This window comes from Massilia luteola (assembly GCF_034420155.1).
Lineage (GTDB): Bacteria > Pseudomonadota > Gammaproteobacteria > Burkholderiales > Burkholderiaceae_D > Telluria > Telluria luteola.
This window is the reverse complement of record NZ_JAXOFN010000030.1, coordinates 1-57,671: the sequence shown is the minus strand read 5'-3', so window position 1 is coordinate 57,671 and position 57,671 is coordinate 1. Positions and strand designations below refer to the sequence as shown.

Here is a 57,671-nt window from a genome sequence, read left to right as displayed (position 1 = left end):
ATCGGCACCGGCGCGATCCGCACCGAGGAATCCATCGAGTACGCCAAGTTGGCCAAGGCGATCAAGGCCGACGCGATCCTCGTCGGCACGCCGCCGTACGCGCTGCCGACCGAGAAGGAAAATGCCGCGCACGCACTGGCCATCGACGCGGTCGCGGGGCTGCCGATCATGTTGTACAACTATCCGGGCCGGATGGGCATGTCGATGGGCCGCGACTTCTTCCGCATCGTCACGCAGGCGTCGAAGAATGTCGTCGCGATCAAGGAAAGCTCGGGCCAGATGGGACAGCTGCACATGCTGGCGCGCGAGTTCCCGCAGATTTCCCTGTCGTGCGGCTGGGACGACCAGGCACTGGAATTCTTTGCCTGGGGCGCGCGCAGTTGGGTGTGCGCCGGGTCGAACTTCCTGCCGGGCGAGCACATCGCGCTGTACCAGGCGTGCGCCGTCGAGAAGGACTTCGACAAGGGCCGCCGCATCATGTCGGCCATGCTGCCGTTGATGGATTATCTGGAAGGCGGCAAGTTCGTCCAGTCGATCAAGCATGGCTGCGCATTGGCCGGCCTGCGTCCGGGCGGCGTGCGGGCGCCGCTGCAGGGTCTCGACGAGAGCGAACAGCAAGCCCTGCAAGTCGTGGTTTCCCAACTCAAGCGCGACGTTGCCGCCATCGTCGGAGGACAAGCCTGATGGCCGCGCTGCTCTCCGCCCTCGACTACGCGGCGCTGGCCGAAACCATCGTCCTGCCGACGCAGGCATTCGTCGACGGCGCCTTCCGCCCCGCGCTGTCGGGCAAGACGTTCGAGACGACGAACCCGGCCACGGGCAAGGTGCTCGCGCACATCGCCGCTTGCGGCCCCGAGGATGTGGACGCGGCCGTCGCGTGCGCCAAGGCCGCGTTCGACGATGGCCGCTGGAGCGGCCAGTCGCCCGCCGCGCGCAAGCACACGCTGCTGCGGTTCGCCGACCTGCTGGAAGCGCATGCGCACGAACTGGCCGTGATGGAAAGCCTGGACAGCGGCAAGCCGGTCCGCGAATGCCAGAACACCGATGTACCGGAAGCGATCCACACGATCCGCTGGCACGCCGAGCTGATCGACAAGATCTACGACCACACGGCCCCGGTGGGCGAGGGCGCGCTGGCGCTGGTCGTGCGCGAGCCCATCGGCGTCGTCGGCCTCGTGCTGCCGTGGAACTTCCCGCTGCTGATGCTGGCCTGGAAGATCGGCCCGTCGCTGGCGGCCGGTTGCCCGATCGTCGTCAAGCCCGCGAAGGAAACAACGTTGACGGCGCTGCGCGTGGCCGAGCTGGCGCACCAGGCGGGCGTGCCGGCGGGTGTCTTCAATGTGCTGCCCGGCGGCGGCCGCGACGTCGGGGAGCCGCTGGGCCGCCACCGCGACGTGACGATGGTCAGCTTCACGGGCTCGACCGACACGGGCCGCCTGTTCCTGCAATACGCGGCCGAATCGAACCTCAAGCGCGTCGTGCTGGAATGCGGCGGCAAGAACCCGGCCGTCGTGCTGGACGACGTCAAGGATCTCGATGCGGTCGCCCGCCACCTGGTCAACGGCGCGTTCTGGAACATGGGCGAGAACTGCTCGGCATCGTCGCGCCTGATCGTCCATGCCGACATCAAGTGCGCGCTGCTGGAGCGCATCGGTGAACATATCCAGGAATGGAAGATGGGGAATCCGCTTGACCCCGAAAACCGCCTCGGCGCCATGGTCAGCAAGGCGCACTTCGAGAAGGTTCGCTCGTACATCGAGCAGGCGGCAACCGAGAAGCTTACCGTGGTCGTGGGCGGAGAAACCGAGCGCGGCATCTACGTGCAGCCGACCGTCGTCGACGGCGTGGGCCCGGACAGCCGCCTGTTCCAGGAAGAGATCTTCGGTCCGGTGCTGTCGGTCACGACGTTCACGACGGTCGACGAGGCCATTGCCCTCGCCAATGACTCCGTGTATGGGCTGGCGGCTTCGGTGTACACGGACGACCTGCGCCATGCGATCAAGGTGGCGCGCGCGATCCGCGCCGGCGTGGTGACGGTGAACTGCTTCGGCGAAGGCGACGTCACGACGCCGTTTGGCGGCTACAAGGAGTCCGGCTTCGGCGGTCGCGACAAATCCCAGTGGGCGCACGACCAGTACACCGAGATCAAGACCATCTGGGTCGACGCGCAATGAACAACACGAACAAGGCCACCCTGATCGGACTGACGGCCGTCCTGCTGTGGAGCTCCATCGTGGGCCTGATCCGCAGCGTCAGCGACCACCTTGGCCCGACGGGCGGCGCCGCGATGATGTACAGCGTGGCGTCGGTGTTCCTGCTGTTGTCCGCAGGACCCGTGAAGCTGCGCGACTTCCCGCGCCGCTACCTGGTCTGGGGCAGCCTGTTGTTCGTGACCTACGAGCTGTGCCTGTCGCTGTCCATCGGCTATGCGAATACGGCGCAGCAGGCCATCGAGGTCGGCATGGTCAACTACCTGTGGCCGACGTTTACCATCGTCGCCGCCATCCTGTTCAACCGGCAGAAAGCCAACTTCCTGATCGTGCCGGGGTTCGTGCTGTCGATCATCGGCATCTGCTGGGTGCTCGGTGGGGCGCAGGGCTTCGATCCGGCGGGCATGCTGCACAACGTGCGCGACAACCCGCTCAGTTATGGCCTGGCGTTCGCCGGCGCCCTGATCTGGGCGGGGTATTGCACGGTGACGGCGCGGATCGCGGATGGCAAGAACGGCGTGACCCTGTTCTTCATCCTCGTCGCGGCGACGTTGTGGATCAAGTATCTGCTGCAGGGCGGCGGCCACATGGTGTTCAGCGTTGAAGCCATCGTCTACCTGCTGCTGGCCGCTGCGGCGATGGGCTTTGGTTACGGTGCGTGGAATATCGGCATCCTGCACGGCAACGTGACGATCCTGGCGGGTGCCTCGTACTTCATCCCGGTGCTGTCGGCGGCACTGTCGACACTGCTGCTGCGCGCACCGCTGTCGCTGGCCTTCTGGCAGGGCGCGGCGATGGTGTGCGGCGGCGCGATCCTTTGCTGGCTGGCGACGCGCGCCAAACGTACCAAGCAACTCGCCGCCTGAGGCGGACCCTCAACAATCATCCCGTTCAGAACCCCGGCCAAGACCGGGGCAGGGAGTGCTTTTGCCTCGTCGACGAGGCTGGAGGAGACATCATCATGCGTAGCATTCAACCTCTGTTGCTGGCCTGCGCCGCCGCGGCGCCGCTGTCAGCGTGGGCGCAATCGGCGGTGTCCGTGAACGGCCGGCTCGACCTCGGGGTGTTCCGCGGCTTCGACGGCGTCGCCCAGGTGGGCACCGTCCAGCGCAGCAATATCGCCATCTCGGGATTCGAGGACCTGGGCGGCGGCGTGAAAGCCGTCTTTCGGCTGAGTACCCGCTTCGAAATGGACACCGGCCAAAGCGAAGGCGCTGGCCGCAAACCGTTCTGGCACGACGAATCCACCGTGGGGCTGCAAGGCAGCTGGGGAACGGTACGCGTCGGACGGGCGATGACGGCGATGTGGGCGCAGGACTGGAAGTTCGATCCGTGGTGTAACTTCAACCGGATTGCGTCGCCAGCCTGGTATCTGTGGCATCCATTGACGCCCAGCGACCCGTATGGAAACAATGGCACCGCGGAATATGGCCGCGTGAACAACGGCGTTTTCTACGATTCGCCGACAGTGAAAGGGTTTACGCTGCGCCTGAGCGGGTCGTTCGAGCGCGAGCACGAACCGGGCGCGTCGGGTCTGCCGTATTCGACCGTACTGGAATATGCGCACGGTCCGGTGGCGACGATGGCCGCGTTCGAGCGTAACAGCGTTGGCGACAAGGACACGTTCGTGGCGGGCAAATACACGATCGGCGCCGTCGCGGTGATGGCAGCCTACGACTATAGCCGCCAATTCGATGCAGTGAGCCAGTCGCGGGCCACCACGCTCGACGCAACGTACGAGGTGGGGCGCATGACGCTGAAGGTCGGCTACGGCCGCCAGCGCCTGAATGCGGACGTCAACCATTTCGCCTCGATCGGCGCGGACTATGCCTTGTCCCGGCGCACCACCTTGTATGCGAGCCTCGGCAACAAGCGTGATGCGACGACGGACGCACGTACCTCATTCGGCGTGGGGCTGGCGTATGCGTTCTAGTGCTTAAGTCACATGTGGACACCGATTGCCCGTATGACGCATGGCGATCAGCGACCGGCGCTTTGGAAGCATGGTATTGCTCAGGGTGTTGCTGATCAGGCATGGAAAAGATTTACGGCTATTCAGGGACTTAGGAAAGCGCTGAACAATTCATTTTCGCGCGCGAAAGTGAGCCCGATCGTCGCGTGAGTATGGCGCTCCGATGTTATGACAAGGCCTTTGCTCGCCAGGTGCACGTTGATTTCATCGAAGATTCGACGCGTCGGATTGTGCTTCTCCAGCCGGCGACGGAACTTCAGCGGCGTCGTCGCGTCAGGTGCCGATTCGTGCGTCAGGTCGATGCCGACGAAACCCCGAATCGACTGGTTGTCGTAGATCGCATCTTCGATTCCCTCGTCCGACAGACCGAAGCACTGCTGGGCGATGCTCGCCGCCGCGACCGGATCGCCCAATATGTGGCACTTCGGCGCAGCGGCGAAGCCGCCACGTTCACGGTCCCTCTCGCGTGCGCGTGCGTCCAACGGCGGCGCGCCGGCACGTGCGTGCGCGCTGCCGGCTTACATGGCCGAGCCCTGCGGCCAGGCTTGCGCCGAACTGGAAACCTACTTCGACGCGCCGGCCTGACGCGTCGGGTCGTCCGCCGCGTTCTCGTACACGGTGTCGGTAGGCCCGGTGCCGGTAATCAGTACGACCACCGGTTCGTCGCCGGTCATCGCAAAATGTCCGGCGCCCGACGGTTCCGTATAGACCGAACCGACGGGAAGCGTTTTCAAAGCCGCCTTCGAAAACGCGAGGCCGTAGCCGAAGTGCCAGGTGCCTTTGAGGACAGTGCCGATGCGGTCGCCGGCATGGTGGTGGGCCGCGATCTGCGCGTGGGCACCGACTTCGAGCAACTGCGCGTATGTGCCGGGCCGGGCGGGGTCCCCGAGAATCGTGACGACCTTCACCTTGGCGTTGCCCGAGCCGCCGACGCCGCCAGTCGGCGCGGCCGCCGCGAGTTCGGCCAGTGTCTTCGAATAAGTCGGCAGGCCCGCAGCGCCGGTCTGCGCCCCTGCCGCCGCGGCCATGCCGAGGGCGAGGCATAGTGTCGTGAATCGTTTCATCGTGTTCGTCTCCATGGGACAGCCGTCGAACTTGAGCCAGTACAGGAACATCGAATTTTTCTCGTCGACGCCCGCGGCCGGCCGCGGGCGAGAACGCAACACGACCTGGTTCAGGCCGCGAAGCCGCCGTCGATCAACAGATCCGCGCCGGTGACGAAGGCAGCTTCCGCACCGGCGAGGTAGGCGACCATACCGGCCACTTCATCGGCGCGACCGTGACGCGGCAGCGCCATCAAACTGTGCAGCGCGTCGGCGAAATCGGTGTTTGCCGGGTTCATGTCGGTGTCGATCGGACCGGGGTTGACGTTGTTGACGGTGATGCCGCGGCTGCCGAGATCGCGTGCCATGCCCTTCACCAGGCCGGTCAGGGCCGACTTGCTCATCGCGTACACGGCGCCGCCGGCGAACGGCATGCGATCGGCGTTGGTGCTGCTGATGTTGATGATCCGTCCGCCCTCGGTCATGTGCGCTGCCGCTGCCTGCGAGGCGACGAACACGCCGCGCACGTTGACGGCGATGGTCTTGTCGAAGTGGTCGAGCGCGAACTGGTCGACGGGACCCAGCAACAGCACGCCGGCGCTGTTGACGAGGATGTCCAGGCGGCCGAAACGTTCTGCGGCGCCGTCGATCGCGCGGGTCAGTGCCGCCGCGTCCGACGCGTCGGCCTTGACGGCGATGGCCTTGCCGCCGCGCGCTTCGATCTCGCCGACGAGCGCTTCGGCGGCGATCGCCGATGCCTGGTAGCCGATGACGACGGTGGCGCCTTCGCTCGCCAGGCGACGCGCCGTCGCGGCGCCGATGCCGCGCGAACCGCCATTGATGAAAGCGACTTTGCCGTTGAGTTTGGTATTCGTGGACATGATGTGTTTCCTTTCGTGGTTAAGAGTCGGTAAGGGAAGTATCTGCCTCGTTAGAGTGTCGTGGTAGTCATGAATTGGCTACTAGAGTTATAACTCGTGGTATAAGATGGGCGTCATGCAAAGTGAACTCATCATCTATCTCGACGCGTTTGTCGCTTCGGCCGACGAAGGCAGCTTTTCGGCGGCTGCGCGCCGCCTCGGGGTGACGCCGCCTGCAATCAGTAAGAATGTGGCCCGTCTGGAAGCGGGCCTCGGCGTGCGCCTGTTCCAGCGCAGCACCCGCAGCCTGAGCCTCACGGAGGAGGGGGAGCGCCTGTACCGCGACATCCGCATGCCGTGGATCGGCATCGGCGCCACGCTGGCGGAATTGCGCCAGGGCGCGGGCAGGCCGGCGGGCACGCTGAAGGTGTCGATGGCCCCGACCGTGGGCCGGACCTATTTCGTCCCCTTGCTCGAATCGTTCATGGCGCGTTATCCGGACATCGTGCCGGACCTGCATTTCGATAATCGCCAGGTCGACCTGATCGCCGAGGGGTTCGACGTCGCGATCGGCGGCGGCATCGAACTGACGGAAGGATTGGTGGCGCGCGAACTGGCGCCGGTGCGGATCGTGCTGGTCGCCGCGCCGGCTTACCTGACGAAGCACGGCGTACCGGACGACCCGGCGGCACTGCCGCGGCATCGCGGGCTGCTGCGGCGCTCGCTTGCCAGCGGACGGCTGGTCCCCTGGATCATGAAGAACGAAGCCGGTGGCGAGGTGGTTGCCAACGTGCGGCCAGTGGCCGTGCTGGACGATCCCGAAGCACTCGCGCGCGCGGCGGCGTGCGGGCTCGGCATCGCCATGCTCCCCGTGCCGCATGCGCTGCCGCTGCTCCAGAGCGGGGAACTCGTCAGGATACTGCCCGCCTGGCATGCCGACTCGCGTCCCCTGGCGATTTATTATTCGAGCCGCCGGCTCCTGCCTGCCAAGGTACGCGTCTTCGTCGATCATGTCGTCGCCGAATCCCGCGAGCGGGGCGATGCGGTCATCTTTGGCGCGAAAGAGCTTGACCATGTAAATATCATGAATTAGCTTAAGAAAATGTCATGATGAAGTCCCCATGCAATATGTCCACGTGAATATCCGTGAATGCCGCTTTAACAAGTCTTCACTGGCGGCGACATGCCCTTGACGCCACAATCACCACATTCCATCAATGAAAGCGAAGGACCGCCCCGAGGCAGCACGACCATGACCGGCGACGACTCCACCACAGGCGACCTCGCTGTCGTAGCGGCATGTCCGCATGGCCCGGCCGCGGCGCGTCCGGCGGCGACGCTGGCGTTTGGTCCATTTCGCTTGCACATGGACCCGTTGCGCCTGTGCCGCAGCGACGATGAGGTTCGGCTCGGGGGGCGCGCCTTCGACCTGCTGCTGGCCCTGGTCTCGCGGCCGGGCGAAGTGCTCAGCCGTAGCGAGCTGGAGGCGCACGTGTGGCCGCACTCGGTCGTCGAAGACAGCAGCCTGCGGGTTCACGTGGCGGCATTGCGGCGGGCCCTCGGCGACGGCGTCGACGGTGCCCGCTATATTGCCAACGTGCCCGGGCGAGGGTACAGCTTTGTCGCTTCCGTATCCGCGCTTGGGATCGCGTTGGCCGAGCCTGTTCCGCTTTTGGATGATAGCGTTAACAACCTGCCCACGAGCCTGACGCGGCTGATCGGCAGGGACGACATCGTCGAGACGTTGTCCGCCGAACTTGCGCGGCGACGGCTCGTCAGTATCGTCGGCCATGGCGGTATCGGCAAGACGTCGCTGGCGCTCGCGGTGGCGGCGCAAGTTCAACCGCAATATCCCGCCGGTGTGTGTTTCGTCGACCTGGCCCCGTTGACCGTTCCCGGCCACGTCATCGAGACCGTGGCGTCCGCGCTCGGACTACGGCTGCCGTCCGAATCGAACATGAGCGAGCTGGAAAGCTGGCTGCGCCCGCGCCGTCTGCTGCTGGTGCTGGATAACTGCGAGCATCTTCTGGATGCCGTGGCGGAACTGGTCGAACGTGTGCTCAGGCGGGCGCCGGGCCTCGTCGTCCTGACGACGTCGCGGGAGCCGCTCGATGCGGAAGGGGAATGGGTGCATCGTCTCCTGCCGCTCGAGACGCCGCCGGACGGCCCGCCGATCGACAGCGCGGGCGCGCTCTGCTTCTCGGCCGTGGAACTGCTTGCCGAACGCGCCGCGGCCAGCCTGGACACCTTCGTCATCGATGCCGGCAACGTCCACCTGGCCGCCGCGTTGTGCCGGCGCTTGGACGGGGTGCCGCTGGCCATCGAGTTCGCGGCATCGCGCATTGGCCTGCTGGGCCTGCAGGGTGTCTGTGTCCAGCTCGACGACCGCCTGCGGCTGCTGGGCAGCGGCAGGCGGACGGCCCTGCCGCGCCACCGTACCCTGCGTGCGCTGCTGGACTGGAGCTACCACCTGCTGTCGCCGCAGCAGCAAGAGGTGTTGCGCAGGTGCGGTGTGTTCAAGGCCGGGTTTTCGCTGGAGGCGGCGAATGCGGTGATCGCCGACGCGACGTTGCCTGCCACCGTCGTCCGCGATTGCCTGCTCGACCTGGTCGCGAAATCGCTCGTGCGCGTCGAACTGGCGCATTCCCCGCCGAGCTATGCGCTGCTCGAGATCACCCGCGCCTACGCGCTCGAGCAGCTTGCCGGCGATCCGCACCGGCACGCCGTGTATCGCCGCCACGCGGAATTCATGACGCTGCTGGTCAGGCGCGGCGCGGCCGAGTGGGAGGATGCCTTGCCTCAGCATTGGTTCCGTGCGTATGCGTCGCATGTCGGCAACTTCCGTGCGGCCCTCGACTGGTGTTTCGGCCCGGAGGGCGACCCGGCAATCGGTATCGAACTGTTGGCGACCGTGTTCGTGCCGATGGTGCTCTTCCTTGGCGAAAGCGAGTTCCGCATGCGCGCCAAGCAGGCGCTCGATGCCATCGAAGCGGGTGTACGCGCGGAACCCATCCACCGGGTGCGGATCATCAGCCTGGTCCGGTATGTCACGCCCGGTACGCTCGCGAACACGCCGCCGCCATGCATGGTGGCCCAGTCCGAACAGGAGGAGGACGGCGCCGCGCAACTGGAAGCGTTGTATCTTCTCCATGTTTACAGTTTCAGCGGAGGCGAGTATCACCGCTCCGATTTCTACGCGCGACGCAGCGAGGAGGTCGCCGACCGCTTCGGCACGCCCGAAAAGCTGCACGCGCGGCGGTTGCGCGCGATATCCCTGCATTACAGTGGACGGCAGGACCAAGCGGCGGAACGGGCGTCGATCCTGCTGTACAACGACCACCAGCAGGAGCCGTTGCGGCTCTCGGGCTGGTTGTCGCGGCGGCTCTCCATGCAGATCGTCATGGCCCGCGTGTTCTGGCTGCAGGGCCAGGGGGAGCAGGCGGTCGAACTCGCCGCCGACTGCGTGCACTACGCGAAGGAAGCACGCTTTCCCGCGCCGCTGTCGCAGGCGATCTGCCTGGCGGCGCTGCCGATCGCGCTCTGGCAAGGCGACGATGCGCGCGCCCGCGAGCTCCTGCAACAGCTCGACGTCCACCTCGCGCGGCATCCTCAACAGTATTGGTCGTCGTGGGCGGACCAGATCCGGCAACTGATGCTGCTGCGCGCGGCGCCGGGCGGCGTCGAAGCGGGCATGGTCGGCACGTCGGACGCGAAGCTGCTGGATCATCTGGTGACCTTCGGCGCGTGGACCCATCACGAGAGGGCCATGGACCGGTGGCGCCAGGGATTCGTCGGGTGGAACGGTCCCGAGCTGCTGCGCATCGAAGGCGAACTGCGTCTTCGCACGGGCGGTCCCGACGCGCAGCGCGCCGCGGAAACCGCGTTCGGCGACGCGCTCGCGCTCGCAGCCGGCCAGCACGCGCACGCGTGGGCGCTACGGACGACGAACAGTCTCGCCCAGTTGCGCCTGACCCAAAAGCGCGGTGCCGACGCGAATGCCTTGCTCGCGCCCTGGGTGGAACGTCTGGACGCGATGGGCAACAGCAAGGACGCCGCCGTCACGCGGCGGCTGCTGGCGCAACTTTGATTCACACCTTTTCACACCAGGGAACGCGGGCAGTCCTCTACCATCGGCTTTGTCTCCTCGATTTCCAGCGCGTTGTACCACGACCATGGATCCCACACAAAGCCCGAACGTCCCCGCACTGGCCGATCCCGCCATCCTCGCGTTCGGCCCCTTCGTCCTGCTGCGCGCGCGCCAGCAACTGATGAAGGGCGACCAGGAAGTGCGCCTCGGAAGCCGCGCCTTCACATTGCTGGTCGACCTGGTCGAAAGCGCGGGCCAGCTGCGCACCCGCAAGCAACTCGAAGCGAAGGTGTGGCCACGCTCGATCGTGGAGGAAACGAGCCTGCGGGTCCACATGTCGGCGTTGCGGCGGGCGTTGGGCGACGGGCGCGACGGCGCGCGCTATATCCAGAACGTGCCGGGCTGCGGCTACAGTTTCGTGTGCGCCGTGACACGGTTCGGCGGCATGCCGGAGGCGCCGGTGCCGGTGTTCGCCGCGTCCGAGTCGCGCCTGATCGGCCGCGCCGCCGAACTCCAGTCGCTGCCGGGCGAATGCGTGCGCACGCGCCTGCTGTCGCTCGTCGGTCCCGGCGGGATCGGGAAGACCTCGCTCGCGGCTGCCGTCGCGGAGCGGGCCGGCGGGCAGTTCGCGGACGGCGTGCTGGCGGTCGACCTGGCTTCCGCGGCCGCCGCCGGCTGCGTCGTCGACGCCGTGGCCGAGGCGGCCGGCGTGAGATTGCCGTCCACCGGGCGCCAGGCGGCCCTGTGCAAGGGGTTCGCACGGCACCGGCTGCTGCTGGTCCTCGACAATTGCGACCGCGTGGTCGAGGGCGCCGCCGGGCTGGCTATCGCGCTCCTCCGGGACACGTCCGGTGTCCACGTGCTGGCGACCACGCGCGAACCGCTCGACGTGCAGGGCGAGCGGATCCATTGGCTGGACGTCCTGCGCATGCCCCTCGACGCGCCGGACGATCCGCGCGAGGCCATGGCGTATGCGGCCGTCGCGCTGTTCGTGGCGCGGGCCAGGGCCAACGACGACCGCTTCGTCCTCGACGCGGCCAACGTCGGCGCCGTCTGCCGGCTGTGCCGCCACCTCGACGGCATTCCGCTCGCCATCGAACTGGCCGCCGCCCGCGTCGAGGCGCTTGGTGTGGCGGGGCTGGCCGAAAGCCTGGGCGACCTGCTGGGTCTGCTCACCCGCTCGCGCCGCACCGCGCTGCCGCGGCAGCGGACGATGGAGGCGACGCTGGCGTGGAGTTACGACCAGCTCGACGAGCAGGAGCGCGCCGTGCTGTGCCGCAGCGGCATCTTCCAGGCCGAGTTCAGCATCGCGGCCGCGCGCGACGTGTGCGCGTGCGCGGACATCGGTCGGGACGCCGTCGCCCGCTGCATCGAAAGCCTGGCCACGAAATCCCTGCTGGTGCGCAAGATGGAAGGCAGTACCGCGTTGTACCGGCAGTTGCTGCTGACGCGGACCTATGCGTTCGGCAAGCTGGACGATGATCAGAAAGCGGGGCTGGCACGGCGGCACGCCGGGCACGTGGCCGCGCTGCTCGCGCTCAGTCCCGCCGCCGTGGCCGCGCGGTCGGCGCTGCCTTGGGTGGCGGCGCACGGGCGCGCGTTCGACGACGTGCGCGCGGCGCTCGATTGGGCGTACGGCGAGCGCGGCGATCATGCGCTCGGCATCGCGCTGGTGCCGAACCTGATTTATACGCTGCGGTTCCTGGGCCTGCCCGACGATTTCCGGCGCCGCCTGATGCAGGCGCTGGACGACCGCGGCGCGCCGCGGCTCGCACCCGAGACGGCGCTGTCGGTGTACGCGGCGCTTGCCGTCCTCGGCGCCTACAGCCACACCGAATTCGACCTGCTCCGCGCGATCCTGGCCCGGCTCCAGGCCTTGCTCGGCCGCGTCGAGTCGCCGGCCTTGCGCATCGAGGCGCTTCTGGCCATGGGCGCCGCCACCTACGGCATGGGCGAGCCGGCGCTGATGCTCGACGTCGTGCGCGCGGTACGTGCGCTCGCCGCGCGCGAAGGCAATGCCGCCTATGCGCTGATGGCCGACCGCCTGGAGGCGAACGCACGCCATTTTCTCGGCGAGCACGACGCGGCGCAGGCCTTGTGCCACCATGTACTGCAGACTTCGGTCCCGGCCTCGGCATTCAGCGTGTCGAGTCCGACGCCGAATCCCGTCGGCGCGCGCTGGAATCTTGCAAGGATCGCCTGGATCCGCGGCAAGGCCGACCTGGCGGCGCAGCTTGCCCAGGAGGCGCTCGCGTTTGCGGAACAACGCCATGGACTTTCACTCTGCCAGACGCTCGTCGTCGTGGCGTTGCCGGTGGCGCTCTGGCGCGGCGACCACGCCCTGGCGGCACGGTTGGCCGCGCGGCTTGCGGGGCTGGGGGAGGCCAGCCGCAGCCCGTATTGGCAGGAATGGGCGCGCGCCTATGCCGCGGCGGCCGCGCTGCGCCGCGCGGGCAGGGCGGATGATGCCGCGGCCTGGCCGGAAGCCCTCGCCCCGTTCGCGCACGACACCCTGGCGACGCTCGGCGTCGGTATGCTGTCCGACGCCACGTCGGCGCGGGCGGACGCGGGCGTGATCGGCTGGTGCGCGGCGGAGGTCTGGCGGGTGCAGGGCGAACGGATGCTGCGCGAGGGCACCGCGTCGCGCGAGGCGGCCGGTGCGCTGTTCCTGCGCGCGCACGCGCTGGCGCGCAGCCAGCAGGCGTTGGCCTGGGAACTGCGGATCGCCTGCAGCATGGCGCGCTGCTGGCGTGGCACGCCGCGCGCGCCGGAGGGGCAATGCCTGCTCGCGGAGGCCGTGGGCCGATTAGACGAAGGACTCGACACCGCCGATTGCCGGGCTGCGCTCGCGCTGCTGGCATGAACGGGAGACACCGATGCCCACTTCCGCTTCCGACCCCGGCTTCACCCTCGACCGCGTGCGCAACGAGGCGCATTTCGGTGGCATGCGGCTCGACCTCGACGCGGCCGCCTACGCGCTGCTGCGAGCGCTGCTCGACGCCGATGGCGCCACGCTCGACCCGGCGCGCCTGGCCCAGCGCGACGGCGCGTCGACGCTGTGGGCCAGCGTCGCCCGGTTGAACGATACCCTGGCGCGCTGTTCGCCGCTGGCCGGCTACATCGCCAACTTTCCCGGACAAGGCTACCAGCTGGTGCGGACACGGGCGCCCACCAACCAGATGCTGGGCCGGTCCGCCGAACTGGCGCGTGTGACGGAGTTGCTGCAGACCCACCGTTTCGTGACGATCGTCGGACCCGGCGGCATGGGCAAGACCACGCTGGCGCGCGCGCTGGCGGCGCGCTGTGCCGGGATGTATCCGGACGGCGTGCGTTTCATCGACCTGGCCCCACTGGCCGAGGGCCGCGAGCTGGTCGGGGCGCTCGGCGCCGCGCTCGGCATTGCGCGCCTGACGCGCGAGACCCTGTCCCAGCTCGCCGCGTGCCTGCGCGGGCAGCGCTTGCTGATCATCTTCGACTGCTGCGAACATCACACCGAAGTGGCCGCCCTGGCGTGCGAAGCGCTGTTGCGCGCCGCGCCCGGCGTCGACCTGCTGTGCACCAGCCGCGAACCGCTGCTCGCGCACAGCGAGCGAATCGTGCGCCTCGGGCCGGTCGGCTTGCCGGAGGCGGATACGGTGCCCGATGCGGCGAGCGCCGCGCAGTACCCCGGCGTCCAGGTGTTCGTCGCGCGCGCGCACTTCGACAACCCGGCCGGGTTCGTCCTCGACGACCGCAACGCGGCCCTGGTGTGCGAAGTGTGCCGCGCCGTCGAAGGCATGCCGCTGGCGCTCGAGCTCGCCGCGTCGCTGGTCCGGCCGCTGGGCTTGCCGGCGCTTGCGCAGCAGACGTCGAGATGGCTGCTCGGCCCGTCGGCCGGTCCGGCGCACCTGAGCGGCCGGCACCGGACGCTGTCGAGCATGCTCGACTGGAGCTACGACGCGCTGGCGCCGCGTGAACAGGAGGTGCTGCGCCGCCTGGCGATATTCCGCGGCGGGTTCACGCTCGAAGCCGCCGGTGCCGTGGCGGCCGGCACGGCGCTCGATCCCGACTGCGTGCTGGACACCGTGATCGAGCTGGCCAGCAAATCCCTCGTGAGCATGGGCGGAGAGGGCGGCGCCCACCGCCCCCGCCTGCTCGACATGACGCGCGACTACGCCTACGACAAGCTGGCGGCGAGCGGCGAATTGCAGGCCGTCCAGGCGCGCCACGCACGGTGGCTGTGCACGCTGATGGACAGGCTCGAGAACGACTGGATGGTGCTCGGCTGGCGCGCGTGGGTCGCCCTATACGGCACGTGGGTCGACGACATTCTGGCCGCGATCGACTGGGCACTGGGGCCGGGCCAGGAGGCCGTCCTCGGCGCACGACTGGCCGGCATCGGCTTTTCGCTGGGCGACCAGATCGGTCTTGCGCGCGAGTTCCACGAGCGTGTCCGGCGTGCGCTCAAGACGATCGCGCCCTTGACGGACATCCCCGCGGACGTCCGGCTGCGCCTGAATTTCGTGAATGCCGACGGTCCCGGGCTCTCCGCCACGGGCATGTTCAAGCTCATGGGCACCGCCGACTCGGTCTTCCAACTCGCGCGCGATTCGGGCTCGCCGATGTTGCAGGGCGCGGCGCTGATCGCCATCTGGGGCGCTCCGTACATCCGGGCCGATTATCCGGCCGCGCTGGCCGGTGCCGAGCGCATCGCGCACGCGGCCCGGGCCGGTGCCGACCCGTATCTCGAACTCATCGGACAGCGCACGCTGGCGCAGTCCCTGCACTTCATGGGACGGCACGCCGAGGCGCACCGCTGCGCCGTCCTGGCGCTGTCGAATTGCGACCTGCGGATTCCGCTGGCCTACCAGCCCTCGCCGGTGCAGGTCGGCACGTCGGTCCGCATCATCCTCGCGCGCCACCTGTGGATGCAGGGCGCCGCCGACCAGGCGCTCGCGGTGAGCGAGGAGGCGCTCGTCCTGGCGGAGAGCGAGCGGCCGTCGGCGATGTGCCAGGTATTGTCCATGGCCGCGGTGCCCGTCGCGCTGTGGCGCGGCGACACGGCGCGCGCGTCCGTCCTGATGCGCCGGCTGCGCGATTGGGCCGAGCGTCACGGCATGGGATTCTGGATCGATTGGACGCAGCGCTTCGAGGACGCCCTGGCCGTGATCGAGGGCACGGCGGAGCCCCACAGTCTGCCGTCCTTCAACGACACGCACGATTTGTTCGCCAAGTGCCGCGACCACCTCGTCACGTTTTCCACGAGGCTGCTGACCGACGATGCGATCCGGCGCTGCGAGGCCGGCCTGGTCGCGTGGTGCCTGCCGGAACTGCTGCGCGCGCAGGCGGTCCGGCGGCTGGCTGTCGACGCGGCGGACGCCGGCGGCGCCGCCGCCATGCTGCTGCACCGCTCGCTGGCCGTGGCGCAGCGCCAGGGGGCACTCGCGTGGTCGCTGCGCAGCGCCACCAGCCTCGCCACGCTGTACCGGCACCAGGGTGCGACGGCGCGGGCGCGTGCCACGCTCCATCCGGTGCTGGCCCTTTGTCGCGAGGGCCAGACGACGGCCGACGTGCGCGCGGCCAATGCGCTGGCGGCCACGCTCGAGTGACCGCGACCATGAACGCAGGCCATGCCACTTTCCACGCGCGTGCAGCCGATCCGGCGCCCGTACTGGCGTTCGGACCGTTCCGCCTGCACGCCGAGCCGCTGCGGCTCTGCCGCCACGACGAAGAAGTCCGGCTCGGCGGGCGCGCGCTCGCGCTGTTGCTTGCCCTGGTGTCGAGGCCCGGAGAGGTCCTGGGCCGCAGCGCACTCGAGGCGCAGGTCTGGCCCTGTTCGGTCGTCGAGGACAGCAGCCTGAGGGTGCACGTGGCCGCATTGCGGCGGGCGCTCGGCGACGGCGTCGACGGCGCCCGGTATATCGCCAACATCCCGGGACGGGGCTACAGCTTCGTCGCCGCGGTCACGCGGATCGGCATCGAAGCGGCCGCGCCGGCGGCGGGTCCGCCCGACAGGATGAACAACCTGCCGACCAGCCTCGAGCGGCTGCTCGGCAGGGACGCCAGTCTCGCCACGCTGTCGGCGGCGCTGGCCAGGCGCCGGCTGGTCAGCATCGTCGGCCACGGCGGTATCGGCAAGACCTCGCTCGCCCTGGCGCTCGCGGCGCAGGTGCAGGAACGCTACCCGGACGGTGTCTGCTTCGTCGACCTGTCCCCGTTGACGGCGCCGAGCCACGTGGCCGAAACGGTCGTGGCGGCCCTCGGATTGCCCATGCCGTCCGAGTCGCACATCGGCGCGCTCGAAGCCTGGTTGCGCCAGCGCCGCCTGTTGCTCGTCCTGGACAATTGCGAGCACCTGCTCGACGCGGTGGCGGGGCTGGTCGAACGGATCCTGAGGCGTGCCCCCGGACTGGTCGTCCTGACGACATCGCGCGAACCGCTCGATGCCGACGGGGAATGGGTCCACCGGATCCCGCCGTTGGAGACGCCGCCAGACGGGCCGCCGCTCGACAGCGCGGAGGCGCTGGGTTTTGCGGCCGTCCAGCTGCTGGCCGAGCGCGCTGTGGCGAGTCTCGACGCGTTCGCGATCGACGGCGGCAACGTCCACCTCGCAAGCGCGCTGTGCCGGCGCCTGGACGGGGTGCCGCTGGCCATCGAATTCGCGGCGTCGCGCATCGGGCTGCTCGGTCTGCAGGGCGTGTGCGCGCAACTCGACGACCGGCTGCGCCTGCTCGGCAGCGGCAGGCGCACGGCGGTGCCGCGGCACCGTACCCTGCGCGCGCTGCTGGAGTGGAGCCACGATCTGCTGACGGCGCAGCAGCAGCGGGTCTTGCGCCGCTGCGGCGTGTTCAGGGGCGAGTTTGCGCTGGAAGCGGCGGACGCGGTGATCGCCGACGCCACGCTGCCGCCCGATACCGTGCGCGACTGCCTGCTCGACCTGGTCGCCAAATCGATGGTGCGCGTCGACCTGGCGCAGTCGCCGCCGCGCTACAGCCTCCTCGAGATCACGCGCGCCTACGCGCTCGATCGACTCGACGCCGATCCCGACCGTCACGCCGTGAGCCGGCGGCACGCGGAATACATGGTGGTCCTCGTCAGGCGCCGGGCGTCCGAAGGGTCGGAAACGCTGCCCCAACAGTCTTTCCTGTTCTATGCGTCGCATGTCGCGAACTTCCGCGCGGCGCTGGAATGGTGCTTCGGCCCGGACGGCGATCCCGCCATCGGGATCGCCTTGGTGGCAACGGATTACTATCCGATGGCGTTGTACCTGGGCGAAAACGAATACCGCATGCGCGCGGGGCAGGCGCTCGCTGCGATCCGCGCGGGGACGCCGGCCGACCCGCGCCATGAAGTCCGTATCTTCAGCGTGCTCCATTATTTTGCCGCCGTGGATGGCGACCAGCCGGCCCTCGATCGTTTGCAGCGTGCGGCCGAGCAGGACGAGGATGCGGGCACCCGCTTCGAAGCCCTCAGCCAGCTTCATTCCCACAATTTCGGGCGGGGGAATTACCATCTGTGCGAACCGTTGTCGCGCCGCAGCGAAGAGGCCGCGGGGCGCTGCGGCATGGCCGAGATGCTGCACGCGCGGCGCTTGCGGGCGCTGGCGTCGCATTACTGCGGCCGGCACGCCGCCGCCGCGGAATACGGGGCCGGCCTGCTGCGCAACGACGACCAGTGCGTGCCACTGAACCTGAGCGGATGGTTGTCCCGCAAGCTGTCGATGCAGATCGTCATGGCCCGCGTGTTCTGGATGCAGGGACAGGGCCGGCAGGCGACGGCGCTGGCGGAGAGCTGCGTCCGCGACGCCGCGGACGCGCGCTTTCCCGCCGCGCTGTCGCAGGCGATCTGCCTGGCGGCGCTGCCGATCGCACTGTGGCAGGGCGACGATGCGCTCGCGCAGACGCTGTTGCGGCAACTGGACGCGCACCTGGTGCGCCACCCGCAGAAATACTGGGCCGCCTGGCTGGACGACCTGCAACAGGTGATGGCGTTGCGCGCCGTGCCGCCGGTCCTGATCACGCGCATGCAGGAAACGCCCGATGCCAAGCTCCTCGATCACCTCGTGACGTTCGGCGCCTGGGGCTACCTGGACAGTGCGGTCGAACGGTGGCGCCTCGGCATGGTCGCCTGGAACGGTCCGGAACTGTTGCGCATCCAGGGAGAACTCATCCGTCGCGACGACACCGTGGACAGGCGGGGTGAGGCGGAGGCCCTGTTCGCGCATGGCCTCGCGCTGGCCACCGAGCAGCAGGCGCATGCCTGGGCGCTGCGCCTGGCCAACAGCATGGCGAGGATGCGGCTGGCGCAGGGACGGCCGGCCGACGCCCGGGCAGTGCTCTGGCCATGGCTGGGCCGCCTCGACATGCTCGGCAACAGCGTCGATGCACGGGAAACCCGAGTGCTGCTGGACCGGCGCTGAATTACATGCTTTCATATCCGCAACCGATAGCGCAGCTCACAAATGGATACCACACCCACCATGTTCCGGACAGACGATAGCGTTCACGATCCGGGAACCGGCCGTGTCGTCGGGTCGCCGGGGCGGGGCCGCCGGTTGCGCACGCCCGCACCGGACCTGCGGATCCTCGGGCGTTCGGCCGAACTCGCACGGGTGGCGGAGCTCCTGCAGGAGCGCCGTTTCGTGACCATCGTGGGGCCCGGCGGCATGGGCAAGACCACGGTGGCACGCGCGCTCGCCCGCGAATGCGCCGACCTCTATCCCGACGGCGTTCGTTTCATCGATCTGGCGATCATGGCCGAAGACCGGGAACTGGTCGGGGCCCTCGGCGCCGCGCTCGGCATGACACGCTTGACGCGCGACGGCCTCGCGCAACTCGCCCCGTGTCTGCGCGGCCGGCGCATGCTCGTCGTGTTCGACTGTTGCGAGCACCATACCGCCGTCGCCGCCGAGGCGTGCGAGGCGCTGCTGCGGGCGGCGTCCGGGATCGACGTGCTGTGCACCAGCCGCGAACCCCTGCTGGCGCGCAGCGAGCGGATTGTCAGGCTCCGGCCGATGGGCATGCCGAACGCGGTCGAACTCTTCGTCGCCCGCGCCCATGGCGACCACCCGGACGGCTTTTTCCTGGACAGCGGCAACGTGGCACTGGTGCGCGCCATTTGCCGCGCCGTGGACGGCGTGCCGCTGGCGCTCGAGCTGGCCGCCGCGCTCGTCCGGCCGCTGGGCCTGGACACGGTGGCGCGCCAGACTTCCAGATGCCTGCTCGCGTCATCCCCGGTACGAGTCCACGCGGGCGACAGGCACGATACGCTCGCGAGCATGCTGGACTGGAGCTACGACATGCTGTCGCCCGCGGAACAGCGGGTCCTGCGCTGTCTGGCGGTATTCCGCGGCGGGTTCACGCTGGAAGCGGCCGGGGCGGTGGCCGCTGCGGTGGCATCCGATACCGACAACGTCATCGATACCGTGATCGAGTTGGCCGGCAAGTCGCTGGTGAGCACGAACGCCGGCGGCGCTGACCGCCCGCGCCTGCTCGACCTCACGCGCGACTATGTCTACGACAAGCTGGTGCGAAGCGGCGAGCTGGATGCGGTGCGCCAGCGCCACGCCCGCTGGCTCGGCACCCTGATGGACAGGATCGAGCGCGACTGGATGGAACTGGCGCGCTGCACCTGGCTCGACTTGTACGGTCCCTGGATCGACGACATACTGGCCGCCATCGACTGGGCGCTGGGACCGGGCGGCGAACCGCTGCTCGGCGCCCGCCTGGCCGGCACCGGATTCTCGCTCGGCGACCAGATCGGCATCGCGCGCGAGTTCCAGGGGCGCGTGCAGCGCGCGGTCGAGGCCGTCGGCAACCTGGAGCATGCGCCGGCCCGGGTGCTGGAAATCCTGTGGCGCCTGAATGCCGTGGTGGCCGACGGCAGGGACCTGTCGGGCCACAGCTACCGGAAGCTGATGGACGATGCCGGGCGCAACCTGCTGCTGGCGCGCAAGGCAGGCACGGCGGTGCTGCAGTCCTTTCCGCTGATGGCCATGTGGGGCTGGCCGTATGTGCGAGCCGACTATCCGGCCTCGCTCGCCGGCGCGGAACATATGGCGCGTGCGGCGCGCGACAGTCGCGACCCGTATCTCGCACTGCTCGCGCAGCGCACGCTGGCGCAATCCCTGCATTACCTGGGCAGGCACGCGGAAGCGCGGCAGTGGGCCACCATGGCGCTCTCGAGTAGCGGCCTGCGCATCCCTTTGTCCTATCTGCCGTCGCCCGTGCAGGTGGCCACGTCGATGCGCATCGTCCTGGCCCGGGTGCTCTGGATGGAGGGCGCCGCCGATCAGGCGCTGGCGATGAGCGAACAGGCGCTTGCCTCGGCCGAACAAGACCGTCCGGTGGCGCTGTGCCAGGCATTGTGCCTGGCCGCGGCACCCGTGGCCATCTGGCGCGGCGAGCTCGCGCTGGCCGCCGCCCTGGTCGCGCGCCTGCGCGACTGCGCCGAAGGTCATGGACTGGGCTTCTGGCTCGACTGGGCCAGGCGCTACGAAGGCGCGCTGGCCGTCATGGCGGGGACCATCGAGGTGCGCGACCTGGCAGCGTTCGCCGACACGCACGAGTTTTCCGCGAAATGCCGCGACCAGCTGGTGACGTTTTCCCCCATGCTGCTGGCGGAGGATGCCGCCATGCGCGGCGCGTCCGGCCTGGTGGCCTGGTGCCTGCCGGAGCTGTTGCGTGCGCGGGCACTGCGCCGGCTGGCGGCCGATCCAGTCGACCGCGACGGCGCCGCCGCGGCGCTCCTGCACCAGGCGCTGGAGACGGCGCAGCGTCACGGGGCGCCGGCCTGGGCGCTGCGCAGCGCCACGAGTCTCGCTGCCGTGTACCGGCGCCAGGACACCGGTGCGCTGGCGCGCGCGGTCCTCGAACCCACGCTCGCGCGCTGCCGCGAAGGGTATGCCACGGCCGACCTGCGCGCCGCGACCGCATTGCTGGCCTCGCTCGGATGACCGGACCATGAACACCGGCGACGCGACGCCGCACTCCCGCCTGACGCTCGATCGCAGCCGCGGCGAAGCCTTTGCCGGCGCGGCGCGGCTGGATATCGACCTGGCCTCGTACATAGTGCTGGAAGCCTTGCTCGATGCGGACGGCGCCGTCGTCGACCCTGCTGCGTTCCGGCGGCGCTATGGCGCCGGGAAGCTGCGGGACAGCGTCGCCAGCCTGAACGACGCCCTGGCGCGCTGCACGCCCGTGCCCGCCTATGTCGCCCACTTTCCCGGACAGGGTTACCAGCTGGTGCGCACCGTGCAGCCCGCCGTGCGCCCGCTGGGACGCGCCGGCGAGCTGGACCGGGTGGCGCAACTGCTGCGGGCGCACAGCTTCGTCACTATCGTCGGTCCCGGCGGCATGGGCAAGACCACCCTCGCGCGTGCGCTCGTGGCCGAGTGCGCGGACAGGTATCCGGACGGTGTACGCTTCATCGATCTGCCCGTGCTGGCGGAAGGGCGCGAACTGGTCGGGGCCCTGCGCGCCGCGCTGGGCATGTCGCAGCTGACGCGGGACGGGTTGTCGCAACTGGCCGCTTCGCTGCGCGGGATGCGCATGCTGATCGTCTTCGATTGCTGCGAACACAGCACGAGCCTGGCCGCGCAGTCCAGCGAAGCACTGCTGCGGGCGGCGCCTGGGATCGATGTGTTGTGCACGAGCCGCGAGCCGCTGCTGGCGCACAGCGAACGGATCTTCCGGCTCGGCCCCCTGGGCGTGCCGCATGCCGGGGCCACGCCCGACGTGGCCGCGGCGGCGCGCTTTCCGGCCGTCGAACTGTTCGTGACACGGGCGGACAGCGAGAGTCCGGCCGGTTTTTCCCTCGACGACAGCAACGTGGCGCTCGTGTGCGAAATCTGCCGCTCGGTGGAAGGCGTGCCGCTGGCGCTCGAGCTGGCTGCCTCCCTCGTGCGGCCGCTGGGGTTGCAGAAGCTGGCGCGCGAGACCTCGGCATCGCTGTTGCGGCCGCCGGGCGGCCCGGGGCACCTGAGCGGTCGCCACCGCACCCTGTCGAACATGCTCGACTGGAGTTACGACGTGCTGGCGCCGCACGAGCAAAAAGTGCTGCGTGCCCTGGCCGTCTTCCAGGGCGGCTTCACGCTGGAAGCCGCGGGCGCCGTCGCGGCCGAAGCGGCGCAGGATCCGGACGACGTGGTCGATACCGTGATCGAGCTGGCCAGCAAATCGCTGGTGAGCATGAACGCGGACGGCGGCGCCAACCGGCCGCGGCTGCTCGACGTGACGCGTGAATATGCCTGGGACAAGCTGGTGCACAGCGGCGAACTGCACGAGGTACAGGCCCGCCATGCCCGCTGGCTGGACACGCTGACGGAACGGCTGGAACGCGACTGGATGACGCTGCCGCGCAGCACGTGGGCCGACTTGTACAGCCCGTGGGTCGACGACATGCTGGCCGCGATCGAGTGGGCGCTGGGGCCCGGCCAGGACCCGCTGCTGGGCGCACGGCTGGCCGGCGCCGGGTTTGCGCTGGGCGACCAGGTCGGCGTCGCCGCCGAATTCCACGGGGTCGTGGAGCGCGCGCTGCAGGCGCTCGGCAAGATGGCGGATCCGCCGGCGCTGGTCCTGTTGCGGCTGATCGCCGTGAACGGGGATGGGCGCGACCTGTCCGCCATGTCGTTCGCCAGGCTGATGGCCGACGCCGAACGATGCCTGCAACTGGCCCGCGACTCCGGTCTGCCGCACCTGCAGACGGCACCGCTGGTGTCGTTGTGGGGATGGCCCTATGCGCGCGGCGACTATCCGGCCGCGCTCGCCGGCGCCGAGCGGATCGCCCGCGAAGGGCAGGCCGGCAACGATCCTTACCTCGAGCTCATCGGCCAGCGTACGCTGGCGCAATCGCTGCATTTCGCGGGACGGCATGCCGAGGCGCATCGCTATGCGATGCTGGCGCTCGCCAACAGCCACCGGCGCATTCCCCTGTTCTATCTGCCGTCGCCGCTGAAGGTGGGCACCTCGGTCCGCATCATCCTCGCTCGTCTGCTGTGGATCGAGGGGGCCGCCGACCATGCGCTGGCGATGAGCGAGGAGGCGCTCGAATCGTCCGAGACCGACCGCCCCGTGGCGATGTGCCAGGTGCTGGCCATGGGATCGGTGCCGGTGGCGCTCTGGCGCGGCGACACGGCGCTGGCGACCCGGCTGGTCGCGCGTCTGCGCGAACGCGGCGAACGCCACGGCATGGGCTACTGGGTCGACTGGGCGGCGCGCTTCGAGGACGTGCTCGATGTGATCGAAGGCCGGGCCGCGGCGCACAGCCGGCCGTCCTTCGCGGATACCCACGAGTTCTCGGCCAAATTCCGTGACCACCTGGCGACGTTTTCGCCCAGTCTCCTGACGGCCGATGCCCTGGAGCGCGGCGCGGCCGGCACGGTCGGCTGGTGCGTGCCGGAGCTCCTGCGCGTCCAGGCGCTGCAACGCCTGGCGGCGGATGCCGGCGACGGCGACGGCGACGGCACGGCCGCCGTCTTGCTGGCCCGGTCGCTGGCGCTCGCGCACGAGCAGGGCGCGCTGGCATGGGCGCTGCGCAGCGCCACGAGCCTCGCTGCCCTGTACCTGCGGCGGGGCGACCGGCCATTGGCGCGGGCAACGCTCGAGCCGGTCCTGGCGCGCTGCAAGGAAGGCTTCGGCACGGCCGACCTGCGCGCGGCGCTCGCGCTGATGGCGACGCTCGGCTGACGGGGCGCCCTTCACGATTTTTCACGCCGGCCCGCCGCGTGAATTCACCGCGTTTCACTCGGCATGGCAGGACGGCTGGGCCAAGATAAGCGGCACGCACATGGCGTGCGGACCGCAGTCCACTTATCCCAAGGAGCCAGTCATGAAAGTCCTCTTCCTCCCATTGTTTCGCGCAGCCAGGCGCGGCATATGTGGACTCGTTCGCAGCCTGACGATGTTCGCGCTGCTGGCGTCGCCCGCGTTTGCCGAAACGCCGCAAAGCCGCTTCGCCGACGTCAACGGCAGCCGGATCCACTACCTCGTGGCGGGCAAGGGCGACCCCGTCGTCCTGCTGCACGGCTATACCGAGACCAGTCATATGTGGCTCCCGCTGATGGACAAGCTGGCGCGCGACCATCTCGTCATCGCGCCCGACCTGCGCGGCTTCGGCGAGTCGTCGCTGCCCACGGGCGGCGTGACCAAGGCCGAGATGGCGCAGGACGTGCACGCCCTCGTCGCCAGCCTGGGGTTGTCGAGCGTGAAGGTGGTCGGCCACGATATCGGCCTGATGGTGGCCTATGCCTATGCGGCCCAGTATCGCGACCAGGTCGGCAGGATCGCGCTGATGGATGCGTTCCTGCCCGGCGTGGGCAACTGGAAGGACGTGTGGCTGCTGCGCGACCTGTGGCATTTCCACTTCTATGGCGAGACGCCGCTGGCCCTGGTCAAAGGCCGCGAGCGCATCTATTTCGAACACTTCTGGAACGACTTCGCGGCCGACAGGAACCATTCGATTCCCGAAGCGGACCGCAGGCTGTATGCCGCCGCCTACGCGCGCGAAGGCGGGATGCGCGCCGGCTTCGAAGTGTTCAAGGCGTTCGAACAGGACGCCGCCGATTTCGCCGGCTTCGCCCGGACGCCGCTCACCATCCCCATGCTGGTCCTGACCGGACAGCGGGCTTCCGGCCCCGTGCTGATCGCCCAGGCCAGGCTGGTCGACACGAATGTCGAAGGCATCATCGTCCCCGGTGCCGGCCATTGGCTGATGGAAGAGGCGCCGCAGGTCGTCATTCCGAAACTCGTCGATTTTCTGAAATAAGGAGAGCGTCATGCACAACGTCACCGTCGCAATCGTGTATCACTCGGGTTATGGACATACCGCGCGCCAGGCCGCCGCCGTGTGGCGCGGCGCGAATGCCGTGGAAGGCGTGACGGCGCGCCTGTACGCCGTCGAAGGCGCCGATGCGCCCTGGGCCGAGCTGACGAACGCTGATGCGCTCATCTTCGGCGCGCCGACTTACATGGGAGGACAATCCGCGCAGTTCAAGGCGTTCCAGGACGCGACGTCGAAAACCGTGTTCGCGGCCGGTGGACTGTGGCGTAACAAGGTCGCCGCTGGCTTCACGAATTCCGCCGCGCGGTCGGGCGACAAGCTCGCGACGCTGCAGCAACTGGCCGTGTTCGCCGCCCAGCACGGCATGCACTGGGTGAACCTGGGCCTTCCGCCGGGGAACAATTCCAGTGCCGGCTCGGAGGACGACCTGAACCGGCTCGGCTTCTTCATGGGCGCGGCCTCGCAGTCGAACGCCGACGAGTCGCCTGAACTGGCGCCGCCGCAGGCCGACCTGCTCACGGCCGAGCACCTGGGGCGGCGCGTGGCCGAGGTCGCGCTGCGCCTGGCGTACGGCGAGGCGGCGCTGGCCGGCTAGCCTTCACACCTTTTCACACCGGCCGAGTCCACCGCTACCTTATCATGCCGCAAACAGACAGGAGAAGGCATGAGCCGCGCACGACGATCGTTGAACCACAGCCTCTTGCTGACCGCTTGCGCCTGCGGCTGGGCGCACGGACAGGAGGGCACCGCCACGATTCCCGAGGTGGTCGTCAGCGCGGAGCGCAGCGCTACGCTCGAACGCACGACGCCGGTGTCGATCGGCGTCGTCGGCCGGGGCGAGATCGAGCGCAAGGGCATCGCCGATCTGCACGACTTGGTCGGCGTCGTCGCGGGCGTCGCCGTACCGAACGGCTTCAGCAACATGCCGCAGGCGGTGGCGATCCGCGGCATCGGCGCCTCGAACGCGGCAATGAGCCAGGCGGTCGGGATCTACATCGACGACGTGCCGCTGCTGCGCGGTTACGCCACCGGCTTGTGGGACCTGCCCGACATCGAGCGCATCGAAGTGTTGCGCGGACCGCAGGGGACGCTGTACGGCCAGAACTCGACCGGCGGCGCGGTGCGCTTCGTGACGCGCGATCCCTCGGCGGACACGGCGGCCTGGTTGGCGGCGGGGGCGGGCAACGTCGGCACGCTCGAAGCGCGCGGCTATGTGAACGGCGCGCTGAACGATGAGTGGAGCGCCAGCCTGGCGTTTTCGCGCCGTACCAACGACGGTTTTTCGTACAACGCGACCCGCCACACCCGGGTCAACAACCTCGACGTCGCACAGTTCCAGACCAAGCTGCGTTATGCGCCGCGCCCCGGCCTGGAGGCGATCCTCGCGGTCGATGGGGCCGAGGACCGGTCGGATTCCAACACCACCGATTACCCGCTCAACCATCCGGACGCGGCGCCGCGGGTGACCTTTACGGACGCGCCGCGCGGCGCATTCAGGCGCGATGCGGGCGGCGCGTCGCTGCGCGTCGCTGCGGACCTCGGCCGCGGGCTCACGCTGCGTTCCATCAGCGCCGTGCGTCGCTACCGCGACGATCCGACCGTGGTCGACTACGGCGGGCTGGAGGTGCAGCGTTTCGGGATCTCGCAACGCGTCTCCCAGACCGCGGTCTCGCAGGAAGTCCAGCTGCAGTCGTCCGGCGACCGGTTTGCCTGGACCAGCGGCGTCATGTTCGTGCACGACCGCTTCGACTTCGACCGCCTGTCCGCCGTCACCCCGCCGACCGCCCCCGCCACCGCGTATTCGCAGGCCCTGACGCACCTCGAGACGGACGACGCCGGCATCTACGGGCAGGGCCGCTATCGGCTGGCGCAGGACACCGGCCTGACCGTCGGCGCGCGCGCCTACCGCACGCGCCAGACCGGATCGAACGGCTTCTGGCGCACCGACGCCCAGGGCCGGCGCACGAACCAGGTCTACCTGGCGCCCGACCTGGAAACCAGCAGCAGCGGCGTGCTGCCCCGTCTCGGGATCGACCGCCAGTTCGGCGCGCATACCTTTGTTTATGCCAACGTGGCGCAAGGCGCCAAGTTCGGCGGGTTCAACCGCGCCGCCGAATCGCTGCTGTCGGCGCGGCTGGCGACGAAGCCGGAGAAGGTGCGCACCTGGGAGACGGGGGCCAAGCTGCGCCTCGCCGGCGGCAAGGTCACGGCGAATGCCGCGCTGTTCTACAACGACTATCGCGACTATCTCGCTTCGCTGACCGGAACGCGCATCAACGGCGTGCAGGTCAACGACGCGGTCATGATCAACGCCGGCAAGGCACACAGCTATGGGCTCGATCTCGAGCTGGCGGCGCAGATCGCCGTGCGCACCCGCTGGACGCTCGCCGTCGAAGCCCTCGGTTCGCGGATCGACGAATTCGCCAACCCGACCGGCACCGCGAGCGGCGCCGTCGTCGGCCACCGCTTGCCGAATGCGGCGCCACTCAGTGCCGGCACCAGCATCGATCACCGGCAGCCGCTCGGCAACGGTTCGACGCTCGCGCTGGAACTGTCCGCCATCTACCTGCGCCCGCAATTCCTCGATGTCGCCAACAGCACGTTGACCCGAGTCCCTGCGCAGGGCTACCTGAACGGAGACCTGTCGTGGCGTGCCCCGGACAGGCACTGGACCGTATCCCTGCGCGGCAAGAACCTCGCGGGGAAGAGTTATGCGCTGCTGCGGCAGGTCGTGCCCGCGCTGGGGCTCGACGCGAGTTATTACAATCCGCCGCGCACGATCCTCCTGACGGTGCGCCACGACTGGTAATTCAGCGGGCAACGACCCTGAAGTCGACGCGGGCCTCGTCCCGGCACCGCAGTTCGCTCTGCCGGCGCGCCTCGAACGCCGCGCACAGCCGGTTGCCGGCCGGGTCTTCCAACGACGGATGAATGCGCACCTGGTACCGGCCCGCCTGCCACGGCGCGGCCGGCACGAAGCGCCATTCCGTCTCACCGCGTGCGAGCGAGGCCTTGCCGGGGATGCGCCTGCCGTCGGCGCCGGCCACGGCGATCAGCGTCGCCGCGCTGGCATTGATCGCCGCCGTCAGGCCGAGCACGAGCGGCGCCTTGCTGCGCGCGGCGGGCGCATGCAGCCGCCATGCCGCCGGCACGAGCTTGCGCTCGTACGCCGGGCCGACGCGCCACGCACGGATCAACGGGTGCGCCAGGCGCGGGTCCCTGACCTCGATGCTGACCCGGTCACCCTCGTGCAGCGCCGGCCCGACGGCGAGGTTGGGCCCGACGCCGTGCTTGATGCGTCCGGGCTGCATCAGCACCACGAGCCCGCGTTCGTCGCGGTCCGGAAGGTCGATGTCGAGCAGTGCGTCGGCGATCGGCTTGCCGGCCGCGTCGCGCAGGATGATGGCCTGCATCGGGACCGCCGGCAGCGGCCGGTCGAAGTGCACTTCGATGCGCAGCAGGTTGGCCGGCACCTCGGCGCCCGACGGCGTGATCGTGCCGGCGGCGCCGGCCAGGGCCAGCGGCAGCAGGATGGCGGGCGCGCCCATGGTCAGCGCGCCAGTTCCGGATAGCCTTCGAGCGCGCGCGCATATTTGTGAAGCGGCCGGAATTTGTCGTCCGGCGGATACGTGTAGTCCTTGAAGTCGTATTCGTTGACGAAGTCGCTCAGGCGCAGATAGGCGCCTTTCGGGATCGACATCAACTGCATGGCGCCGCTGGCGCCGTCGCGGCGCAGGGCCAACAGCAGCTTGTCGTCGAGGTTGTCGAAGCGGGTGACCGCCGACATCGGCGTCATCGTGCCCTTCACCCCGGCATAGGGCTTGTCCGGCACCGAGATAGGCTCGTGCAGGCCAGGCAGCCTGGCCTGCGCGGCGATGTCGCTGACCGACATGAGGTCCGCCGAGCGGCTGGAATTCGCCAGCAGCACCATCTCCTTGCCGCCGAATTTGTAGCTCACCATGCCGACGGGCGCGCTGCCCCAGCCCATTTCGCCGATCGTCTTGCCGACGATGTGGGCGCCGTCCTCGATCGCGTTCAGGGGGATCAGCACGAGCGGGGTGCAGGTATAGGCGGCAACCATGCTGGGCACCCCGTCGACCGTCGCGAACGTCATGGCGCGAATCGGCGCCCGTGTCTCGATCTGGTTGTGCACGGGGTGGTACATCTCGACCGTGGCGGTACGTCCTTTGCCGTTGAACGGGACGTCGTACACGCGCAGCGCGGAGGCGAAATCCCGGTTCGACAGGCCGGCCAGGTACAGCTTGCCGTCATGGTATTTCATGTCCGTCACCGTCAGCGCCGGCGCCGGCAGGTCGCGCCAGAACGACGCGTCCGGCGCCGGCGGATCGGTGATGGTGACGAAGGCCTTCAGGTCGGATGTCGGCAGGCGCCTCACCTTGCCGGAGGCATCGATCGACACGACGGCCGCCTTGCCGCCCGCCGTCACCGACACGTAGGCCAGGCCGGTCCCCGGTTGCACGGCCAGGTCGTCGAAGCGCAGCGTCGCTTCCTTGACCTTGAGGGTGGCTGCGATGGATTTCTGGACGTCCTTCAGGTTGAAAGGGGCGGCCGGCGCGGCGCTCGCCGGCGGCACTTTCACGGCGTAGACGCGCGCCGCCTTCCAGTCGGCGACATACAGCGTGCCGGCGTCGTCGAACGTGAGCTTGGAGGCCGTCCTGAGTTCGGCGCTGTGGGCTTGCGCGGCCAGCAGCAGGCAAAGGGACGCGTGCTTCATGTGCAGGGCAAATCGTGGCATGACATTCTCCTGTGGTGGGGAGCTTTCATGTTGGGCCGCCCCGTTCGCGGCGGCCAGTGAATTGTCGTGAAGCGGCGTGCGGCGGCACGGTGCGCCGATTTCACAGCGATTCACTGTGCGGCCGCGAGCGGCGTGCCTACACTTGTCGTGCAAGCTCAGGATCAATCACCAGGAGGGCCCGACATGAAACGCTTGGGAGGCGGGGCGCGGACAGCGGTCACGCTCATCGTCGAGCACGAGCTCGCCGACGCGGACTCCACGGCGCGCTACGACGCGTGGCTGCGCGAGATCCTGCCGCTGGCCAGAAGCTTTGCCGGACACTGGGGCATGGACATCGTGTGGCCCGGCGCCGGCTCGACGCGCTATACACTCGAGTTGCGCTTCGAGGGTCTGGATCAGCTGCGGGCCTGGGTCGACTCGCCGGAACGGGTCGCGCTGACGGCGCGTATCGAGCCATCGCTGGCGCAGGAAACGCTGCAGGTCGCCAGCGGACTGGAATTCCTGTTCACGGCGCCGGCGGACGTGCCGCCCAGGCGCTGCAACCGGTTCCTCCTGGCGCTGCTGCGGTCGATGGCGCGGCTGGCTGCCGGCTGGCCGAGCCGCTTCAGGCAACCGTGCGCCGTGCGGCACCCGACGGCGCGAAGACCAGCAGGATGACGCCTGCCAGCAGCGTCGCCGCAATCACGGCGAACATCGTATTCGCGCCCTCGGCGTGCAGGAGCGGTATCAGCAGCAAGGGGCCGAGCGCGGCACCGATGCGGTTCATGGCCCAGGCCCCGGCCACGGCGCGTCCGCGGGTCTCGGTCGGAAACTGCTCGCTCAGGTAGAGGTTCAGGAAGGACAGTTGCATCGAGACGAGCAGGGTGAACGCGAAGCTGCTCACGATCAGCGGGACCGGCGCCGTACTCATGACGAACAGCGTGCCGGCGGCCAGCATGCCGGTCGAGCAGGCGACCATTGCGGTACGGCGTCCGATGCGGTCGATCACGGTGGCGATGAGGAGGTTGCCGACGAGCGGACCGAACGTGGACAACCCGACGTAGAGGAGGGTGTCGGCCACCTTGAAACCCTTCTGCGCCAGAATCGCGCCGCTGAGAAGCGGGAACGCGACCGTCGACCAGGGGCTCAGGAACGACAGCGCGGCGGCCAGCGGCCATGAACGGTTGCGGGCCGCGACGTCGGTCGTGGCCGCCGCGTACGCTGGCGGCACGACGCGCAGCAGGGGCCGCGCACGCTCGAAGCGGAGACAGGCAAGGTCGGCGGCGCCCATGCGCAGCCGGGCGGCCAGCCAGCGCGGCGATTCCGGCAGCAGCAGGAACAGGATGCCCGCCAATCCGGACCCGCTGGCGCCCGCGATGAAACCCCAGCGCCACGCCTCCAGCCCGAGCGGCTGCAACGGCGTCAGTGCGCGGACCAGGAAAATCCCGGCGGTCGGCCCGAGCGTCGCGATGCCGATCGTCACCATCATGAATGGGCCGCGACGGCCCGCCGGGAGCAGGTCGGTCAGGTAGGTGATCACCAGCGGCGGAAACCCGCCGAGTGCCAGGCCCGACACGCAGCGCCACATCGTGACGCCGCCGATATTCGAACTGAACGCCGCGCCGAACGATCCGACGCACAGCAACAGCAGCAGTCCGCTCAGCGTGAACCGGCGGCCGTGGCGGTCCGCGACCCAGCCGGACAACGGCGCGCCGACGGCGGCGCCGGCAAACACCGACGACAGCAGCAGCGACAACTGCCCCGGCGCCGCCGTGTGCGGCGGACTGGAAAACACGGCGGCAAGCGCACTTCCGAGCATCATTTCGAGCAGGTCGAATCCGAAACCCAGCGCGCACAGCGCAATGGCGAACGCGTGAAGACGGGTGAACGGCGCATGGTCAAGGCGTTCGGCGATGGTAGGTGGCGTCAGATCGGCATGCATGGCGGCTCCCGGTTCGAGTATCGGCCCATCATAACGCGGCGCGGCGCGCCGGCGGCCGCGGCGGACCGCGCTTTCACACAAATTCACACGGTTCGACCGACCCTGTCTTTCCTCGTTTTCACAACGATTAACTGGCGCCTCGCGCCGGCGCCGAGGAAGATGAAACCGTCAACCAAGCGCAGGAGCCGCCATGAATTCCGCCGTCGCCATCGATCCGCGCGCAGCCCACCGGACCTGCGATCCCGTGTTCGAAAAAGTAGGCCTGCGCTGCATCCGCCTGAAGCTGGCGCGCCAGTGCGTCAGCGCCAGCGTCGGCACCTTTTTCGCTGCCGACAAGGTGTTGCTGGGGTGGGCCATGCATCACCTCGAGCCCCTCGAATGCGAATTCGAGATCGTCTACGACGACGGCCGCACGCTCGCCGGCGAATATCGTTTCCAACGCCGGCGAACGACGCGTCCGGCCCTGATGGCATTCGTTCGCAGGACGCTCAGGGGCTTGTGCGCTGACACCGGCAAAGCCGCGCCGATGTGGGGCCTGATCGAAGGTCCGCACAGCTTCCTGGCGCATTACGAAACCGAAGATTTCACCTCAGCCTGAAGAAAGGAACGCTTATGTCATCCCTATCCACACTCGGTGTTGTCCACACCGTCATCAGCCTGGTTGCCGTCGGTGCCGGCATCGCCGGCTTCATTCGCGACGGCCGGATCGATTCGCGCACCCGTCACGGCAAGCTGTATGTCGTGACGACCGCGCTGACCTGCCTGAGCGGATTCTTCATTTTTGCCCATGGCGGCTTCGGCAAGCCGCATGCGCTCGGCGTGGCGACCCTGGCCGTGCTGGCGCTGGCGCTGGCGGCGGAGCGCGGCCTCGTCTTCGGCAGGGCGGCTGCGCGGACCGCCACGGTCGCCTATTCGCTGACGTTCTACTTCCACCTGATCCCGGCGGTGACCGAGACGTCGACCCGCCTGCCCGTGCACGCGCCCCTGGTGGCGAGCGCGGAGTCTCCGGTGCTGGCCGTGGTCTTCGGCCTCATGTTCCTCGTGTTCCTGGCCGGCGTTCGGATGCAGTTGCGCAGGCCGGATGGACACATCGGCAAAGCGAGTGTACGCGGAGCGACGCCATGAGCCTGCGATCCGCGCTGCCGCTCGCCATTCTTGCGCTGGCCTGCGCCGCCTTTGCAATCGGCACGACCGAATTCGTCATCATGGGCATCCTGCCCGACATCGCGCGTGCGCTGTCCGTGTCGATATCGTCGGCCGGGCTGCTTGTCAGCGCTTACGCGCTCGGCGTGGCCGCCGGCGCGCCCGCGCTGGCGCTGCTCACGAGCCGGATGCCGCGCGAACTCGCGCTGCTCCTGCTGATGGGTGTCTTCGTCGTGGGCAATGCGTTGTGCGCGCTGGCACCGGACTACACCGCCCTGATGATCGCGCGCATCCTGACCTCGTTCGCCCACGGCTCGTTCTTCGGCATCGGCTCCGTCGTCGCGGCGTCGCTCGTCGCACCCGACAAACGGGCGGGCGCGATCGCGCTGATGTTCTCGGGCCTGGCGCTCGCCAATGTCCTTGGCGTGCCGCTCGGGACATTCATCGGCCAGGCCTTCGGGTGGCGCGCGACGTTCTGGGGCGTGACCGCCGCAGGCGTCGTCGCGGCCGTGGGTGTCGCGGCGCTCGTGCCCGCGCAAGGGAACGGCGGCGCGCTCAACCTGCGCAACGAAGTCGGCGTTCTGGCCAAGCCGCAGGTCTTGCTGGCGCTGGCGATGACGGTGCTCGGATTCGGCGGCGTATTCGTCGTGTTCACGTACATTGCTCCCATCCTCGAGCAGGCAAGCGGCTACGCGCCGTCGTCGGTCGCGCCGCTGCTGGCCCTGTTCGGCGTCGGCCTGGTGATCGGCAACCACGCGGGCGGCAGGCTGGCGGATCGCGGCGGATTGCGTACGCTGCGAGTCCTCCTCGGTGCGCTCATCCTTGTCATGATCGTGTTCACCAAGACCATGCATGGCCGCGTCGAAGCGGCCGTTACGGTGTTGTTCTGGGGCGTTGCGGCATTCGCCATAGTCCCCGGCCTGCAGATGCAGGTGCTGCGCCATGCGGCAAGCGCGCCCAACCTCGCTGCCACGCTGAACATCGGCGCCTTCAACATCGGCAATGGGTTGGGCGCCTGGCTGGGTGGTGCCGTCCTGTCCCGCGGCGCGCCGCTGGACATGTTGCCGTGGGTGGCGGCCCTGATGACGCTCGCTGCGGTCGGCGTTGCCATGATTGCGATGCGGATCGACGAACGGGATCCCGTCGTGCATGCCGCTAGTGCGGATGCCGATGCGGTGGCGGATTCGACGCGTTGACCGGACTTGCGCGCATTGTGCTTGCAGCGTGAGCGTTCACGTGCCGTTGCGCGCTGCCGAGGCGATCTCGGGACATGGTACCGCTGATGGTACGGTCAGAACCCCAGCCATAAGATCCGAGAATATTCCAATGGTTAGCTCAGTCATTGATGATTGAGTGGGAGTAAGCATCTTTTTTAACCCTTTGATTTTATTGGGTTAATCGAATGCCGTTGACGGACTTTACTGTATCGTCAATGGCATTTTTCATGGTGCCTATCGCCGTTGCGATTCTTTGTATGCGGGACGCCTGATCGACTTGCATTCAGCCCCCCATGTTTTCGGCTCGCCTGAGCAGAGATACCTGCTCAGGCCGGAATTGGTGTGTCACCCGGCGTTGGCCGATGATTCCAAGCCCCGAAGCGCCAGCAGCAGGCCCGTAGCGAGATCAGTTTCGAATTCATAGCGCAACGGTTGCAGTTCCGGTAGCTCCAGCACGCTGCTCAGGGCCACCGCCGGGCTCGCGAGCGGCCACAATCCGATCATCAGTGCCATTGCTAACCGCAGGAACGTCACATATGCGGTGAGCGGCAGCGCCGGCGCCAAGCGATGAAGTTGCTCGGCCACATCCGATATTAATTTCAACGAGCTGAGCTTGAATTCCGTTAGCCTCTCGGTCGAAACGTTGCGCTCGATGATCGAAGGCAAGATGCTGAACAGGTGGCACATCAGCGGGTAGGCCGCGCTTGCGCGGGCGAAGTCACGAGCGATGATTTCCGGCGAGACCCGCGGGGCGGCGGCGAGTCGGGTGCCCAGATCGTCTCTCCAATGCGCCGACTCCTCCTCCAGTAAGGCCAGCAGAAGTGCCTCGCGGTTCTCAAAATATCGATACACGTTCGATTTGGTCATCTGCGCCTGCCGCGCCAATTCGTTCAAGCCCAGCTCTCTCACATCCATGCCTGCATGCAGGGCCGCCTTGGCAGTGTCCAGCAGGTGTCGGCGGCGCTCCTCTTTTTGTTCTGGCCGACGCGCGCGTTGAAATGGATCTGGTGTTGTCATAAAGATCAATCGGTAAAAAGTGATGTGTGGCTCAACTGTTTCGGGCGGGGTATCGCTTGACAAGAGACCAGTGGTCTTTTATATTGAAGACCACTGGTTCCTTATTATACCCTTCAGCGGAGCGCAATATGTCTACCCCACTCATGGTTCGTTCAGAACTTCTTAGCCAGAATTTGACCGGCAAGACTTACGTCGTTACTGGCGCCAATTCTGGCATCGGCCTGGTCACCACCCGGCAACTTGCGAAACAGGGCGCCACAGTCATCATGGGTGTGCGGCGCGTCAACGAGGGGACCCGCGTAGCCGCCGAGATCCGCCACGAAACGGGGGCGGCCAAGCTGATCGTGTACCAGCTGGAACTGGACGACTTGAAGTCGGTGCGCGCTTTCGCGGACGAGGTGAACCGCAACCATCCTGAGCTGCAAGGTCTAGTCAACAATGCCGGCGTGATGAATACGCCGTTCGGCCGCACCAAGGATGGTTTCGAAACCCAATTTGGCGTCAACCACCTTGGGCACTTCCTGCTTACCAACCTGTTGATGGACGCGCTCAAGGCTGGGGCGCCGTCACGCGTGGTTAACCTGTCGAGCTTCTTCCACGAGTTCGCGATGGGCCGTAAAGGTGAGATCCACTTCGATGACCTGAACTATGAGCGCCGCCCGTTCGATACGTGGGAGGCGTACGCGCAGTCGAAGCTGGCCAACCTGCTACACGCGCGCGAGCTGGGCCGCCGCTTGGCCGGCACAGGTGTGATGACCGCCAGTGTCAACCCTGGTTTCGTGCGCACCAACCTGATGAAAATGCCGCTGCCGAAGTGGCTGCAGCGCCTGCTGCTGCTGCCGGTACAACGCCTGATAGGCATGATCGAACCATGGGAAGGCGCCCAGACTACGTTGCACGCATTGCTGGCGCCGGAGGTCGCGCAGCAATCGGGCGCCTACTTCAGCCAGATCGCCCGTTACCAGGACAAGACTTCCCGCGCCGGCGGATGGCCCCTGCGTTCGCCCAACCCAGTGGCGCTCGACGACGATGTCGCCGAACGGCTGTGGAACGCCAGCGTGGCACTGGTGGAATCGAAGTGAGAACCGAGACGAATCCCGCAGCACAGCGCTACTACAACCAGGAGCAACCCATGAAGAAACGTAATCTGATGATCGCATTGACGCTGGCCCTCACCATGACCGGTGGCGCCGCACTAGCGCAGAGTACCCCGGTCGGGGTATGGAAGATGTACGACGATGACACCAAGCGGCCGCTGTCATTGGTGCGCATCAGCGAAACGGCCGGGGTTCAGACCGGCAAGCTTGAAAAACTGCTCGACCCAGCGCGTCAGAACGACAAGTGCACGCTATGCGGCGACGAACGAAAGAACCAGCCGATGCTGGGCATGACGATCATGCGCAATGTGAAGGCCTCAGGTGACGGCACTTGGGGAGGCGGCGACATCCTCGATCCGAACAACGGTAAGGTATACGGCGTGCGGCTCAAGCCGATCGAGGGCGGCAAGGCGCTCGAAGTGCGCGGGTATATCGGGCCGTTCTTCCGCAGCCAGCGTTGGACCAGGGTCGAATGAGCCATGGTCAATCGACGTAGCGCATTCATGTCGGCCGGTGTCACGCGAACGCTGGCGTATCGAGCGTTGCCAGCGATAGTTGCGGTTTATGCTAAAGCGCTACGTACCAATATGCCCCCGCTGAAATCAAAAAGGCAGTGTGACACGGGCACCAAGCAATTCGACGTTGAAAAAGTGGCTGCGGCAATCGAGGCCGATGCAGGCGAAGCACTCCCTGATCTGCGGCAGGTACTGGTTGAAGCGAAGGCCGGACTTGGGCGTGTCACAACGCCGGAGCAGATCATCGTACGTCATGCACGGGAGAAGTCCGGATTCACGCAATCTGCGTTTGCCGAACGCATTGCAACTCCTGTCGCAGCCTTGCGCGCTCGATGAGATTTGCCAACACCCAAGTCGTTGTCGATCGCCGTCGTGAGGACGGGATAAGTCTCGCAAGGCGGTCAGCGGCTCCCGGAATGTGTGTATACTCGGAATTTTTCTGATGTGGTCCCATGCCTGCTGATCAACAAGACAGAACATCGCCCTTGGCCAGCCGCGCCCGGCGCGTGTCTTCCCGCGACGTGGCAGCGGCGCTGCTTTTCCTGGCTGCCGTGCTCGGCGCCAGTCCCGTGTTGGCGCAAGCAACCAAACCGTCACCGCCCGCGGCCGCGCCCGTCAAGCTCGACACCGTCACCGCGCGCCGCGGCGACATCCGGCAAACGGTCGACGCGGCCGGCAAGCTTCAGCTCCACAAATGGGCTGACGCGTACGCCCAGATTGGCGGACAGGTGAAGGAGGTGTCGGTCGCCATCGGTGACACGGTCCAGGCCGACCAGGCCCTGCTCGAAATCACGCCGACCCAACAACCCGCCAAAGTCGAAAGCAATCGTGCCCAGATGGCCCGGCTGCAGGCGGATCTGGCCGACCAGCGCGCGCAACTTGAATTCGCCCAGCTTCAGTTCAAGCGCCAGACCCAGTTGAAAGCGCAAAACGCGACCCGCGAGGAAGCCTTCGAATCGGCGCGGATGAACGCGTCATCGGCAACCGCGCGCGTCGATGCGATCACGGCGCAGATCCACGAACTCGAAGCAACATTGAAAATCGACGAGGAAGCGCGTCAGAAAACGCTGGTAAGGTCGCCGATTTCCGGCACCGTGGTGTCGATGGCGGCTCGCACGGGACAAATGCTCGCTGCCGCGCAACCTGCCGCACCGCTGCTCCGGATTGCCGACCTGTCGGACATGACGGTGGCCGCGCGCGTTGCGGAAAGCGATGTGACGCGCTTGCGGCCCGGCATGGCGGCGAGTTTCACGACCCCTGGCTATCCAGGAAGACACTGGTCGGGAAAGCTGCGCCAAGTCATTCCCATCCCGGCCGACGGCACGGGCGAGCAGGGCAAGCAGGCCTTTTATACTGTCCTGTTCGAGGTCAAGAATCCGGATCACGAACTGATGAGTGGCATGAGTGCGCAGGTGCAGTTCGTCGTCGCGCAGGCGCGCGATACGTTGCTGCTGCCGGCGAACGGCCTCGGTGCGCAGGACGAGGAGGGCCAGTACAACGTCAATGTGCTCGACGCCGGCCAACACGTCGGCGCCCGCAAGGTGAAGGTCGGATTGCGCAATGCGCAGCAGGTGCAGATCCTGTCCGGCCTGGCCGCAGGCGACAAGGTGCTGGTCGGCCCCGTGCCCGATGTGTTTCCGGCGGCGGCCGCACCGGATGCCGGCACGAAGTCCGCTACGGCATCGGGCTCCTGAGGCATGCCGATGACACACCGCGCCTTGACGCTGACCTTGTTGGCTTGCTTCGTGCTGACGGGATGTGCCAGCCATGCACCCATCGCCGAGCCGCCGCCCAAGGTCGACTTGCCTGCCGGTTGGACCGTCGCCGGAGCGCCGGCCGCCGGAGCGCCGAACCACCAGGAGTGGCCTGACAAGAATTGGTGGCAGCGGTTTGGTAGTCCTGAACTGACGCATCTTGTCGATGAAGGCCAGTCCAGCAATCTGGAACTCGCGGGGGCACTGGCACGCGTGAAGCAGGCCGAGGCCGAGGCGCGCATTGCCGGCGTGTCTTTGCTGCCGACTGCAAATTTCTACGGCGACGCCAGCCGCGCCGTGCCGATCGGAAGCGGCAGCGCGAGCACCTCCGCCGGCGGGTCGTTGCAGGTGTCCTACGAAGTCGATTTCTGGGGCAAGAACAAGGCGAGCGTGGCATCCGCCGAAGCGTCGCTCGAGGCGAATCGTTTCGACCGTCAAACCGTCGCATTGACGGTCACCAGCGGCATCGTGTCGACCTATCTGCAGGTGTTGTCGCTGCATGACCGGCTTGCCGTCGCGCGCGAGCACGTTGCGAACGCCGAACATGTGCTGAAGCTGGTTGAGGTACAACAAAGCGCGGGTGCCGCCTCGACGCTCGATCTCGCGCGCCAGCGGTCCGCCGTGGCGCAGCAACAATCGGACATACCGGACTTGATGCAGCAGGAGCGCGAAGCGCAGTCGGCGCTGGCGATCCTGCTCGGTAAAACGCCGCAGACATTCTCCGTCGGCCAGTATGGACTGGACACGATTACCTTGCCCGAGGTGTCCCCGGGCTTGCCGTCCGAGCTCCTGTCGCGCCGGCCCGACATCCGCCGCGCCGAGGCCAACCTGGCTGCCGCCGATGCCAACGTCGCCGTCGCTCGGGCGAACCTGTTCCCCAGCATTAACCTCACCGGGGCGATGGGCGCGCAAAGCAGCGCCTTGCTGTCGCTGCTCAACGCACCGAATCTGCTCGCCAATGTCAGTGCCTCGCTGATGGCGCCGATTTTCGACGGCGGCCGGCTGAAGCGGGAACGCGACCTCGCCATCGCCCGAAAACAGGAACTGGTCCAGGTGTATCGCGCGACCGTGATCGCCGCCCTGTCGGAAGTGGATACGGCGCTGGGCCAGATCCGCAGCCTGGATGAGCAGCGGCGCCTGAAGACAGCCGAACAGGAGCAGGCGCGCCGGGCGTACGACCTGGCGGAAATCCGGTACAAGTCGGGCGCCGAAGATTTGATGACGGTTCTCGATACGCAGCGCGCGTTATCGGACGTGCAGAACGATATGGGGACATTGAAACTGAAGCGCCTGCAGGCGACGGTGTCGTTGTACAAGGCACTCGGCGGTGGTTGGAAGGACGATCAACGCCCAGGCAATCCGCCTGCCGCAAAAACCTGATCGGTGGTGGCAGGGCGCCCGGCCAGGATTGACGTCCTGGTCGATCGCCAGCTCGGCGATCACGCTCCTGAGCCACTGGTTCCCTGACTCCTTGTGGGAGTTCGCATGCCAGAGCAGGTTAACGCCGAATTCGGGAAGCGGCACCGGATGCGGCCGATGTCGCCGTGGCGGTAACATGGCTTTGTGGTGGGCCGCAAAGCCGTTTGGATCGTCGAGCGCCATCTTGGCCTCTGTAAATCTGGCGCCCGGTTCGGGAATTGACTCAATTCAGAGATATCCCTATCGCCGGCGTTGCCGGCGATCTGCTTTGGCAGTTCTCGATTCATCGCGGATGGATGGTTTATCGGGCGTCCGCATCTGCCATGAAGGATTTAAGTCCTGCCGATGACGCGGCGACGGCGCCAAGCTGCGTCAATCCGTCCGGATACTCTTCCTGTTCGATGATGATCCATTCGGTACCGCCCACCTCGCGTACGGCGCGGATCAGCGCCAACCAGTCGGTTCCATCCTGGCCGATGATCGGCTTTCCTGGCGCGCCGTCCGGCACTTTCGCCTTGAAATGGGTGCTGACGGTACGACCCGGGTACCGCCTCACGTAAAAGACCGGGTCCTTGCCGGCGAACGTCGTCCAGCCCACATCCTGTTGCAGGACCACGTCTTTCGGCGTGCTCCTCGCAATCACGTCCCAAGCGGTATCGCCGACAGTACCGGAGAATTCCTGCGCGTGGTTGTGATACCCGATACGCATGTTTTCCGCCTTCAGTTTAGCGGACAGGTCGGTGAGGTCCTTGCCCAATGCCGCGGCCTGCCCGGCGTCCCCGCCGCGCGCGTCCATGGGAACCACGAGAAGATGGCAGCCCAGGGTCTTGTAAAAGGCGGTGGTCGTGACGAAGTATCGTGGCGCCAGTTGGCCGATAATCACGTGGGCGCCCGCGCATTGCAATCCGTTTTTATCGAGAATGGCCTTGAGCCCTGCGGGGTTCGATCGATACGGGCCGAATTGTCCGGCGAATTCCACGCCCTGGAAGCCCAGTTGCGCGATGCGGGCGAGCGTACCGTCGAAATCGCGCCTGAGTTCATCCTTGACGGACCACAGCTGCAACCCGAGACGCGGCGCCGGCCGGGATGGCTCGGCGACGACGTTTCCGCACGCGGTGGCGGCACCCAGCAGGACGAGGAACAAGGAAATGATGGTTCGGCGGGTCTTCATGTCGTCTCCGTATCGATGCCCGCGTTTCGGGCTCGCTGTCATTGTGGATATGTCGGGGCGCCAATGCACCGTCCGAATGGACGATGTCGGTTGGGGAGGGACGGCAGATGATGGTCGCGGGAAAAATCATCGAAAGGACACGTATGCAACCTGAAGCGATCGCGGTCGCTGGACCGGCAAGGGGCGGCTGGCGCAAGAATCGGCTGGTCGCATCCGCCTGCCTGATAGCGTTGTATTCCGCAGGATCGTTCCAGCAACCCGCCATGGCGCAATCCGCGGACGACACCTGGGCCGAATCCATCCTGAAACAAATGACGCTGGACGAAAAGCTCGATCTTGTCCGCGGCAGCAACCCGTTCACCGTGAAGCCCAGGCTGACGCCAGACGTCGCGAAAGGCGCCGGTTACGTCAAGGGCGTTCCGCGGCTCGGCGTGCCGTATCTCGCGGAAAGCGACGCGAGTGTCGGCGTCGCCAACACGATGGGCGCGCTCCGGCCGGGCGACGTCGCCACGGCGCTGCCTTCGACTGTCCTGCTGGCGTCCACCTGGGATCCCGGCCTCGTGGAGCGGGGCAGCGCGATGATCGGATCGGAAGCGAGGGATAAAGGATTCAACGTTCTCCTCGCAGGCGGGGTCAACCTGGCACGCGAACCGAGAAATGGACGCAACTTCGAATATTTCGGCGAAGATCCCCTGCTGGCGGGTACGCTCGCGGGCCACGCGATACGTGGGATCCAGTCGAACCACGTCCTCTCGACGATCAAGCATTTCGTCCTGAACACGCAAGAGACGGGCCGCACGATCCTTACCGCGAACATGGATGAAGGCGCGCTGCGCGAGAGCGATCTGTTGGCGTTCGAGATCGGTATCGAGATCGGCCAGCCGGGTTCCGTCATGTGCGCCTACAACAGGATCAACGGCGCGTTCGGATGCGAAAACGCGTTTCTCCTGAACGATGTCCTGCGCCGCGACTGGGGCTACAAAGGCTTCGTGATGTCCGATTGGGGCGCCGTGCATGGCCCATCGATTCGCCAGGGGCTGGACCAGGAATCGGGCACGAACCCGACCGACGCGGGTTATTTCAGTGCGCAATTGCGCGCGGCACTGGCGGCCGGCACGGTCAGCGGGGCGGACGTGGACCGGTCGGTACTGCGCATCCTGCGGTCGATCCACGCGGTCGGACTGGCCGGCCATCCGCCGGCGCGGCAGCCGATCGATTACGATGCCAACGGCCGCATCGCGCAGGAAGTGGCGGAACGCGGGATCGTCCTGCTCAAGAACGAGCACGACCTGCTGCCCATCGCGGCCACGGTGCGCACCATCCTCGTCGTCGGCGGCCATGCCGACGTCGGCATCCTGGTGGGGGGCGGCGGTTCGTCGCAGGTGAATCCGGTCGGCGGCGCGGCCTTGAAAGTGCCGGCCGTATTCGGCAAGAAACTGTACAGTAACTCGTCGCCGGTCGCCGCCTTGCGCGCCGCTTTGCCGCAGGCCACCGTGTCGTTCGACGACGGCACCGATCCGCGCCGTGCGGCCGAGGCAGCGCGCAAGGCGGATCTCGTGGTCGTGATCGGCGAGCAGTTCACGACCGAGACGATGGACGTGAAAAACCTGAACCTGCCGGACAACCAGGACGCGCTGATCGCGGCCGTCGCCGGCGCCAATCCCGCGACGGTGGTCGTGCTGGTCACTGGCGGTCCGGTCCTCATGCCCTGGCTGGACAAGGCCGGTGCCGTGCTCGAAGCCTGGTATCCGGGACAACGCGGCGGTGACGCGATCGCGCAAATCCTGACCGGCGCAGTCAACCCGTCCGGTCACCTGGCGATGACGTTCCCGGCCAGCGAACGGCAGCTCCCGAATCCCACGATTCCCGGCTACGCGATGGCGGGGGAGACGGTGCAGCGCGATCTCTACGGCCTGCCGAAAGACATGAAACCGTTCGCGGTGACCTATCCGGAAGGTGCAAACGCCGGTTATCGTTGGTACGACAAGACCGGGGCGAAACCGCTGTTCCCGTTCGGCCATGGGCTCAGCTATACGAGGTTCGCCTACAAGGATCTGCGGGTGACGGGCGGCGCCAGGCCGGGCATGTCGTTCGCCATCGCCAACGTGGGCAGGCGCACGGGCGCGGACGTCGCGCAGGCCTATGCGCGCGTGAACGGCGTCCGGCGCCTCGTCGGCTGGAGCCGGGTCGAGCTGAAGCCCGGTGAACGCCGGCGGGTCGTCGTCGACGTCGATCCGCGACTGATGGCGAGCTTCGACGTCGCGGCGCACGACTGGCACGTGGCGGGCGGCACGTACGACATCGAGATCGGCGAAAACGTCGAGCGCCCCGTCCTCAAGGCGAAGATGCGCCTGGACGATCAACGAATCAAGCCCTGAAGACCATCATGGAAAACGCCAAAGACATGTCCCCATCCAGCCCGGCGCGCCGGACCTTCCTCGCGGGCTCCCTGGCCGCCACGACCGTTGCGTTCAGCCTGCCCGGCCTGGCTGCCGCGCGGCCGTCGACGACCGACCCGTTGATCGAGGGCCTGTTGAAACGCATGACGATCGAGGAAAAGGCCGGCCAGCTGACGATGAACGGCGCCCAGGGGATCGGCCGCCTGGTGAATCCGGCCACGGGGCCGGAGCCGGCCCTGCAGGCGACGCTGGACGAGATCGCGAAGGGCCGGCTCACCGGCCTGTTCAACGCCGACGACGTGGCGCTGGGGCGTTCGATGCAGCGGATCGCGGTCGAGAAATCCCGCCTCGGCATCCCGCTCATCTTCGCCGCCGACATCATCCACGGACTCAAGACGGCATTTCCCGTCCCGCTCGGCGAGGCATCCAGCTTCGACGCCGGTTTGTGCGCGCGCACAGCCCGGGCGACGGCCGTCGAAGCGACGGCGTTCGGGGTCCAGTGGACGTTCGCGCCGGCCGTCGACATCGCACGCGACCAGCGCTGGGGCCGCGTCGTCGAAGGCGCGGGCGAAGACCCGTGGCTGGGAAGCCGCCTGGCCGAGGCGCGCGTGCGCGGGTTCCAGGGCAGCGACCTGCGCGCGAACGACTCGCTGCTGGCGTGCCCCAAGCACTTCGCCGGCTACGGCGCCGTGCAGGGCGGCATGGACTACAACACGGCCGACATTCCCGAAACGACGCTGCGCGAAGTGCACCTGCCGCCGTTCAAGGCGGCCTTCGATGCGGGCGCGTTGTCGACGATGGCGAGTTTCAACGACACGGCAGGCGTGCCGTCGACCGGCAATCATCACCTGCTGACCGACATCCTCCGCGGCGAATGGGCGTTTCGCGGGCTCGTCGTGTCCGACTTCAATTCGGAGAAGGAGCTGGTCGACCACGGCTATGCCGCCGACGAAGCGGATGCCGTCCTCAAAGCCATCACGGCCGGCTGCGACATGTCGATCCAGGGTGGGCACTACCTCAAACACATTCCCGCGCTGGTGCGGTCGGGACGATTGAAGATGGCCGTCGTCGACGAGGCGGTGCGGCGCGTGCTGCGCGTGAAGAAGGCGCTGGGCCTGTTCGAGAACCCCTACCGCTCGCTCGATCCGGCGCGCATGGCCACGGACATCCGCCGGCCCGAGACGGTCGCTCTCGCGCGCGAGGCGGGACGCAAGGCGATCGTCCTGTTGAAGAACGACCGCGGCCTGCTGCCGTTGCCGAAATCGGGCAAATCGATCGCGTTGATCGGCCCGTTCGTGACGGACAAGAACAACGCGCTCGGCCCATGGATGGTGTTCCCGGACATGAAGTCGGCCGTCACGCTCGAACAGGGTGTGCGCAACGCGCTGGGTGCGGACGCCACGCTGGCGGTCGTGCCCGGATGCAGTATCGAGCGCCCGGTCGAAGGCGGCATCGACGCCGCCGTGGCCGCCGTGCGCGCGTCGGACATCGCGATTCTCTACGTCGGCGAGGCCACCAATATGTCGGGCGAAGGTGCGTCGCGGGTCGATATCACGATCCCGAAAGCGCAAATCGACCTGATCGACGCCGTCGCGGCCATCGGCAAGCCGATGGTCATTCTCCTGAAGCATGGCAGGGCGCTGGAACTGCCGACGTCCGTGAAGAATGCCCAGGCGATCGCGTGCACCTGGTTCCTGGGTTCGGAGTCCGGCAACGCGATCGCCGACGTGCTGTTCGGCGATTTCGCACCGCAAGGCCGCCTGCCGGTGAGCTTTCCCCGCCGCGCGGGCCAGGAGCCGTTCTACTACAACCACCGTTCGACGGGCCGGCCGAGCATGGTGGAAGGGCCGCCCGTCGGCGCACGCTACCGTGAAGTCTCGACCAGTGCGCTGTATCCGTTCGGCCACGGCCTGGGCTATTCGACGGTGGCCTACGGTCCGACGGAAATCAGCCAGCCCCGCATCCCGATGAACGGCGCGCTGACCGTCAAGGCGCGCGTGACCAATACCGGCACGCGAAGACACCATGAAGTCGCGCAGCTGTACATCCGGATCAAGGTGGCCGAGATCGTCCAGTCCGTGCGGGCGTTGAAGGGTATCCGTCACCTCGACCTGCAGCCCGGGGAGAGCGCCGACGTCGAATTCGTGCTCACCGCGAAAGACCTCGCCTACGTGCATGCGGATACCTCGACGCGGACCGACCCTGGCGTCTTCGAGGTCGTGGTCGCGCCGAACTCGGTGGCCGGCGTGCCGGTGCCGTTCGTCCTGACACGCAGCTGATCCGTTCCCGCGGCGCCACGTCGTTCGCGCGTTCCAGCCCTCCCGGCGTGCTTACCGTCTGAACGGACGATGTCGGTACATCGTAAAGCCAGCAAGATGGTCGTGCAGTTGCCATGGGCGGGCCGGTACGCGAGATGCCGCAATGGACCACACAAGACCACCTGCGTCAGCATAAATCTGGAAATATTTGGAGACGAAATGAAAAGTAACAACGCTGTAATCCGATTGACGATGTGCGCTGCCGCGCTCGCCCTTGCGTTTCCCGCCGTGGCCCAGCAAGCGGCGACCCAGGACAACGGCCAGATTCCCGAAGTCGTGGTGACCGCGTCCAAGCGCAAGGAAAGCATCCAGTCCGTGCCCATGGCGGTCGACGCCGTGAGCGGGGCGTCGATCCAGAAGCTGAACATCCAGAAGTTCGAGGATGTCGAAAAACTGGTGCCGGGCCTGGTGCTCAATCCCGCCGACGGACGCGGCCAGACCGTGGAGCTGCGCGGGATCACGTTCGATCCCGACACGGGCACGAGCCCGGCGGTGCAGATCTACTGGAATGAAACGCCGATCAACGCCTCGCAGGCGTTCCGGGGCCTGTTCGACATCGGCCGCATCGAGGTCCTGCGTGGTCCGCAAGGCACGCTGCGCGGCGTGACCACGCCGGCCGGCTCCATCACGATCGCGAGCGAGCGGCCGGACACGAGCGAAACGAGTGGACGCCTGGTCCAGACCTTCGGTTCGCGCCAGATGCGCAACACCCAGGCAGCCGTCAACGTGCCGCTCGTTCCGAACGTACTGGCCGTCCGCGTCGCCGGACTGAACAGCTATACCGAATCGGGCGTCCGCAACCTCAACAACGGACAGGCGAACAGCGACCGGAATCAGGGCGGCCGGATTTCGGTGTTGTACCAGCCGACCAAGTCGCTTGAATTCCTCCTCGTGCATCAGCAGCTGACGTCCAACGAGGTCAATCCGCCGATGGCGATCGGCCAGCCGTTTCCGGGGCAGCCCGGTCCGGCGCTGAGTTTTTCGGATCGGAAATCCGTCGTCGAAGGGCCCTATCAGTTCTACAACAGGACGAAGCTGACTTCGCTCAGCGCCACCTGGGACGTCGCCGGCCATCGGCTCAGCTATATCGGCGGCTTCCAGCAGACCGCGGAAACCGACGACCGCGACACGGATATCGCCAACGTCATCCCGGGGTGGAGCAATCAGCAGACCGTGCATATCAAGGGATTGCAGCGGACCCACGAATTGCGTTTCGAGTCGACCGGCCAACACTGGTGGAACTACATGGTCGGCGCGTATTACTCGTACGGCGACGGCGGCGCGACGTTCACGCAAAAATTCCCATACTTCTACCCGGGCCCGTTCTTGCCGCCGATGGAAGCGATCCTGACGGGCACGACGGCTCCCGGCACCTTCGGCGAAGGCGCGGCGCTGTTCACCGACCATCGTTTCGCCGTGAGCGCCGTGGACCAGCTGGAGGTCGGGTTGCGCGTACAAAAGAACCGCTCGTACAACCAGCAGTACCTCGACGTGTTCGGCAACCGGGTTCAGTCGCTTCCCGACGATCGTGCACACATGAGCGACAAGGCCTGGACGGGCTCGGCCAGCTACCGGCACAACTTCAGCAAGAACGTGATGGCGTACGCCAGCGCGGGTACCGGTTATCGTCCGGGCGGCGCCACATCGTTCGTCACCACGCCCGGCCTGTCGGCGGACCTGATCAACTACAAGGCCGAAAAATCGAAGTCGTTCGAACTGGGCGTGAAGTCGACCTTGCTGGACCACCGGCTCGTCCTCAATGCGGATATTTTCCAGCAAAATATCAGCAACTACATCGGCCGCGCGAACGTGCTCGGTGTCCGGGCCGGCGCCGTCCCCGGCGAAGCCGCGGGGCCGGGAGCCGGCGGCACCTACCCCGCAGACCTGAGCGGTACGATCAACCTGAACACCAACGGTGACGTGCTGAGCCGAGGGATCGAGGCCACCGCGATCTGGAGCATCCTGCCGAACTGGCGCGCGCAGGCCTCCGCAAGCTATGTGAACGCGCATTACGTCGACGCCGCGCTGTACTGCAACGATGGCAACAACGACGGCATCCCGGATGCCGACCCGAAACACGTCCAGCCGGGCCGGCAGGTCTCCGTATGCCGCAGCAACCGTCCGCTGGCGGATCCGCTGGGCAACGAATCCGGCAAGTTCAGCATGGTCGTCCAGTCGGAATACACGCACGGCATCGGGAACGTCGACGCGTTCGTGCGCGGACTGGTCCGCTATACGCCGGCGCGCTACAACGTGACCACCGGCCAGCACATGGGATCGTTCACGCCGGTCGACCTGTTCGCCGGCGTACGCGACCCGGGCCAGAACTGGGAGCTCAGCATCTGGGCGCAGAACCTGTTCGATCGTGCGAACACGCCATTCCTCATGCCGAGCTTCTCGCCGGCGGGCGAGCAGGGCGGCTACCTGGCCAGCCTGCTGCCGCAGGAACGGAAGATCGGCGTGACCCTGCGCTACGACTTCTGAGCGCCGGGGGCGGCCGGACGAAAAAAAGCCAGGACGTTCGTCCTGGCTTTTTTTTCGTCCGCGCTTACCTAGAACAGATAAGCGCCGAGCTTCACCTTGAGCACGACGGGGCGGTCGGTGAAGTTCAGGCCGTAATCGGTCTGGTCGCCGTTCCACACCCGCGACATCACCCACTTGCCGTTGACGAAACGGCCTTCCTCGACCCGTTCCAGGATCGCCGCACGGTCCTTGACGTCGCTGTTGACGCCGAACGTGAGGCGGGCATTCTGGCCCGTCACGAGGTATTCGTTGGCGCCCAGTTTCGCCAGCACCACGCCCCCGCTCGGCACGTCCGATCCCTTGGGCAGGTCGTCCTTCTTGCGCAGCCAGTACGTCTCGCCCATCTGCCACTGACGATAGCTGACCTTGGCGGACCAGGCCGGGCCGAGGTCGATGTCCTGGCTGGCGTGGTCGTCGGGTTCCGATACCCCGTAGACGTCGGACTCGAAGCTCAGCCGGGCCCATTCGCGGGCCATCGGCGCGAACAGCGCATAGACGCGCGAGAACGGCTTGACTCCTTCCGGTCCCCAGTCTTTTGCGCCCAGCGGGTAATTGCTGTAGCCGGTATAGTCGAAGCCGAACGGATCGAATCCGATGCCGCCCTGGCCAAGGATCGTGAAGATGTAACGCGCGTACACGTCCTTGTTGCCGCTTTCGGCGATGTAGAGCGCGTTGTCGGGGCGCCGGTAATGCCTGACCTGCGCCTCGTAGTTGCGCGACTCCGGCATGTACATGTCCGGCGACAGGAAATCGATGTGCGGCGCCGCGGTCTTGTAGATGTCGATGACGTTCCAGGTCGCGCCGCCGCTGCCGTAGAACAGTCCGGGCACCGACTTCCTCTTCGGATCCGGGTCGCGCGGCGACGCGTTCAGGTAGGTCGGCAATGGATAGATTGCCTTGCCGGCGGCCGCGACCTGTTCGATGTACGACGCGATGGACCACGCGTGGAAGAATTCGTCGGCGTCGGCGCCGAAGACGTCCTGCCACGTGCCCGGCTGCTTGCCCAGGCGGGCCAGCAGGGCTTGCGGGACGGGTTGCCCGAACAGGGCGTTCGCGGCCGGCGAATAATCGCGCACGCTGCCGAACACGCCCGACTCGTTCTCCGGCTGGATCAGGATGACGGTATGGCGCTTGCCGTCGACTTCCTTGAGGTGCTTCATCAGTGCGGAATACGCCTTGACGTCGGCGTCGAGCGTCGTCCTGGCGTGCGGGGACAATGCATTGGACGTGGTGCCGTCCTGCTTGATCAGGCGCGGAAACCGTTTGTTGTCGAGCTTGACCCAGGCCGGCGCATAGTTCGGATTCGTATTCTTCCACGTGGCGAACCACAGAAGACACAAGCGAACATCGTGCTGCCGGGCTTGGCGGATGAGCTCGTCAACCCATCGGAAATCGAATTTCCCTTCGACCGGCTCGATCTGTTCCCAGGCCACGGGCATCGCGAGCGTGTTCGCCTTCAGGTCGTGGATCGCCGGCCAGACCTGCGGCAACACATCGGGATAATTACTCGAGTTATTCGCCTGGCCGCCGAGGATCAGGTAGGGCGCGCCGTCCACCATCAGGGCGAACTTTCCGTTTTTTTGCGCAAGATGCGGCATCTGGTCCGTGTTCGCGTGCACGGCCGGCGTGCACGCAAGAATGGCCGAGGCGACGAAAGCAGTACAGCGCAAGCGCTGCGGGGAAACGACAGTCATGATTGTCCTGGACGTAAGCAGACTGGCAGCACGGAAACCGTGTGCCGTCCATCGATTGGGAAGAGTGCCGGGAGCCGGCTGTTGCCAGTGTAATACAGGCTCGGCCGCCGTCAAAATAAATTTACGGCGCCGTATACTTTAAGCGAATTCCGGCGTATAGTGATTTCACGCTGGTCCACCGCCGACAGATGCCAAACGCGGCGGCGGAATCGGACGATGAACGCTGCCATTATTTTTAGTCTGGGGACACTCCATGAAATTCCGCAACATTTCGCTCGCCGCCTTGCTGTCCGTGACCGCCTGTATCGCCGCCGCGCAAGCGCCTGCGCCGGGACCCGCGTCGCAACAACCGGAGGCGACCTGCGTCAAGCAAAAACTGAGCTCCGAGTCGCTGGTGTCGGACCTGCTCGATGAGCCGGCCGCCAAAGAGGTGCTCTACAAGCACGTGCCGGCGCTGAAAGGCAACGATCAGATGGACCTGGCGCGCGCCATGCCGCTGCGCGCGCTTCAGCCGTATGCCGAGGATACGTTCACCGACAAAATCCTGGACGCCATCGACGCCGACCTGGCAAAACTGCCGATCTGCAAATAACGCAAGATCATCTCCTACGAGCCAGGGCGTTCTCCCTGTGCTTTTACAGGACGCTGCCCGGTGCAGCGTCTTTTTTTTGCTATGATCGCGGCGAATTTTCGATATGTCCGTGCCAACCCTCCGTCTCCCCCGTTATGACAAACATCCTGCAGTCCCCCGATCAACCTGCGCAAGCCAGCGCCGACCGCCCCAAGTTGCGCGGACGCCCGCGCAAGGAACATGCGGGTAATATCGACGCCGACATTCTCAAGGCGGCCATCGCATTGTTCGACGAGGTCGGTTTCGACGGCACGGCCATGGAAGCGGTCGCAGCGCGCGCCGGTATTTCCAAGCGCACGCTGTACATGCGTTATCCGGACAAGAAAGCACTGATCAAGGATGTCATCGGATCCATTGTCGGCAGCGCGCGCAATCCCGATCCGCCGGCATTCGCGGACATGCGCAGCTGTCTCGTGTTCCACGTCGAGAATTTCTTCATGATTTGCAACGATCCTGGCATGCGCGTGCTGATGGCGATGGGCGACAAGCCGACACCGGCGGTGCGGGAACTCGCCTCCATGGGACAGGAAATTACCTACGAGCTGGGTATTCGCCACATTGTCCAGACCATCGTGGAGACGGCGGACAGGGTCGGCATGCGGGTCAGCGACCCCGGTTTCTACGCCGCGTCGCTGCTCGATCTGGCCATGGCGCACTACCAGCGCTATCGGGCATTGGGCGCCACTGTCGACATCGCGACGACCGAAGTCGCCTCGGGGCGTATCGTGAATTTGTTGTTGGCAGGTATGCGGGCCGACTGTACCGCGAACGACTGACGCCCCGACACGACCGACCCGTTACCGGCCGCTGCTATCCACGCATGGATACCAGCGGCCGCTGTCTTTGCGCGCTTAAAAATTGCTGTTGCTCAAATGTCTAAGCCAATTGCAATAATTAAACGGTGGTGTATACTTATTTTTGATTTCAAAAACATCATCAGGAGACAAAGCAATGAAAATGACCCGGCGTACACTGCTGGCCACGACAGGTCTCGTGTTGGCGACGCCGGCATTGCCGGCGCTCGGCGCGTCGCTCCCCATCTACAGGCGCGCCGGCGCGCCGGTCGCCGAGCGGGTGCGCGACCTGCTTGGCCGCATGACGCTCGATGAAAAGGTCGCGCAACTGTGCAGCATGTGGATGACCAAGGCCGGTATCGTGGATCGCGAAACATTTGCCTTTTCTCCGGAAAAGGCGTCGCACGTGATTCCTCACGGCATCGGCCAGATCGCCCGGCCGTCCGACCTGGCAGGGAGCGGCCATTTCCAGACGAAGTCGTTCCGTGAACCGGAAGACGCGGTCGCTTTCGTCAACGCCGTCCAGCGCTATGCCGTCGAACAGACCCGGCTGGGCATTCCGGTCCTGTTCCACGAGGAGACGGCACATGGCCTGGCCGTCAAGGGCGCCACGTCGTTTCCGATCCCGCCCGCATTGGGCAGTACCTGGGACCCGGCATTGGTGGAGCAGTGCTTCGTCGTCGCGGGCCGGCAGGCGCGCCGCCGCGGCGTCACGGTCGGCCTGAGCCCGGTACTGGACCTCGTGCGCGACCCGCGCTGGGGACGCAGCGAGGAGTTCTTTGGCGAGGATCCATTCCACGTGGGCGTGATGGGCGCCGCCGCCGTGCGCGGCCTGCAGGGGCCCGTGCGGCCGATCGGGCCCGACAATGTGTTCTCCACGCTCAAGCATTTTATCCACGGCATGCCGCAGAACGGCCTGAACATCGGGCCATCGGACATGTCCGAGCGCATGATGCGCGAGACCTTCCTGCCGCCATTCAAGGCGGCGGTGGCCGCCAGGGCGGCTGTCGTCATGCCCTCGTATAACGAAGTCGGCGGCGTGCCGTCCCATGCGAATGTCCAGTTGCTGCAGCAGACCGGCCGCGGACTGCTGGGCTTCCAGGGCGCCTACTTCAGCGACTATAGCGGGGTGGCCGAGATCGCGGACCTGCATGGCATGGCGGACGACGCCGACGGCGCCGCAGTCCTGGCGATGCGCGCCGGGGTCGATGCCGATCTGCCCGACGGCTCTACCTACCGGAGACTGCCCAAGCTCGTGAAGGATGGCCGCGTGCCCCAGGCCAGCGTCGATGCCGCGGTGGCGCGCATCCTGTCGATGAAGTTCGAAGCGGGGCTGTTCGAGAACCCCTATGTCGATCCCAGGCGCGCGGCCGACGTCCTGGACGATCCGCAGGCGACCGCGCTGGCACGCACGGCCGCCCGCAAGGCCGTGGTCCTGCTGAAGAACGACGGCGTGCTGCCTCTGGACGGCGCGCGCGGCGTGCGCATCGCCCTGATCGGACCGAACTCGGTGACGCCGATGCTGGGCGGCTATTCGGGCTGGCCCAAGGCGGCGGTCGGGGTGCTGGCGGGCTTGCGCCAGGCCGGCGCCAACGTGACTATCGAACAGTCCGACGGCGTCTGGATCACGCGGCCCGTCGCGCCGGGCGTGCGCCCGGAAGCGCCGGTGATCCACAAGGTGCCGGCAGCCGACAACCAGGCACGCATCGCCGCGGCGGTCGAGGTCGCGCGGCGGTCGGACATCGTGGTCCTGGTCGTCGGCGACAACGAACAGGTGACGCGCGAAGCGGTGTCTCCCATGCAGGCCGGCGACCGTGATTCCCTCGGCCTGTACGGCGACCAGGACGCCCTGGTGGAAGCCATGCTCGGCTGCGGCAAGCCCGTCGTGGCGGTGCTGCTCAACGGCCGCCCGCTGGCGGTCAACCGCCTGGCGGAGAAGGCCAATGCGTTGATCGAGGGCTGGTACCTGGGCGAGCAGGGCGGCAACGCCATCGCCGACGTGTTGTTCGGCAAGGCGAATCCGGGCGGGAAGCTTGCGGTGAGCATCCCCCGTTCGGTGGGCGACCTGCCGGCGTTCTACAACCGCCATCCGTCGGCGGACAAGGTGCCGTATGTCGAAGGCAAGCGCACGCCGCTGTATCCCTTCGGTCACGGACTGAGCTATACGACATTCGATGTGTCGGCGCCGCGCCTGTCGCGCGACCGGATCGGCAAGGGCGACACGTTCGCCGTCGAGGTCGACGTGGCCAATACCGGACAGCGCGACGGCGACGAGGTCGTGCAGGTCTATGTGCGCGACGTGGTCAGCTCGGTTCCGCGCCCCGTGCTGGAACTGAAAGCATTCCGGCGCGTGTCGCTCGCGGCCGGTGGCAGGACGACGGTGCGCTTCGACCTCGGGCCGGATGCGCTGGCGTTCTGGGATGCGACGATGAACTGGGCGGTCGAACCGGGCACGTTCGTGATCAGTGCGGGCAACAGCTCGGCCAGCCTCAAATCGGCGAAGCTGGTCGTCGTTTGAGCGTTCAGAGGCGGTCACCATCCATAACGTTGCCTGGAGCTTTCCTGATCATGGGATCACTCGCTACCCCCTTCGCGCAAGTGCCAGTGGATCGTTCGGGATTGATGAACGAGGCGATCCACGCGATCTACCAATCCGTGCTGGAAGCCGAACCCTGGCGTGCAGGCATGGCCCTGATTTCGGACTACATCGGTTGCACGAGCACGACCATCATCGTCAGGCCCAGCACGGCGACGGATCTCGGCTACCTGGTGAGCCATCCCGGGAACGGCAGGGAGTTCGAGACGGCCTACAAGACCCGGTGGTATCTGTCGGACCCATTCGTCAACCTCCCACCGGAACGCGTCGTGCTCGTTTCCGACGTGATGACGGACCGGGCGTGGCAGGAAAGCGACTATTTCCGCGCGTTCTTCAAGTTCGGCTTGCCGACCGATGCGTACCGCGGCATGGGCGTCGACATCGTCACCCGGGCCGGTACGGTGTGCAGGTTGCGCCTGTTCCGCCATCCGGACCTGCCCCCGTTCGACCAGGATGACAAACGGCGCCTGGCCATCCTCGTGCCGCACATCAAACAGGCGCTGGCCCTCGCCGCGCAAGTGACGCGCAACGAGGCGGAGCGCGAGATCTACGAGGAAGGGCTCGACCGGCTGAACATCGGCGTCGTCGTGCTCGATGAGCAGGCCCAGCTGCTCAGGGCCAATCCCGTCGCCTGCCATATCCTCACGGCCGGCGACGGACTGCGGCTGTCGGGACGCGAACTGGAGGCATGCTCGGCGGCTGAAACGCGCGAACTGCGCCGGCTTCTCGGCGAGACGGCCGCGGACGGCGGCGCGGTCGCGACCATGTCCCTGAGCCGGTCGTCGGGCCGCCGGAAGATGGCGGCCGTGGTGCGCGCCATTCCCATGATCGAGGAGTCGGAGGGCAGGTCCCGCCCGGCCCATGCGGTCTTCCTCCGCGACCCGGACGCGCAGGCCAGGCCGGCGCAGGAAATGGCCCGGCAACTGTTCGACTTCACGCCCGCGGAGGCGAATTTCGCCATCGAACTGGTCAACGGGCTCAGCCTTGACGACGCGGCGGTCAAACTTGGAATCCGGCGCAATACGGCGCGCGCGCACCTGCGGGTCATCTTCATGAAGGCCGGGGTCACCCGGCAGAGCGAGCTCGTCAGGGTATTGTTGAACGCCGTGCTCGGACTCGATGTGCAGCGCTACTGAATAACATCAAAAGGAAAAACATGCTGAAACAATCCGTGCGCGCCATCGCGCTGGCGGCCGTGTGCCTGCACGCGGCGGCCGCCTCCATGCCGAAGCTCGAGCAGCGCGGCAACGTGACCCAACTCATCGTCGACGGCAAGCCTTTCCTCGTGCTCGGGGGCGAGCTCCATAACTCCAGTGCATCGTCCGCCGAGTACATGGCGCCCATCTGGCCTCGCCTCAAGCAGATGAACCTGAATACGGTGGTGAGCACGGTAAGCTGGGACATGATCGAGCCGGAGGAGGGACGGTTCGACTTCAGCTCGCTTGACCGTCAGCTCGAGGGCGCACGCGCCCAGGGCCTGCGCTTGGTGATGATCTGGTTCGGCGCCTACAAGAATGCGCGGTCGACCTATGCGCCGGGCTGGGTCCGGAGCGACACCGGCCGGTTCCCCCGGGTGGCCATGAATCTCACAAAACCCGAGTTCATGAGCTATCAGGGGGCGATGCCGAATCCCGTGCTCTCGCCCTTTTCGACCCGGCTGCAGGACGCCGAGCGGCGCGCGTTCGCAGCGTTTGCGGCACACCTCAAAACCGTCGATCCAGACCACACCGTTATCATGCTGCAGGTCGACAACGAAGTGGGACTGCTGGGCGACAGCAGGGACCGCTCGAAGCTCGCACAGACGGCATGGGATGCCCAGGTGCCGGTGCGACTGATGGCCTATCTCGAACGGCATCGCGCGTCTCTGCGTCCCGAGCTGCGGGCCGTATGGGAGCGCCAGAAGTACCGGAAGAGTGGCACCTGGGAACAGGTGTTCGGCAAGGATGCGCAGGCCGAGGAGATCTTCATGGCGTGGGCCTACGCGACGTACATCGACAGCGTCGCACAGGCCGCGAAGAAGGATTTGCCGCTCCCGATGTACGTCAACGCCTGGCTCGGACCGCAGCCGGGCCAGCCCCAGGCGGGCGACTATCCGAGCGGCGGACCCGTGGCCCGCATGATGGACGTCTGGAAGGCCGCCGCGCCGACGATCAGCATGCTGGCGCCCGACATCTACGTCGACGACGTCAAGGGAACGCTGGCCGATTTCGATCGTGCCGACAACCCTGTCTTCGTGCCCGAGTCGCGCTTCAAGACCGTGAATATCTTCCGCGCGATCGGCAAGCACAAGGCGCTGGGCTGGTCGATCTTCGGTATCGAGGATCTGTTCCCGGGCAAACAGCTGACGCAGGTCTATGATGTTCTCGGTTCGATGTCCGACATTGTCTTGCGTGCGCAGGAGCGTGGCACATTGCATGCCGTGCTCCTCGACAGCGACGATCCCGTAACGGCGAGCCTGGGCGGTTATTCGATGTCGATCCGTGGCATGACCGCGCAGATCAGGAAGATGATGTTCGACGTCGGCATGTCGACGCCGCCGGCCGGCGCATCGACGAGCGAAGCGGGTCACTCGCCGACGAAGAAGGATCCGACCTCGTTCGGATTCGTGATCGCCGGCGGACCGGCGGAGTTCTTCCTCGTCGGCCAGGACTTCATGGTTGACTTCGCACGCGACGGCAAGCTTGCCGAGATCGATTTCGTGGAAGAAGGCCGTTTCAAGGATGGACGATGGATTCCCGGCCGCCGTCTCAACGGCGACGAACGCGTGATGCTGCTCCCCGCACAAGGCGTCGGCGTGATCCGCGTGAAGCTGCTGGACACCGGTCGATGACGCGGTCCGCCTAGGGTCTGTCTGACTGAGGGAACGAAATTTTGTTTGGTTGGTCAGATGGCGATGAGCCGAACTGACCTAACTGAACAGCAATGGCGGCAGCTGGAACCACATTTGCCGCCCAATCCACATCACGGTCATGCTTATGTCGGGCACAGACACGTGATTAATGGGATCGTGTGGCGGTTGAGGACTGGCGCGCCTTGGCGCGACATCCCACCCCGCTACGGTCCTTGGCAGACCTGTTACGACAGGTTTGTGCGTTGGTCGCGCAACGGCACATGGCAACGTCTACTCAAGATCATGCAGGCGGCCGCGGATGCATCCGGCCGCATCGACTGGGACGGAGCTGCGCTTGATGCGACCCACGTGAAAGCTCAGCGAAGTGCCGCTGGGGCTCGAAAGACACTTCCTGCGGCAGAAAAAAGGGGGATGTAATTGACGAGTGGCTGGGGCATTCTCGTGGTGGACTCACCAGCAAGATCCATCTTTGCGTGGATGGAAACGGTCTGCCATTGTCCTTCATCGTCACGGCCGGCCAATGCAGCGACGCGGCGAACATCGGCCCTGTTCTTGACGCCATTTCAGTACCCCGACCAGGGCGAGGCCGGCCACGCAAACGCCCGACATGCTTGCGTGTCGACCGCGCTTACGGTGCCCGGCATTATCGGCGACAGATCCAACAACGGGGCATCCGCTGCGTGTGCCCCGAACGACTTGATGCGCAGAACAGCCGGCTGCGCAAAGGGCGTCGCGGTGGCTCGCCTCCACGATTCGACGCCGAAGCGTACAAGGGCCGCAACGTCGTCGAACGCGCGATCAACCGATTAAAAGACTTCCGCGCCGTCGCAACGCGATACGACAAACGCGGCCATAACTTCTCTACGGCCGTGCTTGTCGCGACAATTATTTTATGGCTCCTCTGAGATCAGTCAGACACGCCCTAG

Annotated in this window: 40 protein-coding genes and 1 pseudogene (1 of these 41 running past the window's edge); 32 read left to right on the top strand and 9 right to left on the bottom strand. The window is 66.8% G+C overall.

The annotated features are described in order from the left end of the window. From U9J41_RS24040 to U9J41_RS24025, 4 genes are all read left to right on the top strand, one after another. On the top strand, positions 1 to 684 hold the 3' portion of the coding sequence (locus U9J41_RS24040) for a dihydrodipicolinate synthase family protein (RefSeq protein ID WP_322404669.1). It extends 225 nt beyond the left edge of the window; the window shows 684 of its 909 coding nt (coding positions 226-909); its start codon lies off the left edge, out of view; the stop codon is at positions 682 to 684. Beyond that, the gene (locus U9J41_RS24035) at positions 684 to 2,174 is read left to right on the top strand and encodes an aldehyde dehydrogenase (RefSeq protein WP_322404668.1); all 1,491 of its coding nucleotides are present in this window, start codon (positions 684 to 686) and stop codon (positions 2,172 to 2,174) included. Before U9J41_RS24040 ends, U9J41_RS24035 begins: the two co-directional genes overlap by 1 nt. Next, positions 2,171 to 3,076 carry an aromatic amino acid DMT transporter YddG gene (gene yddG, locus U9J41_RS24030; RefSeq protein ID WP_322404667.1) on the top strand — a complete coding sequence of 302 codons (906 nt, stop codon included), beginning with the start codon at positions 2,171 to 2,173 and terminating at the stop codon, positions 3,074 to 3,076. Before U9J41_RS24035 ends, yddG begins: the two co-directional genes overlap by 4 nt. A 95-nt stretch (positions 3,077 to 3,171) precedes the next feature. After that, entirely contained in the window at positions 3,172 to 4,143 is a 972-nt protein-coding gene (locus tag U9J41_RS24025) for a porin (RefSeq protein ID WP_322404666.1), read from the top strand. A gap of 176 nt (positions 4,144 to 4,319) precedes the next feature. Here U9J41_RS24025 and U9J41_RS24020 read toward each other — a convergent pair. The 3 genes and pseudogenes from U9J41_RS24020 to U9J41_RS24010 all read right to left on the bottom strand — a co-directional run. Then, positions 4,320 to 4,568, bottom strand: a pseudogene (locus U9J41_RS24020) (transposase); the annotation flags it as partial. Between the two features lie 177 nt (positions 4,569 to 4,745). Next, the gene (locus U9J41_RS24015; protein ID WP_322404665.1) at positions 4,746 to 5,348 is read right to left on the bottom strand and encodes a cupin domain-containing protein; all 603 of its coding nucleotides are present in this window, start codon (positions 5,346 to 5,348) and stop codon (positions 4,746 to 4,748) included. Positions 5,349 to 5,356: 8 nt separating this feature from the next. Continuing rightward, positions 5,357 to 6,106 (bottom strand): SDR family oxidoreductase, encoded by a 750-nt coding sequence (locus tag U9J41_RS24010; protein ID WP_322404664.1) that lies wholly within the window; start codon positions 6,104 to 6,106, stop codon positions 5,357 to 5,359. A gap of 115 nt (positions 6,107 to 6,221) precedes the next feature. Between U9J41_RS24010 and U9J41_RS24005 the strand changes: the two genes are divergently transcribed. The 10 genes from U9J41_RS24005 (at position 6,222) to U9J41_RS23960 (ending at position 27,738) form a co-directional block, all read left to right on the top strand. Next, entirely contained in the window at positions 6,222 to 7,178 is a 957-nt protein-coding gene (locus tag U9J41_RS24005) for a LysR family transcriptional regulator (protein ID WP_322404663.1), read from the top strand. 159 nt (positions 7,179 to 7,337) lie between these two features. Then, entirely contained in the window at positions 7,338 to 10,172 is a 2,835-nt protein-coding gene (locus tag U9J41_RS24000; RefSeq protein ID WP_322404662.1) for an ATP-binding protein, read from the top strand. Positions 10,173 to 10,257: 85 nt separating this feature from the next. Beyond that, positions 10,258 to 13,035: an ATP-binding protein gene (locus U9J41_RS23995; protein WP_322404661.1), complete on the top strand. Its 2,778-nt coding sequence runs from the start codon at positions 10,258 to 10,260 to the stop codon at positions 13,033 to 13,035. A 13-nt stretch (positions 13,036 to 13,048) separates the two neighbouring features. After that, positions 13,049 to 15,760 (top strand): ATP-binding protein, encoded by a 2,712-nt coding sequence (locus tag U9J41_RS23990; RefSeq protein WP_322404660.1) that lies wholly within the window; start codon positions 13,049 to 13,051, stop codon positions 15,758 to 15,760. An 8-nt stretch (positions 15,761 to 15,768) separates the two neighbouring features. Then, entirely contained in the window at positions 15,769 to 18,570 is a 2,802-nt protein-coding gene (locus U9J41_RS23985; protein WP_322404659.1) for an ATP-binding protein, read from the top strand. Between the two features lie 135 nt (positions 18,571 to 18,705). Next, entirely contained in the window at positions 18,706 to 21,105 is a 2,400-nt protein-coding gene (locus U9J41_RS23980) for an ATP-binding protein (RefSeq protein WP_322404658.1), read from the top strand. A 7-nt stretch (positions 21,106 to 21,112) separates the two neighbouring features. After that, positions 21,113 to 23,836 carry an ATP-binding protein gene (locus tag U9J41_RS23975; protein ID WP_322404657.1) on the top strand — a complete coding sequence of 908 codons (2,724 nt, stop codon included), beginning with the start codon at positions 21,113 to 21,115 and terminating at the stop codon, positions 23,834 to 23,836. A 142-nt stretch (positions 23,837 to 23,978) separates the two neighbouring features. Beyond that, positions 23,979 to 24,914 carry an alpha/beta fold hydrolase gene (locus tag U9J41_RS23970; RefSeq protein ID WP_425261024.1) on the top strand — a complete coding sequence of 312 codons (936 nt, stop codon included), beginning with the start codon at positions 23,979 to 23,981 and terminating at the stop codon, positions 24,912 to 24,914. Positions 24,915 to 24,924: 10 nt separating this feature from the next. Next, positions 24,925 to 25,524 carry a flavodoxin family protein gene (locus U9J41_RS23965; RefSeq protein ID WP_322404656.1) on the top strand — a complete coding sequence of 200 codons (600 nt, stop codon included), beginning with the start codon at positions 24,925 to 24,927 and terminating at the stop codon, positions 25,522 to 25,524. Positions 25,525 to 25,593: 69 nt separating this feature from the next. Then, positions 25,594 to 27,738, top strand: coding sequence for a TonB-dependent receptor (locus tag U9J41_RS23960; protein ID WP_322404655.1), 2,145 nt, complete (start codon positions 25,594 to 25,596; stop codon positions 27,736 to 27,738). A gap of 1 nt (position 27,739) precedes the next feature. Here U9J41_RS23960 and U9J41_RS23955 read toward each other — a convergent pair whose 3' ends face one another. Further along, complete coding sequence (locus tag U9J41_RS23955; RefSeq protein ID WP_322404654.1) at positions 27,740 to 28,477, bottom strand: Ig-like domain-containing protein; 738 nt, start codon at positions 28,475 to 28,477, stop codon at positions 27,740 to 27,742. Positions 28,478 to 28,479: 2 nt separating this feature from the next. Continuing rightward, positions 28,480 to 29,685 (bottom strand): NHL repeat-containing protein, encoded by a 1,206-nt coding sequence (locus U9J41_RS23950; protein WP_322404653.1) that lies wholly within the window; start codon positions 29,683 to 29,685, stop codon positions 28,480 to 28,482. Between the two features lie 183 nt (positions 29,686 to 29,868). On the opposite strand from U9J41_RS23950, the gene U9J41_RS23945 reads away from it, so the two are divergent. Next, positions 29,869 to 30,342, top strand: a complete 474-nt coding sequence (locus U9J41_RS23945; RefSeq protein WP_322404652.1) for a putative antibiotic biosynthesis monooxygenase — start codon at positions 29,869 to 29,871, stop codon at positions 30,340 to 30,342. Here U9J41_RS23945 and U9J41_RS23940 read toward each other — a convergent pair. Next, the gene (locus U9J41_RS23940; RefSeq protein ID WP_322404651.1) at positions 30,290 to 31,606 is read right to left on the bottom strand and encodes an MFS transporter; all 1,317 of its coding nucleotides are present in this window, start codon (positions 31,604 to 31,606) and stop codon (positions 30,290 to 30,292) included. The two genes, U9J41_RS23945 and U9J41_RS23940, sit on opposite strands and share 53 nt — an antisense overlap. A gap of 190 nt (positions 31,607 to 31,796) precedes the next feature. Between U9J41_RS23940 and U9J41_RS23935 the strand changes: the two genes are divergently transcribed. Genes U9J41_RS23935 through U9J41_RS23925 form a run of 3 tightly spaced genes read left to right on the top strand, consistent with a single transcriptional unit; the run spans position 31,797 to position 33,945 of the window. Continuing rightward, a complete protein-coding gene (locus tag U9J41_RS23935; protein ID WP_322404650.1) occupies positions 31,797 to 32,204 on the top strand; it encodes a hypothetical protein in 408 nt (135 codons plus the stop codon). Positions 32,205 to 32,218: 14 nt separating this feature from the next. Then, entirely contained in the window at positions 32,219 to 32,731 is a 513-nt protein-coding gene (locus U9J41_RS23930) for a hypothetical protein (protein ID WP_322404649.1), read from the top strand. A 14-nt stretch (positions 32,732 to 32,745) separates the two neighbouring features. After that, entirely contained in the window at positions 32,746 to 33,945 is a 1,200-nt protein-coding gene (locus U9J41_RS23925; protein WP_322404681.1) for an MFS transporter, read from the top strand. A gap of 366 nt (positions 33,946 to 34,311) precedes the next feature. Here U9J41_RS23925 and U9J41_RS23920 read toward each other — a convergent pair whose 3' ends face one another. Then, positions 34,312 to 34,983 carry a TetR family transcriptional regulator gene (locus U9J41_RS23920; protein ID WP_322404648.1) on the bottom strand — a complete coding sequence of 224 codons (672 nt, stop codon included), beginning with the start codon at positions 34,981 to 34,983 and terminating at the stop codon, positions 34,312 to 34,314. A gap of 128 nt (positions 34,984 to 35,111) precedes the next feature. On the opposite strand from U9J41_RS23920, the gene U9J41_RS23915 reads away from it, so the two are divergent. From U9J41_RS23915 to U9J41_RS23895, 5 genes are all read left to right on the top strand, one after another. Beyond that, a complete protein-coding gene (locus U9J41_RS23915; RefSeq protein WP_322404647.1) occupies positions 35,112 to 36,065 on the top strand; it encodes an SDR family oxidoreductase in 954 nt (317 codons plus the stop codon). A 50-nt stretch (positions 36,066 to 36,115) separates the two neighbouring features. Further along, positions 36,116 to 36,556: a DUF2147 domain-containing protein gene (locus tag U9J41_RS23910; protein ID WP_322404646.1), complete on the top strand. Its 441-nt coding sequence runs from the start codon at positions 36,116 to 36,118 to the stop codon at positions 36,554 to 36,556. Positions 36,557 to 36,559: 3 nt separating this feature from the next. After that, the gene (locus tag U9J41_RS23905) at positions 36,560 to 36,931 is read left to right on the top strand and encodes a hypothetical protein (protein WP_322404645.1); all 372 of its coding nucleotides are present in this window, start codon (positions 36,560 to 36,562) and stop codon (positions 36,929 to 36,931) included. Between the two features lie 149 nt (positions 36,932 to 37,080). Continuing rightward, positions 37,081 to 38,289: an efflux RND transporter periplasmic adaptor subunit gene (locus U9J41_RS23900; RefSeq protein ID WP_322404644.1), complete on the top strand. Its 1,209-nt coding sequence runs from the start codon at positions 37,081 to 37,083 to the stop codon at positions 38,287 to 38,289. A gap of 9 nt (positions 38,290 to 38,298) precedes the next feature. After that, positions 38,299 to 39,729 (top strand): efflux transporter outer membrane subunit, encoded by a 1,431-nt coding sequence (locus U9J41_RS23895; RefSeq protein WP_322404643.1) that lies wholly within the window; start codon positions 38,299 to 38,301, stop codon positions 39,727 to 39,729. 340 nt (positions 39,730 to 40,069) lie between these two features. Here the strand turns inward: U9J41_RS23895 and U9J41_RS23890 are convergent, their stop codons facing one another. Beyond that, positions 40,070 to 40,939 (bottom strand): sugar phosphate isomerase/epimerase family protein, encoded by an 870-nt coding sequence (locus U9J41_RS23890; RefSeq protein WP_322404642.1) that lies wholly within the window; start codon positions 40,937 to 40,939, stop codon positions 40,070 to 40,072. A gap of 263 nt (positions 40,940 to 41,202) precedes the next feature. Between U9J41_RS23890 and U9J41_RS23885 the strand changes: the two genes are divergently transcribed. From U9J41_RS23885 to U9J41_RS23875, 3 genes are all read left to right on the top strand, one after another. Next, positions 41,203 to 43,317: a beta-glucosidase family protein gene (locus tag U9J41_RS23885; RefSeq protein WP_322404641.1), complete on the top strand. Its 2,115-nt coding sequence runs from the start codon at positions 41,203 to 41,205 to the stop codon at positions 43,315 to 43,317. Positions 43,318 to 43,325: 8 nt separating this feature from the next. Further along, positions 43,326 to 45,617 (top strand): glycoside hydrolase family 3 N-terminal domain-containing protein, encoded by a 2,292-nt coding sequence (locus U9J41_RS23880; protein ID WP_322404640.1) that lies wholly within the window; start codon positions 43,326 to 43,328, stop codon positions 45,615 to 45,617. 198 nt (positions 45,618 to 45,815) lie between these two features. Then, on the top strand, positions 45,816 to 48,140 hold the full coding sequence (locus U9J41_RS23875; RefSeq protein WP_322404639.1) for a TonB-dependent receptor: 2,325 nt from the start codon (positions 45,816 to 45,818) through the stop codon (positions 48,138 to 48,140). A gap of 68 nt (positions 48,141 to 48,208) precedes the next feature. Here U9J41_RS23875 and U9J41_RS23870 read toward each other — a convergent pair whose 3' ends face one another. Then, positions 48,209 to 49,873, bottom strand: a complete 1,665-nt coding sequence (locus U9J41_RS23870) for a DUF5597 domain-containing protein (protein ID WP_322404638.1) — start codon at positions 49,871 to 49,873, stop codon at positions 48,209 to 48,211. A 253-nt stretch (positions 49,874 to 50,126) separates the two neighbouring features. Here U9J41_RS23870 and U9J41_RS23865 point away from each other — a divergent pair, with 253 nt between their 5' ends. The 6 genes from U9J41_RS23865 to U9J41_RS23840 all read left to right on the top strand — a co-directional run bounded on the left by U9J41_RS23865 (position 50,127) and on the right by U9J41_RS23840 (position 57,650). Further along, positions 50,127 to 50,465 (top strand): hypothetical protein, encoded by a 339-nt coding sequence (locus U9J41_RS23865; protein ID WP_322404637.1) that lies wholly within the window; start codon positions 50,127 to 50,129, stop codon positions 50,463 to 50,465. Between the two features lie 134 nt (positions 50,466 to 50,599). Beyond that, the gene (locus U9J41_RS23860; protein ID WP_322404636.1) at positions 50,600 to 51,280 is read left to right on the top strand and encodes a TetR/AcrR family transcriptional regulator; all 681 of its coding nucleotides are present in this window, start codon (positions 50,600 to 50,602) and stop codon (positions 51,278 to 51,280) included. Positions 51,281 to 51,455: 175 nt separating this feature from the next. Further along, positions 51,456 to 53,816 (top strand): glycoside hydrolase family 3 N-terminal domain-containing protein, encoded by a 2,361-nt coding sequence (locus tag U9J41_RS23855; RefSeq protein ID WP_322404635.1) that lies wholly within the window; start codon positions 51,456 to 51,458, stop codon positions 53,814 to 53,816. A gap of 104 nt (positions 53,817 to 53,920) precedes the next feature. Further along, a complete protein-coding gene (locus U9J41_RS23850) occupies positions 53,921 to 55,030 on the top strand; it encodes a helix-turn-helix transcriptional regulator (protein WP_322404634.1) in 1,110 nt (369 codons plus the stop codon). A 20-nt stretch (positions 55,031 to 55,050) separates the two neighbouring features. Continuing rightward, the gene (locus U9J41_RS23845) at positions 55,051 to 56,724 is read left to right on the top strand and encodes a GH35 family beta-galactosidase (RefSeq protein ID WP_322404633.1); all 1,674 of its coding nucleotides are present in this window, start codon (positions 55,051 to 55,053) and stop codon (positions 56,722 to 56,724) included. A 63-nt stretch (positions 56,725 to 56,787) separates the two neighbouring features. Further along, positions 56,788 to 57,650, top strand: a protein-coding gene (locus tag U9J41_RS23840) for an IS5 family transposase (protein ID WP_425260250.1) whose coding sequence is annotated in 2 segments (ribosomal slippage) — positions 56,788 to 57,157 and positions 57,157 to 57,650 — 864 coding nt in all. Because the reading frame shifts where the segments join, the coding sequence is not laid out codon by codon here. The last annotated feature ends 21 nt before the right edge of the window (positions 57,651 to 57,671 follow it).

Coding starts and splice junctions, on each gene's coding strand:
- U9J41_RS23895 (WP_322404643.1), top strand. CDS start 38,299: ATGACACACCGCGCCTTGACGCTGACCTTGTTGGCTTGCTTCGTGCTG.
- U9J41_RS24010 (WP_322404664.1), bottom strand. CDS start 6,106: ATGTCCACGAATACCAAACTCAACGGCAAAGTCGCTTTCATCAATGGC.
- U9J41_RS23995 (WP_322404661.1), top strand. CDS start 10,258: ATGGATCCCACACAAAGCCCGAACGTCCCCGCACTGGCCGATCCCGCC.
- U9J41_RS23875 (WP_322404639.1), top strand. CDS start 45,816: ATGAAAAGTAACAACGCTGTAATCCGATTGACGATGTGCGCTGCCGCG.
- U9J41_RS23905 (WP_322404645.1), top strand. CDS start 36,560: ATGGTCAATCGACGTAGCGCATTCATGTCGGCCGGTGTCACGCGAACG.
- U9J41_RS23910 (WP_322404646.1), top strand. CDS start 36,116: ATGAAGAAACGTAATCTGATGATCGCATTGACGCTGGCCCTCACCATG.
- U9J41_RS23845 (WP_322404633.1), top strand. CDS start 55,051: ATGCTGAAACAATCCGTGCGCGCCATCGCGCTGGCGGCCGTGTGCCTG.
- U9J41_RS23960 (WP_322404655.1), top strand. CDS start 25,594: ATGAGCCGCGCACGACGATCGTTGAACCACAGCCTCTTGCTGACCGCT.
- U9J41_RS23880 (WP_322404640.1), top strand. CDS start 43,326: ATGGAAAACGCCAAAGACATGTCCCCATCCAGCCCGGCGCGCCGGACC.
- U9J41_RS23885 (WP_322404641.1), top strand. CDS start 41,203: ATGGCGCAATCCGCGGACGACACCTGGGCCGAATCCATCCTGAAACAA.
- U9J41_RS23930 (WP_322404649.1), top strand. CDS start 32,219: ATGTCATCCCTATCCACACTCGGTGTTGTCCACACCGTCATCAGCCTG.
- U9J41_RS23975 (WP_322404657.1), top strand. CDS start 21,113: ATGAACACCGGCGACGCGACGCCGCACTCCCGCCTGACGCTCGATCGC.
- U9J41_RS23920 (WP_322404648.1), bottom strand. CDS start 34,983: ATGACAACACCAGATCCATTTCAACGCGCGCGTCGGCCAGAACAAAAA.
- U9J41_RS23985 (WP_322404659.1), top strand. CDS start 15,769: ATGAACGCAGGCCATGCCACTTTCCACGCGCGTGCAGCCGATCCGGCG.
- U9J41_RS23860 (WP_322404636.1), top strand. CDS start 50,600: ATGACAAACATCCTGCAGTCCCCCGATCAACCTGCGCAAGCCAGCGCC.
- U9J41_RS23950 (WP_322404653.1), bottom strand. CDS start 29,685: ATGCCACGATTTGCCCTGCACATGAAGCACGCGTCCCTTTGCCTGCTG.
- U9J41_RS23855 (WP_322404635.1), top strand. CDS start 51,456: ATGAAAATGACCCGGCGTACACTGCTGGCCACGACAGGTCTCGTGTTG.
- U9J41_RS23945 (WP_322404652.1), top strand. CDS start 29,869: ATGAAACGCTTGGGAGGCGGGGCGCGGACAGCGGTCACGCTCATCGTC.
- U9J41_RS23990 (WP_322404660.1), top strand. CDS start 13,049: ATGCCCACTTCCGCTTCCGACCCCGGCTTCACCCTCGACCGCGTGCGC.
- U9J41_RS23935 (WP_322404650.1), top strand. CDS start 31,797: ATGAATTCCGCCGTCGCCATCGATCCGCGCGCAGCCCACCGGACCTGC.
- U9J41_RS24025 (WP_322404666.1), top strand. CDS start 3,172: ATGCGTAGCATTCAACCTCTGTTGCTGGCCTGCGCCGCCGCGGCGCCG.
- U9J41_RS24000 (WP_322404662.1), top strand. CDS start 7,338: ATGACCGGCGACGACTCCACCACAGGCGACCTCGCTGTCGTAGCGGCA.
- U9J41_RS23965 (WP_322404656.1), top strand. CDS start 24,925: ATGCACAACGTCACCGTCGCAATCGTGTATCACTCGGGTTATGGACAT.
- U9J41_RS23870 (WP_322404638.1), bottom strand. CDS start 49,873: ATGACTGTCGTTTCCCCGCAGCGCTTGCGCTGTACTGCTTTCGTCGCC.
- yddG (WP_322404667.1), top strand. CDS start 2,171: ATGAACAACACGAACAAGGCCACCCTGATCGGACTGACGGCCGTCCTG.
- U9J41_RS23940 (WP_322404651.1), bottom strand. CDS start 31,606: ATGCATGCCGATCTGACGCCACCTACCATCGCCGAACGCCTTGACCAT.
- U9J41_RS23865 (WP_322404637.1), top strand. CDS start 50,127: ATGAAATTCCGCAACATTTCGCTCGCCGCCTTGCTGTCCGTGACCGCC.
- U9J41_RS24005 (WP_322404663.1), top strand. CDS start 6,222: ATGCAAAGTGAACTCATCATCTATCTCGACGCGTTTGTCGCTTCGGCC.
- U9J41_RS24035 (WP_322404668.1), top strand. CDS start 684: ATGGCCGCGCTGCTCTCCGCCCTCGACTACGCGGCGCTGGCCGAAACC.
- U9J41_RS23850 (WP_322404634.1), top strand. CDS start 53,921: ATGAACGAGGCGATCCACGCGATCTACCAATCCGTGCTGGAAGCCGAA.
- U9J41_RS23970 (WP_425261024.1), top strand. CDS start 23,979: ATGAAAGTCCTCTTCCTCCCATTGTTTCGCGCAGCCAGGCGCGGCATA.
- U9J41_RS23890 (WP_322404642.1), bottom strand. CDS start 40,939: ATGAAGACCCGCCGAACCATCATTTCCTTGTTCCTCGTCCTGCTGGGT.
- U9J41_RS23955 (WP_322404654.1), bottom strand. CDS start 28,477: ATGGGCGCGCCCGCCATCCTGCTGCCGCTGGCCCTGGCCGGCGCCGCC.
- U9J41_RS23915 (WP_322404647.1), top strand. CDS start 35,112: ATGTCTACCCCACTCATGGTTCGTTCAGAACTTCTTAGCCAGAATTTG.